Source organism: Paraburkholderia megapolitana (assembly GCF_007556815.1).
In the GTDB taxonomy this organism is placed as follows: domain Bacteria; phylum Pseudomonadota; class Gammaproteobacteria; order Burkholderiales; family Burkholderiaceae; genus Paraburkholderia; species Paraburkholderia megapolitana.
The window spans coordinates 2560761-2618431 of sequence record NZ_CP041745.1 but is presented as its reverse complement, the minus strand read 5'-3'; the positions used below and the strand labels follow the sequence as shown (position 1 = coordinate 2618431).

The 57671-nt window shown below is 64.2% G+C and carries 50 protein-coding genes (2 of these 50 cut by a window edge); 31 read left to right on the top strand and 19 right to left on the bottom strand.

Translation table 11 applies throughout. The features are described from left to right. Positions 1-128 carry the 3' portion of a GNAT family N-acetyltransferase gene (locus FNZ07_RS24910; RefSeq protein WP_091014762.1) on the top strand. 337 nt of this gene lie to the left of the window's left edge, so only the last 128 of its 465 coding nucleotides appear in the window; the start codon falls outside the window, past its left edge; it ends in the stop codon at positions 126-128. Between the two features lie 65 nt (positions 129-193). Here the strand turns inward: FNZ07_RS24910 and FNZ07_RS24905 are convergent, their stop codons facing one another. Further along, a complete protein-coding gene (locus FNZ07_RS24905) occupies positions 194-1069 on the bottom strand; it encodes an AraC family transcriptional regulator (protein ID WP_091013969.1) in 876 nt (291 codons plus the stop codon). 254 nt (positions 1070-1323) lie between these two features. On the opposite strand from FNZ07_RS24905, the gene FNZ07_RS24900 reads away from it, so the two are divergent. Further along, complete coding sequence (locus FNZ07_RS24900) at positions 1324-1737, top strand: gamma-glutamylcyclotransferase family protein (RefSeq protein WP_091013966.1); 414 nt, start codon at positions 1324-1326, stop codon at positions 1735-1737. Positions 1738-1879: 142 nt separating this feature from the next. On the opposite strand, the gene aceB is transcribed toward FNZ07_RS24900, so the two are convergent. Further along, entirely contained in the window at positions 1880-3472 is a 1593-nt protein-coding gene (aceB, locus tag FNZ07_RS24895; protein ID WP_091013964.1) for a malate synthase A, read from the bottom strand. 70 nt (positions 3473-3542) lie between these two features. Continuing rightward, positions 3543-4301 (bottom strand): haloacid dehalogenase type II, encoded by a 759-nt coding sequence (locus FNZ07_RS24890; RefSeq protein ID WP_091013960.1) that lies wholly within the window; start codon positions 4299-4301, stop codon positions 3543-3545. Positions 4302-4453: 152 nt separating this feature from the next. Between FNZ07_RS24890 and FNZ07_RS24885 the strand changes: the two genes are divergently transcribed. Next, positions 4454-5356: a LysR family transcriptional regulator gene (locus FNZ07_RS24885; protein WP_091013957.1), complete on the top strand. Its 903-nt coding sequence runs from the start codon at positions 4454-4456 to the stop codon at positions 5354-5356. Positions 5357-5536: 180 nt separating this feature from the next. Further along, a complete protein-coding gene (locus FNZ07_RS24880; protein ID WP_091013955.1) occupies positions 5537-5971 on the top strand; it encodes a universal stress protein in 435 nt (144 codons plus the stop codon). 238 nt (positions 5972-6209) lie between these two features. Here FNZ07_RS24880 and aceA read toward each other — a convergent pair whose 3' ends face one another. The 3 genes from aceA to FNZ07_RS24865 all read right to left on the bottom strand — a co-directional run bounded on the left by aceA (position 6210) and on the right by FNZ07_RS24865 (position 10195). After that, positions 6210-7514, bottom strand: a complete 1305-nt coding sequence (gene aceA, locus FNZ07_RS24875; RefSeq protein ID WP_091013952.1) for an isocitrate lyase — start codon at positions 7512-7514, stop codon at positions 6210-6212. A gap of 391 nt (positions 7515-7905) precedes the next feature. After that, on the bottom strand, positions 7906-9519 hold the full coding sequence (locus FNZ07_RS24870) for a DEAD/DEAH box helicase (protein WP_091013950.1): 1614 nt from the start codon (positions 9517-9519) through the stop codon (positions 7906-7908). A 406-nt stretch (positions 9520-9925) separates the two neighbouring features. Next, complete coding sequence (locus FNZ07_RS24865; RefSeq protein ID WP_091013947.1) at positions 9926-10195, bottom strand: acyl-CoA-binding protein; 270 nt, start codon at positions 10193-10195, stop codon at positions 9926-9928. Between the two features lie 152 nt (positions 10196-10347). Here FNZ07_RS24865 and tsaB point away from each other — a divergent pair, with 152 nt between their 5' ends. From tsaB to FNZ07_RS24845, 4 genes are read left to right on the top strand one after another with little or no spacing between them, the layout of a single operon-like run. Next, entirely contained in the window at positions 10348-11187 is an 840-nt protein-coding gene (gene tsaB / locus FNZ07_RS24860; RefSeq protein ID WP_091013943.1) for a tRNA (adenosine(37)-N6)-threonylcarbamoyltransferase complex dimerization subunit type 1 TsaB, read from the top strand. Then, positions 11184-11678 (top strand): ribosomal protein S18-alanine N-acetyltransferase, encoded by a 495-nt coding sequence (gene rimI / locus FNZ07_RS24855; protein ID WP_091013940.1) that lies wholly within the window; start codon positions 11184-11186, stop codon positions 11676-11678. The genes tsaB and rimI overlap by 4 nt, the downstream gene beginning before the upstream one ends. Further along, positions 11665-12720: a uracil-DNA glycosylase gene (locus tag FNZ07_RS24850; RefSeq protein ID WP_091013936.1), complete on the top strand. Its 1056-nt coding sequence runs from the start codon at positions 11665-11667 to the stop codon at positions 12718-12720. Before rimI ends, FNZ07_RS24850 begins: the two co-directional genes overlap by 14 nt. Continuing rightward, a complete protein-coding gene (locus FNZ07_RS24845; RefSeq protein WP_407670680.1) occupies positions 12717-13784 on the top strand; it encodes a DUF1853 family protein in 1068 nt (355 codons plus the stop codon). Before FNZ07_RS24850 ends, FNZ07_RS24845 begins: the two co-directional genes overlap by 4 nt. A gap of 100 nt (positions 13785-13884) precedes the next feature. On the opposite strand, the gene thiD is transcribed toward FNZ07_RS24845, so the two are convergent. Continuing rightward, positions 13885-14691, bottom strand: coding sequence for a bifunctional hydroxymethylpyrimidine kinase/phosphomethylpyrimidine kinase (gene thiD, locus FNZ07_RS24840; protein ID WP_091013932.1), 807 nt, complete (start codon positions 14689-14691; stop codon positions 13885-13887). Between the two features lie 97 nt (positions 14692-14788). Next, a complete protein-coding gene (lplT, locus tag FNZ07_RS24835) occupies positions 14789-16096 on the bottom strand; it encodes a lysophospholipid transporter LplT (protein WP_091013927.1) in 1308 nt (435 codons plus the stop codon). A gap of 219 nt (positions 16097-16315) precedes the next feature. On the opposite strand from lplT, the gene alr reads away from it, so the two are divergent. The 3 genes from alr (at position 16316) to FNZ07_RS24820 (ending at position 19208) form a co-directional block, all read left to right on the top strand. After that, entirely contained in the window at positions 16316-17386 is a 1071-nt protein-coding gene (gene alr / locus FNZ07_RS24830; protein WP_091013924.1) for an alanine racemase, read from the top strand. Between the two features lie 50 nt (positions 17387-17436). Further along, a complete protein-coding gene (radA, locus tag FNZ07_RS24825) occupies positions 17437-18813 on the top strand; it encodes a DNA repair protein RadA (RefSeq protein WP_091014757.1) in 1377 nt (458 codons plus the stop codon). A gap of 131 nt (positions 18814-18944) precedes the next feature. After that, a complete protein-coding gene (locus FNZ07_RS24820; protein ID WP_177228292.1) occupies positions 18945-19208 on the top strand; it encodes a DUF2866 domain-containing protein in 264 nt (87 codons plus the stop codon). Positions 19209-19235: 27 nt separating this feature from the next. Here the strand turns inward: FNZ07_RS24820 and FNZ07_RS24815 are convergent, their stop codons facing one another. Further along, positions 19236-20270, bottom strand: coding sequence for a CaiB/BaiF CoA transferase family protein (locus FNZ07_RS24815; RefSeq protein WP_091013917.1), 1035 nt, complete (start codon positions 20268-20270; stop codon positions 19236-19238). A gap of 98 nt (positions 20271-20368) precedes the next feature. Continuing rightward, the gene (locus FNZ07_RS24810) at positions 20369-22300 is read right to left on the bottom strand and encodes an ATP-binding cassette domain-containing protein (protein WP_091013915.1); all 1932 of its coding nucleotides are present in this window, start codon (positions 22298-22300) and stop codon (positions 20369-20371) included. A gap of 154 nt (positions 22301-22454) precedes the next feature. On the opposite strand from FNZ07_RS24810, the gene FNZ07_RS24805 reads away from it, so the two are divergent. Then, the gene (locus tag FNZ07_RS24805; RefSeq protein ID WP_091013912.1) at positions 22455-22946 is read left to right on the top strand and encodes a glutathione peroxidase; all 492 of its coding nucleotides are present in this window, start codon (positions 22455-22457) and stop codon (positions 22944-22946) included. A gap of 42 nt (positions 22947-22988) precedes the next feature. On the opposite strand, the gene cls is transcribed toward FNZ07_RS24805, so the two are convergent. From cls to dapC, 6 genes are all read right to left on the bottom strand, one after another. Then, complete coding sequence (cls, locus tag FNZ07_RS24800; protein WP_091013908.1) at positions 22989-24428, bottom strand: cardiolipin synthase; 1440 nt, start codon at positions 24426-24428, stop codon at positions 22989-22991. Between the two features lie 148 nt (positions 24429-24576). Next, positions 24577-25461, bottom strand: a complete 885-nt coding sequence (gene prmB / locus FNZ07_RS24795) for a 50S ribosomal protein L3 N(5)-glutamine methyltransferase (RefSeq protein ID WP_091013904.1) — start codon at positions 25459-25461, stop codon at positions 24577-24579. Positions 25462-25478: 17 nt separating this feature from the next. Continuing rightward, on the bottom strand, positions 25479-26618 hold the full coding sequence (gene dapE / locus FNZ07_RS24790; protein ID WP_091013901.1) for a succinyl-diaminopimelate desuccinylase: 1140 nt from the start codon (positions 26616-26618) through the stop codon (positions 25479-25481). Positions 26619-26740: 122 nt separating this feature from the next. Beyond that, positions 26741-27106 (bottom strand): ArsC family reductase, encoded by a 366-nt coding sequence (locus FNZ07_RS24785; RefSeq protein WP_091013899.1) that lies wholly within the window; start codon positions 27104-27106, stop codon positions 26741-26743. Continuing rightward, positions 27106-27954, bottom strand: coding sequence for a 2,3,4,5-tetrahydropyridine-2,6-dicarboxylate N-succinyltransferase (dapD, locus tag FNZ07_RS24780; RefSeq protein ID WP_091013896.1), 849 nt, complete (start codon positions 27952-27954; stop codon positions 27106-27108). The genes FNZ07_RS24785 and dapD overlap by 1 nt, the downstream gene beginning before the upstream one ends. A 65-nt stretch (positions 27955-28019) precedes the next feature. After that, positions 28020-29237: a succinyldiaminopimelate transaminase gene (dapC, locus tag FNZ07_RS24775; RefSeq protein ID WP_091013894.1), complete on the bottom strand. Its 1218-nt coding sequence runs from the start codon at positions 29235-29237 to the stop codon at positions 28020-28022. A 263-nt stretch (positions 29238-29500) separates the two neighbouring features. Between dapC and FNZ07_RS24770 the strand changes: the two genes are divergently transcribed. From FNZ07_RS24770 to def, 5 genes are all read left to right on the top strand, one after another. Beyond that, entirely contained in the window at positions 29501-30460 is a 960-nt protein-coding gene (locus tag FNZ07_RS24770; protein WP_091013892.1) for a DMT family transporter, read from the top strand. Positions 30461-30608: 148 nt separating this feature from the next. After that, positions 30609-34127: a chromosome segregation protein SMC gene (smc, locus tag FNZ07_RS24765; RefSeq protein ID WP_091014756.1), complete on the top strand. Its 3519-nt coding sequence runs from the start codon at positions 30609-30611 to the stop codon at positions 34125-34127. Positions 34128-34249: 122 nt separating this feature from the next. Next, on the top strand, positions 34250-35473 hold the full coding sequence (locus FNZ07_RS24760) for a cell division protein ZipA C-terminal FtsZ-binding domain-containing protein (RefSeq protein WP_091013889.1): 1224 nt from the start codon (positions 34250-34252) through the stop codon (positions 35471-35473). A gap of 381 nt (positions 35474-35854) precedes the next feature. After that, a complete protein-coding gene (gene ligA, locus FNZ07_RS24755) occupies positions 35855-37906 on the top strand; it encodes an NAD-dependent DNA ligase LigA (protein ID WP_091013885.1) in 2052 nt (683 codons plus the stop codon). After that, positions 37903-38436 carry a peptide deformylase gene (def, locus tag FNZ07_RS24750; RefSeq protein WP_091013882.1) on the top strand — a complete coding sequence of 178 codons (534 nt, stop codon included), beginning with the start codon at positions 37903-37905 and terminating at the stop codon, positions 38434-38436. Before ligA ends, def begins: the two co-directional genes overlap by 4 nt. Before the next feature lie 106 nt (positions 38437-38542). Here the strand turns inward: def and FNZ07_RS24745 are convergent, their stop codons facing one another. Genes FNZ07_RS24745 through map form a run of 3 tightly spaced genes read right to left on the bottom strand, consistent with a single transcriptional unit; the run spans position 38543 to position 43883 of the window. Next, positions 38543-40456: a pseudouridine synthase gene (locus FNZ07_RS24745; RefSeq protein WP_091013878.1), complete on the bottom strand. Its 1914-nt coding sequence runs from the start codon at positions 40454-40456 to the stop codon at positions 38543-38545. A gap of 6 nt (positions 40457-40462) precedes the next feature. Next, positions 40463-43042 (bottom strand): [protein-PII] uridylyltransferase, encoded by a 2580-nt coding sequence (locus tag FNZ07_RS24740; RefSeq protein ID WP_091013875.1) that lies wholly within the window; start codon positions 43040-43042, stop codon positions 40463-40465. Between the two features lie 31 nt (positions 43043-43073). Continuing rightward, positions 43074-43883 (bottom strand): type I methionyl aminopeptidase, encoded by an 810-nt coding sequence (gene map, locus FNZ07_RS24735; protein ID WP_091013870.1) that lies wholly within the window; start codon positions 43881-43883, stop codon positions 43074-43076. Positions 43884-44387: 504 nt separating this feature from the next. On the opposite strand from map, the gene rpsB reads away from it, so the two are divergent. From rpsB to lpxB, 14 genes are all read left to right on the top strand, one after another. Beyond that, positions 44388-45140: a 30S ribosomal protein S2 gene (rpsB, locus tag FNZ07_RS24730; RefSeq protein WP_091013867.1), complete on the top strand. Its 753-nt coding sequence runs from the start codon at positions 44388-44390 to the stop codon at positions 45138-45140. Between the two features lie 172 nt (positions 45141-45312). Then, on the top strand, positions 45313-46194 hold the full coding sequence (gene tsf, locus FNZ07_RS24725) for a translation elongation factor Ts (RefSeq protein ID WP_091013864.1): 882 nt from the start codon (positions 45313-45315) through the stop codon (positions 46192-46194). A 240-nt stretch (positions 46195-46434) separates the two neighbouring features. Then, a complete protein-coding gene (gene pyrH, locus FNZ07_RS24720) occupies positions 46435-47148 on the top strand; it encodes a UMP kinase (RefSeq protein WP_091013860.1) in 714 nt (237 codons plus the stop codon). A 98-nt stretch (positions 47149-47246) separates the two neighbouring features. Then, positions 47247-47807 (top strand): ribosome recycling factor, encoded by a 561-nt coding sequence (gene frr / locus FNZ07_RS24715; RefSeq protein ID WP_091013856.1) that lies wholly within the window; start codon positions 47247-47249, stop codon positions 47805-47807. Between the two features lie 63 nt (positions 47808-47870). After that, positions 47871-48653 carry a polyprenyl diphosphate synthase gene (gene uppS / locus FNZ07_RS24710; RefSeq protein WP_091013851.1) on the top strand — a complete coding sequence of 261 codons (783 nt, stop codon included), beginning with the start codon at positions 47871-47873 and terminating at the stop codon, positions 48651-48653. After that, positions 48647-49480 (top strand): phosphatidate cytidylyltransferase, encoded by an 834-nt coding sequence (locus FNZ07_RS24705; RefSeq protein ID WP_091013846.1) that lies wholly within the window; start codon positions 48647-48649, stop codon positions 49478-49480. Before uppS ends, FNZ07_RS24705 begins: the two co-directional genes overlap by 7 nt. A 10-nt stretch (positions 49481-49490) precedes the next feature. Continuing rightward, positions 49491-50711, top strand: coding sequence for a 1-deoxy-D-xylulose-5-phosphate reductoisomerase (locus tag FNZ07_RS24700; protein ID WP_091013843.1), 1221 nt, complete (start codon positions 49491-49493; stop codon positions 50709-50711). A 7-nt stretch (positions 50712-50718) separates the two neighbouring features. Continuing rightward, on the top strand, positions 50719-52107 hold the full coding sequence (rseP, locus tag FNZ07_RS24695) for an RIP metalloprotease RseP (protein ID WP_091013838.1): 1389 nt from the start codon (positions 50719-50721) through the stop codon (positions 52105-52107). Between the two features lie 67 nt (positions 52108-52174). Then, positions 52175-54478: an outer membrane protein assembly factor BamA gene (gene bamA / locus FNZ07_RS24690; protein WP_091013829.1), complete on the top strand. Its 2304-nt coding sequence runs from the start codon at positions 52175-52177 to the stop codon at positions 54476-54478. A 46-nt stretch (positions 54479-54524) separates the two neighbouring features. After that, the gene (locus FNZ07_RS24685) at positions 54525-55079 is read left to right on the top strand and encodes an OmpH/Skp family outer membrane protein (protein WP_177228302.1); all 555 of its coding nucleotides are present in this window, start codon (positions 54525-54527) and stop codon (positions 55077-55079) included. Between the two features lie 29 nt (positions 55080-55108). Then, positions 55109-56188 carry a UDP-3-O-(3-hydroxymyristoyl)glucosamine N-acyltransferase gene (lpxD, locus tag FNZ07_RS24680; RefSeq protein ID WP_091013825.1) on the top strand — a complete coding sequence of 360 codons (1080 nt, stop codon included), beginning with the start codon at positions 55109-55111 and terminating at the stop codon, positions 56186-56188. Positions 56189-56296: 108 nt separating this feature from the next. Further along, complete coding sequence (gene fabZ, locus FNZ07_RS24675; RefSeq protein ID WP_091013822.1) at positions 56297-56764, top strand: 3-hydroxyacyl-ACP dehydratase FabZ; 468 nt, start codon at positions 56297-56299, stop codon at positions 56762-56764. 100 nt (positions 56765-56864) lie between these two features. Continuing rightward, entirely contained in the window at positions 56865-57653 is a 789-nt protein-coding gene (gene lpxA / locus FNZ07_RS24670) for an acyl-ACP--UDP-N-acetylglucosamine O-acyltransferase (RefSeq protein WP_091013818.1), read from the top strand. A gap of 3 nt (positions 57654-57656) precedes the next feature. After that, positions 57657-57671 carry the beginning of a lipid-A-disaccharide synthase gene (lpxB, locus tag FNZ07_RS24665; RefSeq protein ID WP_091013813.1) on the top strand. The gene runs 1164 nt beyond the window's last position, so the window shows 15 of its 1179 coding nt (coding positions 1-15); the start codon lies at positions 57657-57659; its stop codon lies beyond the right edge, outside the window.

The following is a 57671-nucleotide window of genomic DNA, read 5'->3' as shown; positions in this document are numbered from 1 at the left end:
AGGAATTGCAGCTGCGCGTGTTCGTCGATAATCCTGCCGCGCAACTTTATCAACGCATGGGGTATCGGCTCGCTGGTCCGCGTCTTGCGCAGCTGGGTGCGATCCGGCACATGGCGCGGCGCGTGTGACTGCGCTCCGCGCACGTCACATCGTATCGAGTTGCGTTACACCCGCAGCCGTACATTCAACGCGTTCATCGTTCGACGCCATGCGTCGGGTCGGCGAAATCCTCATCGATGATGCTATCGAACGCACCTCGATGTTCCGCACCCCGCTCGAAGAATGCGCGCGGGCTTTCACCGAATGCTCGCCGAAACATCGCGGAAAACGCGCTTTGACTCTGATAGCCCAGTTCCTGCGCGACATGCGACAGCGGCCTTCCTTGGCTGAGCAGCGGAATCGCGCGTGCGAGCACTGCCTGCTGGCGCCATTGCGAAAAACTCACGCCCAGTTCCTGACGAAAGAGCCGCGCGATCGTGCGCGTACTCGCACCGACCGTCAGCGCCCAGTTCTCCAGCGAATCGGTATTCGCGGGATCGGCGAGCACCGCTTCGCACAGCGCGCGCAGACGTTTCTCGTTGGGCATCGGCACCGACAGCGGCAGCGGTTCGGAGCGCGTCAGTTCATCGAGCGCGAGTGCGCCGAGTAGTTGTTCGCGCGCGGGCGACAGACCGGGCGTATCGAGTGCCGCGATGACTTCACGCAGCAGTCCCGACACCTCGACCACACGGCAGGTATCGAGCCCAGGCGGCACGACAGTTTCGCTGACGTACAGCGTGCGCATGAACGCATCCTCGACGACCGCCACGTCGTGCAGCACATGCGGCGGCACCCAGATCGCGCGTGACGGCGGCACCATCCACGTGGTGCCTGCGGTACCTATGCGCAGTACACCGCGCGACGTATAGGCAACCTGCGCCCACGCATGCGTATGACGCGCGATGCGCACACCGGCCTTCACGGGTCGCGAACGGACACGGATCGGATGGGTCGGCGTCGGCGCGAATTCCGGAGGAATGTCGGCGAAGTGGACCCGGGTGGATAAGGGTGCGGCGCTGGTCGGGCTCATGAGTTCGTAGTGGTGAGGTCTCGCTGGACTGCTGCGCAACGATGCGGACTCCGCTTGCCATTGTAGGAGCCTTCGACGCGCCTGTCCGGTCGTGCGGAAATACCGCCTGACCATTCGGCCAGGATTGACGCGCACTGTATCCGGCGAGGCATAATCTGTGCGAACTTCGACGGAGTGCGGGTTGCAGGCGCATCGCACACATCACGCGACGCTTCGTCATTCATTCATCAAGAATCAAGAGGACGCTGAGGGAAATGCAGAACGTTTTTGTTTATGGCACGTTGCGGGCCGGCCAGGTCAACGACATCAGCGCGGCTGCGGCGCGGCACGACATCGCGGCACCTACGCTGCTTGGCACGGCGTCCGTGCGCGGGCGTCTGTTCGACTTCGGGTTGTATCCCGGTCTGGTGGTGGACGCAGCGGGTGTCGCCGTTAAGGGCGATGTGTACGAGATCGACGACAGGCTCGTCGCGGTGCTCGATGAAATCGAAGCGGTCTATCCGGGTGTCGAGGGCCTGTTCAGGGCGCATCAGATGACCGTTCACGTCGACGGTACCGCGATACAGTGTCTCGCCTATCCGGTAGCCGAACATGCGGTGCAGGGACTGCCGGAAATCGCTTCGGGCGACTGGGTCGAGCATCGCCGCGCGAACCACGCGGCAAGATAGTACGACGCGCTGTCTGGCGGAATACACGCACAGGCACACGCGGTCTCGCAAATGAAAAGACCCGGCAAGCAGCATGCGCTTGCCGGGTCTTTTATTGAGCGTCATTCCGGCTCGGGCGTGCCGGAACGCTACAACAGGTCGCTCAGATTTCCTCGTACAGCGGCAGCGTCAGGAATTCGGTGAACTGTTCCGACGTCGACATCTGTTCGAAGATCTGCGCAGCACGTTCATACGGCTGTGTATCGCCGCCCACCGCCTGCTTCACCTTCGCAAGCTCCTGCTGGATCAGATCGCCGACCAGTGCTGCGGTGACCTTGCGGCCATCGTCGAGCGTGCCCTTCGATGAGCGGATCCATTGCCACACTTGCGAGCGCGAGATCTCGGCGGTCGCGGCATCTTCCATCAGGTTGTGGATCGGCACGCAGCCATTGCCCGTGAGCCACGAACCCAGGTAGTGGATACCGACATTGATGTTGTTGCGCAGACCCGTTTCGGTGATCGGTGCTTCGGGGCGGAAGTCGAGCAGATCGGCCGGGCTCACCTGCACGTCGCCGCGTTGCTTGGCGATCTGGTTCGGCTTGTCGCCGAGCACCTTGACGAACTCTTCCATCGCGATCGGTACGAGCCCCGGGTGAGCGACCCAGCCGCCGTCGTAACCGTCGCCGGCGTCGCGTGCCTTGTCCGAGCGCACGCCGCCCATGGCCTTATCGTTGGCTGCCGGATCGTTCTTGATCGGAATCAGCGCGCTCATACCGCCGATAGCCGGCGCATTGCGGCGATGGCAGGTCTTCAGCAATTGCAGCGCGTAGGCGCGCATGAACGGCACGGTCATCGTGATCTGCGCGCGGTCCGCGAGGCAGAAATCCTTGTCGTTCTTGAACTTCTTGATCGCGGAGAAGATGTAGTCCCAGCGGCCGGCATTCAGCCCGGAGCTGTGCTCGCGCAGTTCGTACAGGATCTCGTCCATTTCGAAGGCGGCGAGGATCGTTTCGATCAGCACCGTTGCGCGGATCGTGCCGCGCGGAATGCCGACCGTTTCCTGCGCAGCGATGAACACGTCGTTCCACAGACGCGCTTCAAGATGGCTCTCGAGCTTCGGCAGATAGAAGTATGGGCCTGCACCGCGCGCGAGCTGTTCCTTCGCGTTGTGGAACAGGAACAGCGCGAAATCGAACACGCCGCCCGAGACACGTTGACCGTCGACGGTCACGTGCTTTTCGTCGAGATGCCAGCCGCGCGGCCGCACGATCAGTGTGGCGACCTTGTCGTTGAGCTTGTACGACTTGCCGTTCTGCTCGAGCGAAATCGTGCCGCGTACCGCTTCCTTCAGATTCAGCTGACCCGTGATCTGGTTGTCCCAGTTCGGCGTGTTGGAATCCTCGAAATCGGTCATGTACGAATCGGCACCCGAGTTCAGCGCATTGATGATCATCTTGCGTTCGACCGGACCCGTGATCTCGACGCGTCGACACTCGAGTGCTTGCGGCAGCGGCGCGATCGTCCACTCGGCGTCGCGCACGCTCTTCGTGTCAGCGAGGAAGTCGGGACGCTCGCCGGCGTCGAGGCGCTTCGTGCGCTCGACGCGCAGCTTCAGTAGTTCCTGGCGGCGCGGTTCAAACGCGCGATGCAGCTTCGCGACGAGTTCGAGGGCTTCGGTGGTCAGGATCGTTTCGAAGCCGGGCGCGATGTCAGAGGTGATTTGCACGCCTTGCGGCAGCGAGAGGGTGTTCGCCATGATTTCTCCTTGGTCGGTCAGATTGCAAAGATGTGAATGAATGCGTCGTTGAGTGTCGGTGGTGGGAGTCTCACGCGCCATGGCTGTGGCGTGTGCGGTCGGAAGTTTTGCCTGATGATGACGCGAGCGTTTCCAGAAAATCGAACAGCTCGGCCATGCCGCCGCCGGTGCCGTGCGGCATGACGCCGAGTTCTTCGGCCGGCAGCCGCTGGCGATTGAGCCAGAACGTCGTATAGCCGAACCAGTTCGCGCCGGTAGCATCCCAGCCGTTCGACGAGACGAACACGATCTCTCGCGCGTTTGCCGCGAACGCATCGGTGCCGAGCGCATAGGCGGCCGGTGCCGGCTTGTAGGCGCGCACGGTATCGACGGATAGCACGCGATCGAACAGGCCCGTCATGCCGGCGCTCTTGATAGCGATGTCGAGCATCTGCGGATTGCCGTTGGACAGGATCGCGAGTCCGAGCGCCGGTAGCGCTCGCAGGCGGCGCAGCACCGGTACGGTGTCGGGAAACGCGGACAGACACGCGTATTCGTCCATCAGGCGCTTTTCCGCCGCGCTATTGAGCGTGAGGCTGAGCCTACGTGCCGCGTAACGCAGCGCATCGAGCGTGATGTTCCAGAACGGCTCGTAGTGCGTGCCGGCCGGATCGGCGAGCGTGCGCAACTGCGTGTATTCGATCTGTTTTTGCCGCCACAACTGCGAGAGTGCGTCGCCGTGGCCCGGAAACATCTGCTCCGCCGCGGCCACGACCGAATGCACGTCGAACAACGTGCCGTACGCGTCGAAGATCACTGCCTTGGGGAGAGGTGTCGTTATGGCCGACATAGCCGTGCACTCCGTATTAGAGGTCAAGACGGATTGTATTAGTGATCGTTGGCGCTAAAAAAGACCCTAAACATCACTTGATCTTTTACTTTTACACACCTAATCTGACGCGCAGATCGATAATCGCGTGCCCGCCCGGGTTCGCTTCCCCCATGGACCGCTTCAAGCAGATCGAAACTTTCGTGACCGTTGCGGCGCGCGGCAGCCTGTCGGCGGCTGCGCAGGCCGAGGGTGTCGCGCCGGCCATCATCGGGCGCCGCATCGACGCGCTCGAAGAGCGGCTCGGCGTGAAGCTGCTGGTGCGCACGACGCGTCGTATCACGCTCACGTTCGAAGGCTCCGCGTTCCTCGAAGACTGCCAGCGCGTCATTCACGACATGCAGAACGCCGAAGCCAGTGTCTCGGCGGGCGGCGTGAAGGCGAGCGGTCATCTGCGTGTTTCCGCACCGGCGGGTTTCGGCCGGCGGCACGTCGCGCCGCTGGTGCCGGCCTTCACAGTCGCGCATCCCGACGTATCGATCACGCTCGATCTGTCCGACCGGATGGTCGATCTCGTCAACGAGGGTTTCGATTGCGCGGTGCGGCTGGGCGAGTTGCCCGATTCGTCGCTGGTGTCGCTGCGGCTCGGCGAGAACCGGCGCGTGTGCGTCGCGTCGCCGGCCTATCTGGCGCGCCGCGGCGCGCCGCGCACGCTCGCCGATCTCGCGCACCACAATTGCCTCGCGCTCGGCGCGAGCGCCAATCAGCAGCGCGGCTGGACTTTCGAGCAGGACGGCAAGGTCGTCTCGATCAAGGTGTCCGGCACGATGGAGTGTTCGGACGGCGCGGTGCTGCACGAATGGTGTCTCGAAGGTCACGGTCTGGCGTGGCGTTCGTGGTGGGAAGTCGGTGGCGATATTGCGGCGGGGCGGCTGGTTAGCGTGCTCGACGAATTCGCCGCACCGCCGATCGGCATCCACGCCGTGTTTCCGCAGCGCCGTCATTTGCCGCTGCGCGTGCGACTCTTCCTCGATTTTTTGAAACATACCTACGGCAATTCGACCTACTGGGACTGACACAGGGCATTCCTGTAGAGGCCGCCCGCAGGTTTGTGCCGATGCCGGGCGTTTGCCGCAGAAAGTTGCAATCCGTTCCTGCGCACTACAATCAGGAACAAGGGGCTGCATCCGCACCCCGACCCTGGCGCGACGGTCGTCGCGGGCAGGCTGTCGTCCCAGCCGGCCACGGAGGGCATCATGTTCACGCACATCCTGGTTCCGACCGACGGTTCGGAGCTGTCGAAAAAGGCCATCGACGGCGCCATCGATCTCGCGCGTACTGTCGGCGCACGCGTCACTGCGTACGCGTGTCTGCCGCAATATCCGTACTCGCCGTTTTCCGATGTCGTGATCGAGCCACCGTTCGATTTTCAGGAACGCAGCGAGCGCGAGGCGCGCCTGCATCTGCAGGAGATCGAAACGGCCGCGCGCGAAGCGGGCGTATCGTTCAGCAGTCAGACCAGTGTGCATCCGTCGCCGTATCTCGGCATCATCGAAGCAGCCGAGCAGGGCGGTTGCGATGTCATCTTCATGGCGTCGCACGGGCGGCGCGGCCTCGGCAGCCTGCTGATCGGCAGCGAGACCCAGCGGGTGCTCACGCATACGAAGATTCCGGTGATTGTGTATCGATGACGATGAGCGGGCGTGTGAATGATGCGTGCCCGGTTTGAAGTGAAGGCGAGGGTGCGCGCCGACGTTGCCGCCAGCGCGCGCTTCCTCAGTCACGGCACGTTGTGTCGTACCGTCTCCTCCCAGATTCCGTGACGGCACCCGTGGTACGGGGCCATCACCCTCCCTGACGGCGGCCTTCTGCGAGGCCGCTCATGCAGTGCCTTGTCGCGTCCTGTCGTTTTCTGAACGACGAAGCGCGTCAGGCGACCTTCTTGTCGAAGAACTGTTCGTCTTCCGTCGAGCCGTGCAGTGCGGTCGTCGATGCGTCGCGCTCGACCGTCTGCGTCACCGCGTCGAAGTAGCCCGTGCCGACTTCGCGCTGATGCTTCACGGCGGTGAAGCCCTTTTCGGCGGCCGCGAATTCGGCCTGCTGCATTTCGACGAACGCGGTCATCTGATTGCGGGCATAGCCGTGCGCGAGGTTGAACATCGAATAGTTCAGCGCATGGAAGCCGGCCAGCGTGATGAACTGGAACTTGTAGCCCATCGCACCGAGTTCCTTCTGGAACTTGGCAATTGTCGCGTCATCGAGGTTCTTCTTCCAGTTGAACGACGGCGAGCAGTTGTACGAGAGCAGCTTGTCCGGGAACTGCTTGTGGATCGCATCGGCGAATTTCTTCGCGAATTCGAGGTCCGGCTTGCCGGTTTCGCACCAGATCATGTCGGCGTACGGCGCGTAGGCGAGGCCACGCGAAATCGCCTGTTCGAGACCCGGACGCGTGCGGTAGAAACCTTCCACGGTGCGTTCGCCGGTCAGGAACGGCTTGTCGTTGTCGTCGATGTCCGAAGTAACGAGGTCGGCGGCTTCTGCATCGGTACGGGCGAGCAGTACGGTCGGTGTGCCGGACACATCGGCGGCGAGACGCGCAGCGGTCAGCTTCGCAACGTTTTCGCGGGTCGGCACGAGCACCTTGCCGCCCATGTGGCCACATTTCTTCACCGACGCGAGCTGGTCTTCGAAGTGCACGCCCGAGGCGCCCGATTCGATCATCGCCTTCATCAGTTCGAACGCGTTCAGCACACCGCCGAAGCCGGCTTCCGCATCTGCGACGATCGGTGCGAAGAAGTCGACGTAGCCTTCATCGCCGGGGTTCTTGCCTTCGGACCATTGAATCTGGTCGGCACGCGTCAGCGTGTTGTTGATGCGCTTCACGACGAGCGGCACCGAGTTCGCCGGATACAGCGACTGGTCCGGATACATTTCGCCGGCGACATTCGCGTCGCCCGCCACCTGCCAGCCCGACAGATAGATGGCCTTCAGGCCGGCCTTGACCTGCTGCATGGCCTGGTTGCCGGTCAGCGCACCGAGCGAGTTGACGAACGGCTCGGTGTTCACCAACTCCCACAGCTTTTCCGCGCCGCGCTTGGCGAGCGTGTGCTCGACGGGCACCGAGCCGCGCAGACGCACCACGTCTTCGGCTGTATAGGTGCGCTTGATACCTTTCCAGCGCGGATCGGTATCCCACTGCTGCTGGAGTTGCTTGGCTTGCTCTTGACGTGACATGGTGCGCTCCTGGATCGGGTTGAAAGTGGATCGGTGGTTGCTGTCTTCTACAAAGCAGTGGCGCTGAGGGCGTTTTGTTTCGTGAAGTCTTATATAAGAGTCTAGGCAAATCACCTGATCCGGGACAGCGCCAGGAAGCGCTTTTTCGCGCATTTTTAATCGAGATAAATCAATGTGTTATGAATTTTATTTCACATTGAGAAAAGACATTTTCCATCTCGCAATCGCCCCTCTTGTGCCACGCAACACGATTTTTCACGGATCAAAAAAATTTTCCACATTGTGAAATTCACGCGGAGGCGAAAAAAAACCGGCGCAGGAGCACCGGTTCTTCTTTTAGCAGGGGCGCGACGGCGGTAGGTTGTCGTCGCGCTAACCCGCTAGAGACTGCTTAGCTGCCGCGCCGTGCGGTGCGCGGACCGTCGCTGCGGCGTGCGCCGTAGCCGCCGTCACGCGAGCCGCCATAGCCTTCGCGCGAGCCGCTGCCCGACGGCTTGCTGCCCCAGCTGTTGCCGCTACCGGTGCGTGCACCGGCGGTGCTGCCAGCCGGCTTGCTGCTGCCACTACCGAAACGACGACCGCTGCCATTGGTGCTGCCGCCCGGACGACCACGGCCGCCAAAGCCGGGGCGGCCACCGCCGGCCGGAGCCGACTTGCGCGGTTCGAACCCGACGATGACATTGACGGCCAGCGTCGTGCGCACGAAACGCTCGATGCGCTTTAGCGCGCCCTGTTCAGCGTGATGCACGAGGCTCACGGCGATGCCCGAGCGACCCGCACGGCCGGTACGGCCGATACGGTGCACGTAGTCTTCAGCGAACTTCGGCAGATCGTAGTTGAACACGTGCGTGATGCCGGGGATGTCGATCCCGCGAGCTGCCACATCGGTGGCGACCAGCACGCGGACACGGCGTTCGCGCAGCGCGCGGATCGTGCGGTTACGTGCGCCTTGCGGCAGATCGCCATGCAGTGCCGCCGATTCGAAACCGGCGTCGGCGAGGCGTCCCGCCAGCTGGTCGGCTTCGCTCTTGGTGGCCGTGAATACGATGGCCTGGTCAAGACCTTCAGCGCGCAGCAGGTGATCGAGCAGACGATCCTTGTGATCGCGGTCGTCCACGTAATGCACGGTTTGCGCAATGTTCGTGGCCGATTCCAGACGCTGGACGATCTCGATACGTTCCGGGTTCTTCAGCAGACGGCTGGTCAGCGAGGTGATCTTGCCGTCGAGCGTGGCCGAGAACAACATGGTCTGACGCGACGCCGGCGTGGCGGCGACGATCGTTTCGATGTCTTCGATGAAGCCCATGTCGAGCATGCGGTCGGCTTCGTCGAGCACGAGGATCTGCAGTTGCGACAGATCGATGCGGCCGCGTTCCAGGTGATCGATCAGGCGGCCCGGCGTAGCCACGAGGATTTCGGGGTTCTTCGCCAGCAGCATCAACTGCTGGCCGTAGGCGACACCGCCGAGAATGCTGACGGTGCGCAGGCGCTTCAGGTGCTTGCCGTACGTCGTAGCGGCGGTCGTGACCTGCATCGCGAGTTCGCGGGTCGGCGTAAGGACCAGCAGGCTCGGACGGGCGACCGGTTGCGGACGGCGCGTGCGGCGATCGGCGCCTGCTGCGTCGCGCGGTTCACGCGGCTGGGCCGCCTGGGTTTTTTGCAACTGTGCGAAACGTTCGATGGCGGGCAGCATGAAGGCTGCCGTCTTGCCCGAACCGGTCGGGCTCGAGACCATCAGGTCGCGGCCGGCGATTGCGGCGGGAATGGCGCGCTGCTGAACCGGCGTCGGGGTCTGGTAGCCGGCGGCGACCAGTGCCGAAACGATTTCCGGCGACAGGCCGAGCGAAGCGAACGTCGGACCTTCCGGCACGGCGGCCGGGGCGACAGCCTCAGCTGCGATCGGCGCTACAACCGGGGTGGTGAGTTCAGCTGCGACTGGCGCGTCGATGCCGAGAGCTTCGTTGGCGATGGCGGTCAGCGGGCTGGAATTATTGCTCGAAGTCATGAGAATCCTTGAAACACAGGGAATAAAACGTCGGCGCCAATCGGCATACCCAAGTCGTCGGATTCAGCGAGCAAAGAAGCAGCGAGCAAATCAAAAAACGGGGCAACTTGCCTGCGTACGGCAAGTTTTTCGTTAGAAGCTGTATCGGATGCGACACGCCGTTCCGGCATTGTCGCCAGCCTGGTACATGACGGCCCGGAGGGCCTAAGCAGGAGGGGACAGGTTCTAAACTGGATTGGAGCTAAACGCAACTAGGCGCTGCACGGCCAGGTCCGGTAATTCGCTCAACTGCGAGCCAGACAGAGAAAGTGAAGCGCAGGCCGCATTATAAAGGAGTTTGCTGCACTGCGCCAGATTATCGCGAAATCGTAAGTAATGGGCCGGCTGGGCGGCCCCGCGGGCGGTCTCAGGTGGCCGTGCCGCTCTTCAGGGACTCGACCACTTCGACGTACTGCTGCTTCGCGGCGTCCTGCGAGGTGCCTTTCAGCGCGCCCCACGCGTCGTATTTGTATTTACCGACGATATCGGTGAAACCGGGCTTGTCGCCTTGCACGTCGCCGTCGGTGGCCTGCTTGAACAGTGCATACAGACGCAGCAGCGTCAGGTTGCCCGGCCGTTCGGTCAGTTGCTTTACATCTTCCTGGGCTTGCGCGAACAGCGCGTTGACGTCGCTCATCGATTTCTCCGTGGCATTTCAATCAAGATAAGGCCGACGATCATAACAAGCGCGGCCCGGCGGCGGCTGGAGCGATTCTTCCAAACCAGCCGGGCCGCGCGCCGGTACGGCAGGCATCCGGCGATTCAAGGCGCCGCATTACAATAGCGGCCATGACTCGAACTGTGCTGCTTGCCCTCGATACGTCGACCGAATTCTGTTCGGTCGCGTTGCTGTCCGCCTTCACGGCGTCTGTTACCTCAACCGTTACCGCTACTTCCTCCGATCCGCTCATCTGGGTGCGCCACGAAGCGACCGGTGCTGTGTCCAGTGCGCGGCTTTTGCCGGCTATCCGCGAGCTGTTCGAGGAGGCGGGGCTAGCGCTTTCCGCCTGCGATGCGATTGCGTTCGGTGCCGGGCCGGGCTCGTTTACCGGTTTGCGGACCGCGACCGGCGTCGCGCAGGGCCTCGCGTTTGGGCTTGACCGGCCGGTGGTGCCGGTCAGCACCTTGCTCGCCTGCGCGGAGAGTGCGCGTTCGCGCGATCCATCGGCGGCGCGCGTGCTCGTGGCGCTCGATGCGCGCATGGACGAGGTCTATTGGGCCGACTACGCGTGGGACGAAGCGCAGGGTGAATGGCGCACGGTACACGCAGCGTCGCTCGATGCACCCGGTCAGGTCGGCCTGCCCGATGCGCCGTTCACGCTCGCAGGGAATGCAGCCGCTGTGTTCGGCGCGCGTTTGCCGGCGCGCGACGCGGCGCGCGTGGTCGACGGTGCAGCGTTGCCGCACGCCGTGCCGGTCGCGTTCGCCGCGCTGCGCGCGTTTCGCGCCGGGCGCACCGTGCCGGCCGACCAGGCGGCACCCGAGTACGTGCGCAACAAGGTTGCGCAGACAACGGTTGAACGGATGGCGGTAAAAGCGGCGCAAGCCGCCGGAGCAACCGCGGTGCCGGTCTCTACTGAATCGGTCAGCGCGCAGCCGAAAGCCGTGCGAGGCGAGGGCTCGCGATGAGCGGCGTGCTGCTCGCGGACCGCTACGTTTCGCCGATGACCGAGGGCGATCTGGACGAAGTCGCCGCCATCGAAAAAGTCGCCTATGAATTTCCGTGGAGCCGCGGTAATTTCGAGGATTCCTTGCGCAACGGCTACCTCGGCATTTGCCTGCGACATGTCACCGGTACGCTGCTCGGTTACTGCGTGCTGATGCCGGTCGTCGACGAGATGCATCTATTGAATCTGTGCGTTGCGCCGGCTGCGCAAGGCGCGGGGGCGGGACTTACGTTGCTGCGCGAAGCAGTGCGTGTGACGCGCACGGAAAAGCTCGACGGCTTGCTGCTCGAAGTACGGCCGTCGAATCATCGGGCCATCCGGCTCTACGAGCGCTTCGGCTTTGCGACGATCGGCCGGCGCAAAAACTATTATCCGGCGCGTCATCGCGGCCGGGAGGACGCCATCGTGATGCGTTTTTCGTTTGCAGAGGAGGGCGCAGATGGCGCTGCATGAATCCGCGCTGGAAGAACTCGGGCTCGCGACCCAGTGGGTGAGGCGCGGGAGTGCGCCGACGGAGGCTGCTGCGTCTGCCGGGATGGGACGCGATAGTGCATCGACGGAGGCTGCTGCGTCTGCCGGGTTGCGACGCGACAGTGCGTCGATTGAACGTGCGGTATCTGCCGGGACGATCGAGCCACAGGCGGGGCGGCCGGCCGTGGTCGTGGAGTCGCAGACAGGCACGCCGGCGCACGGTGCGAGCACCGGAAGCACGCGAAGTACCGACAAGGCATCGGACCGGCTGGACGCCCGCAACGTACGCAGCACGCCCGCTGCTTCGGCCGAAGCACCGCCGCCGCCCGACGACGACTTCGCCTGGTTCGACGACCTGCCCTCGACACCTCCGCAGCAACGAAAGCAGCAGCCCGGCACCAGCGACGCCAACCAGGCCAGTCAGGAAGAACCGGCGCAAGCCGCAGTCGCCACGCTCGACTGGGACGCCTTGAGCGAGCGCGTATCTGCATGCGAACGCTGCCGACTTTGCGAAAAACGCACGAAGACCGTGTTCGGCGTCGGTGATCGCGAGGCCGACTGGATGCTGGTCGGCGAAGCCCCCGGCGAGAACGAAGACCGCCAGGGCGAACCGTTTGTCGGTCAGGCCGGCAAGCTGCTCGACAACATGCTGCGTTCGCTCGATCTGGCGCGCGACAAGAACGTCTACATCGCCAACGTGATCAAGTGCCGGCCGCCCGGCAACCGCAATCCCGAGCCCGACGAAGTCGCGCGTTGCGAGCCGTATCTGCAGCGCCAGGTTGCGCTCGTCAAGCCGAAGCTGATCGTGGCGCTCGGTCGTTTCGCCGCGCAGAGCCTGTTGAAAACCGATGCGAGCATCTCGTCGCTGCGCGGCCGCGTGCATGCGTACGAGGGCGTGCCGGTCATCGTCACGTATCACCCGGCGTATCTGCTGCGCAGTCTGCACGACAAGGCGAAATCGTGGGCCGATCTGTGTCTCGCGCGCGATACCCTGGGTCGCGCGGCAGACCCGACGGAGCACTGATGGCGACGCCGGCACCAGTGGCCGGTCACGATGCGCGGCGCGACGCATGGGCGGATGCGTTCGACATGCTCACCGATCCGATGCTGCGCGATCTGGCCTGGCTGCTGCACAGTCCCTCGCTGCTGCGTGCGCAACTGCCCGTCGGCGTGCTCGCGCAACCGCTGGGCACGGCCGCTCAGGCGGCGCAGACGCTCGACTGGTTGCACGCGCTCGACGCGGATGCGGGCGCCGCGGGTGCCGCAGGTACATTACATCGCGCGATCGCCGATGCACACGTCACACGTCTCGGCCGGTACGCCGAAACGCTGCTCGTATGGTTTCTGCAAAACGGACCGGTCGCGCGGCTCGTCGCGGCGAACATCGCGCTGCGGCGCGCGGGTGTCACGCTGGGCGAATGCGATTTTCTCGTCGAAACGAACGACGGCCGGCGGCTGCACTGGGAGCTGGCCGTGAAGTGCTATCTGCACGCCGGCGATGGTCGCGCATTGCTTGCCGACTATGTCGGCCCGAACCTGCAGGACCGCTTCGATCGCAAGCTCGCGCATCTGCTTGGGCATCAGTTGCCGCTCAGCGCGCGCGAGGAGTTCGCGTCGCTAGGGCATGTGGGACCGTGGGATGCGCAGATGCTGGTCAAGGGCTGGTTGTTCTACCGGCAGCAAGCCGATCAGCCGGTGGATGCGTATGAAAGATCGATCGTGCGGGGAGCGGGGGAAGAGGCAACAGACGAGGTAACTGACGAACCCGTCGAACTCGATCCGGCGCATCTGCGCGGCTGGTGGGCAACACGCACCGACTGGCCTGCTTTTGCCGCTGCGCATGCGCCGAAGTGGCGCGTGCTGCCGCGTCTCGAATGGCTTGCGCCGCGACGCTATCATCCCACCGAGCCGGCGGTTGCGGAAATGACCGACGCGGTGCAGCTCGCACCGCGGCTTACCCAGCACACCGGGCCGACCATGGTGGCGGGTTTCGACGTCGATGGAACTGGGCGCTGGTGCGAACGCTCGCGCGGCTTCGTGGTGCCGGATACGTGGCCCGCACGTGCGCTGGTGTTTGCGCGCGAGTGACGGCGAACGATGGCGTGCGCGCAGGCGTCGGCAACGCAACGATCAGGCGGGCGTTACTGAAGTCGATCGAACCACGCGCGCCACGATTACAGCGACACGCTCACCACCACCGATAGAAGTGATGCACCGGCCCAACGCCGGAGCCGACATCGAGCTGATCGCTTGCCTGCAGTGCCCCCGTCAGATACGCCTTTGCTTCGGCGACTGCGCTCGCGAGGTCGTCGCGTTGCGCGACCAGTGCCGCGATCGAGGAAGACAGTGTGCAACCGGTGCCGTGCGTGTTTTTCACCGGCACCCGCGGACCGCCGAGCCGCAGCGTGCCATGTTCCTGTATCAGCCAGTCTGGGCTGTCCGCTGCGGCGAGATGGCCGCCCTTCATCAGCACGGCCTGTGCGCCCAGCGCGCGCAATGCTTCGCCCTGGCGAATCATGCCGGCTTCATCGGTAACGGCGGCTTCGCCAAGTAATGCCGCCGCTTCCGGCAGATTCGGCGTGACGAGGCTCGCGAGCGGCAGCAGTTCGTCGCGCACTGCGGCGACCGCATCGGCGGCGAGCAGCGCATGGTTGCTCTTCGAGATCATCACCGTATCGAGCACGATGTGCTTCGGCCGATAGCGCCGCAGCGCGTCGGCAACGGCGCGCGCAATCTGCGCGTTGGCGAGCATGCCGATCTTCACCGCATCGATGCGGATGTCGTCGAACACGGCATCGAGCTGTGCGGTGACGAAGCCCGGATCAGGCGTATGAATAGCGGTGACGCCGCGCGTATTCTGCGCGGTGAGCGCCGTGATGACGCTCGCACCGTAAGCACCGAGCGCCGAGAATGCCTTGAGATCCGCCTGGATGCCGGCGCCGCCGCCGGAGTCCGAGCCGGCGATGGTCAGGACGTTGGGAATCGCGTGTGTCATCGGAAAGCGTGAAATAAGAAGGGCCGGTGCGGACCGCCCACTATGGCGGCGTTACAAGGCGGCGAGGGCGCGTGCGGCACACCGCCATGTAGAACTGTCAGTGGCGCATTTCGCCGATCAAGGCGACCGAGTCGAAGGCGCGCTGGTTCGCCTGGTGACGCCGCATCACAACCCACATCATCAGGCACACGAACGTGCCGAACAGCACGATCACGACCCCGACCGGCACGTCGAGCCAGACGAGCACGGCATACAGGCAGAGCATGACGAGCACCGAGAGGTTTTCGTTGAAGTTCTGCACCGCGATTGAGTGTCCCGCCGACAGCAGCACGTGCCCGCGATGTTGCAGCAGCGCGTTCATCGGCACGACAAAGAAGCCCGACAGCCCGCCGACCACCATCAGGAACAGATACGCGACGAGCAGGTAGCCCGGCACATGCATACGACCGAAATAGATGCCCCAGTGCTCGGGAAACAGATGCTTGGTATAGAACGCCATCAGCATCACGGCGATGCCCATGATGACGCCGACCGGCAGCACCGAGAGCGACTTCTTCAACGGCACCTTGGCTGCGGCGATCATCGCGCCGACTGCGACGCCGACCGCGACGACCGCCTGCAAGATCGCAGCCTGCGACAGCGACATGTCGAGCGATACTTCGGCCCACTTCAGCACGATGAATTGCAACGTCGCGCCCGCGCCCCAGAAGAGCGTCGTGACGGCAAGCGAAATCTGTCCGAGCTTGTCGCGCCAGAGAATCGTGAAGCAGTCGGCGAAGTCGGTGATGAGCTTGATTGGCCCGCGCTCCTGGCGCGGGTAGCGGGCGCCGGTATCGGGAATGCCCAGATTGAACAGCGCGGCGATGATGTAGATGGAGATGATCACGAGCATCGCGGCTTCGGCCGGCGTGCCGATGCTCGCAGGGGTGTGCTTCATGACGTGCGCCGCGATGTGCGGGCTGATCAGCGCACCGCCAAGCACGGTACCGAGAATGATCGAGCCGACGGTCGTGCCTTCGATCCAGCCGTTCGCGGCGACGAGCCGGTCAGGCGGCAGCAGTTCGGTGAGTATGCCGTACTTGGCCGGCGAGTAAGCCGCGGCGCCGAAGCCGACTATGCCGTAGGCAATGAGCGGGTGCGCACCGAACAGCATCACGATGCAGCCGAGCACCTTGATCGTGTTGGTCACGAACATGACCCGGCCTTTGGGGCGGGAGTCGGCGAAGGCGCCCACGAAAGCCGCCAGCACGACGTACGACAGCACAAAGAACAACTTGAGCAGCGGCGTCATCCAGTTCGGGGCGTGGAGATCTTTCAGCAGTGCAATAGCAGCGATCAGAAGCGCATTGTCGGCCAGCGAAGAAAAAAACTGCGCGGCCATAATGGTGTAAAAACCTTTTTTCATCTGATGCGATGCTGTCCTCGCTGCGGTCCGTCCGCCCCGGACACGTGTTCTGCGTCCGGGCTTATTCCGTTCGAAATGGGTTGTGCGCACGGCTTTATAACATGAAAATACTCGCATTCGGACTAGCAAAATCCTTGATCGCACCGCCCAGCGGGCTCTCGACGCACTGAAAACGTCCAGTAAGCTGCTGATTCGCAAGCGTCTTTACGAAAATTTCTCATGCCGCGCCCCCTTCTTGCCACGATTCATACCGCTGCTCTCGCCAACAATCTCGCTGTCGCACGCCGTTATGCGCCGAAGTCGAAAATCTGGGCAGTCGTCAAAGCTAATGCGTATGGCCACGGTCTGGCGCGCGTGTTCCCCGGTTTGCGTGCGACCGACGGTTTCGGTCTGCTGGACCTCGAAGAAGCGGTGAAGTTGCGCGAGCTGGGCTGGGCGGGTCCGATCCTGCTGCTCGAAGGTTTTTTCCGCCCCACCGATATCGACGTGATCGACCGCTATAGCCTCACCACCGCGGTGCATTCCGACGAACAGATGCGCATGCTCGAAATGGCGCGCCTCTCTAAGCCAGTCAACATCCAGCTCAAGATGAATAGCGGCATGAATCGTCTCGGCTATACGCCGGAACGATTCCGCAGCGCGTGGGAACGCGCGCGCGCGTGCCAGGGCGTGGGCCAGATCACGTTGATGACCCATTTCTCCGACGCCGACGCCGAGCGTGGCATCGCGCACCAGATGGCGGCCTTCGAGCGCGGCGCCGAAGGCATTGCCGGCGCGCGTAGCCTCGCGAATTCGGCGGCCACGCTGTGGCACCCCGAGGCGCATTTCGACTGGGTGCGCCCCGGCATCATCCTGTACGGCGGTTCGCCGACCGGTGTGCACAGCGATATTGCCGACACCGGCTTGCAGCCCGCCATGACGCTAGCCTCCGAATTGATCGCAGTGCAATCGCTCGGTGCGGGCCAGACGGTTGGGTACGGCTCGAGGTTTGCCGCGCAGGGGTCGATGCGCATCGGCGTGATCGCGTGCGGTTATGCGGACGGGTACCCGCGGCTCGCGCCCGAAGGCACGCCGGTCATTGTCGACGGGGTGCGCACGCAGGTGGTCGGCCGTGTATCGATGGACATGATTACCGTTGACCTCACGCTGTGCCCGAATGCCGGCGTTGGCTCGCGCGTCGAACTGTGGGGTACGGCGCTGTCGGTCGACGATGTCGCGCAGGCCGCCGGCACGATCGGCTACGAGCTGACGTGCGCGGTCGCGCAGCGCGTGCCGGTGCGCGCCGAATGAGCGCCGCGTGAGTTTCTTGCGGGGCATTGGGTCAGAAGATCGGAAGGCGCGTGGCTAAACAAAAAACGTTGTACACCTGCACCGAATGCGGCGGGCAGGCACCGAAGTGGCAAGGACAATGTCCCGCGTGCGGGGCATGGAATACGCTGGTCGAGGGCGTCGCGGAGCAGGCCAGTACGCATCGCTTTCAGTCGCTCGCAAAGAATGCGCCGGTGCAGCGTCTCGCGGATATCCAGGCATCGGATGTGCCGCGCTTTTCGACCGGTGTCGGCGAGTTCGATCGCGTGCTGGGTGGCGGGCTCGTGCCGGGCGGCGTGGTGCTGATCGGCGGCGATCCGGGCATCGGTAAATCGACATTGCTGCTGCAATCGCTTGCCGCGATCTCGAACGAACGGCGCGCGCTGTATGTGAGCGGCGAAGAATCGGCGGCGCAGATTGCGCTGCGCGCGCAGCGACTGTCGCTGCTCGAAACCGACGTGCAGGCGAGCGAACTGATGCTGCTCGCCGAAATCCAGCTCGAAAAAATCCAGGCGACCATCGATGCCGAACGGCCCGACGTCGCCGTCATCGATTCGATCCAGACCATCTATTCCGATGCGTTGACGTCCGCGCCGGGCTCAGTTGCGCAGGTGCGCGAATGCGCCGCGCAACTCACGCGTATCGCCAAGCAATCGGGCACGGCCATCATCATGGTCGGCCACGTGACGAAAGAGGGCAACCTCGCCGGGCCGCGCGTGCTCGAACACATCGTCGACACCGTGCTGTATTTCGAAGGCGATACGCATTCGTCGTTCCGGCTCGTGCGCGCGTTCAAGAACCGCTTCGGCGCGGTGAACGAACTCGGCGTCTTCGCGATGACCGAGCGCGGCCTGCGCGGCGTCGCCAATCCGTCGGCGCTGTTCCTCTCGCAGCACGAACAGATCGTGCCCGGCTCGTGCGTGCTCGTGACGCAAGAGGGCACGCGGCCGCTGCTCGTCGAAGTGCAGGCGCTGGTCGATTCGGCGAACGCGCCGAACCCGCGGCGTCTTGCGGTGGGACTCGAACAGAACCGCCTCGCGATGCTGCTCGCTGTACTGCATCGGCACGCCGGTATTGCGTGCTTCGATCAGGACGTGTTCCTGAATGCGGTAGGCGGCGTGAAGATCACCGAGCCCGCCGCCGACCTCGCGGTATTGCTCGCAATCCACTCGTCAATGCGTAACAAACCGCTACCGAAGGGCCTCGTCGTTTTCGGCGAAGTCGGGCTCGCGGGAGAAATCCGGCCGTCGCCGCGCGGTCAGGAGCGCCTGAAGGAAGCGGCGAAGCTCGGCTTCTCGATTGCGCTGATTCCAAAGGCGAATGCGCCGAAGCAGCCGATCGACGGGCTGCAGGTCATCGCGGTCGAGCGCATCGAGCAGGCCATCGACCGGGTCCGCACGCTCGAATAGCCGCGCGCCGCGGGTGTATGCGCGATGTAATCCGTCGTAAATATCGCGAGACGAACTGTAACCAAGCTGCTACACGTTTTCCCTATTCTGGCCGGGTGTGTAATCCCACCCGCAGCGGAAAGGATGACGTCTTGAAACAGCCTCATGAAACCGCGACCGATCGACTCGCGAGCCTGCGCGGCTGCCGGGTATCTCCGCCTATCCGGGCGCCGTGGGGCGGCGGCTGCCGGATCGTCGAGTGGATCGACGAAACCGGGCAGATCTCGCGCCGCGTGGTTGCGGAAGACGTGACCGCCGACCAGGTACGGGCCACCATCCGCCAGCACGTGCAAGGACGCAAGCACACGCTGATCGACGACGGGCCTTCCCAGCGGCAGACGTTGCCGCGGCGGTGAGCGGAGCGGCGAAGCTCTCGCTTCGCCTTACCCGGCATCCTTCGACGCTTCCTGCGCGAGCACCGGCGCAAACAGCGGATGCCGTGCCGCTTCCGCCGCCGTCAGCACCGGCGATACGCAGCAATCGAGCGGCTCCAGCAACGTCACCCAGTCCTCCAGCGAATTGCCGGCAATGACCGCCGCGAGTTCCCGCGTCAGCGTGTGCGCATCAGGGCCGCCGATCGCCTGTCCGAGGCTCCAGTGCCGCGTTGCCCAGTCGGGCCGGCCGAGCGCAGTACACAACGTCTCCCAGAACTTCAGTTCGAGCGCACCGACCGCGAGCCACCTTCCATCGAGTGTGCGGTAAAGGTTGTAGCAGGGCACGCCGCCGTTCAGCAGTCCACCGCCAGCGGGCGGCGCGGTGCCGTCGTTGGCGAGCGCGATCTGCGCCACGACGTTGTGCGCGTAGCTCGCATGTGTCATCGAGACGTCGACGAAACGGCCATCGCCGCCGCGCGCAACGTGCCACAGCGCGGCAAGTATCTGCGTGACCGCGCTCAATGCACCGCCGAGCAGGTCGGCGATCTGGAAGTTCGGCAAGACGGGTGCGCCGTCGCGGTCCGCGAGTTGATCGAGCACGCCTGCGTAGCCGATGTAGTTGAGATCGTGGCCCGCGTGCTGCGTGAACGGTCCTGCCGCCCCATAACCGCTGATCGCGCAATACACAAGCTTTGGATTGAGCGCATGCAGCGCCTCGAAACCGACGCCCAGCCGGTCCATCACACCGGGCCGGAAACTTTCGATGAGCACATCCGCTTCGCGCGCCAGCGCACACAGCACCGTGCGTCCCGCCTCCGACTTCAGATCGAGCCGCATCTCGCGTTTGCCGCGATTGACCAGGCGGTAGAACGCCCCGGGCCGACCTGCGGCGCGATCGCTTGAACTCTGCATCATCGTGCGCGTTGCGTCGCCTTCGCCGGGCGCTTCGATCTTCAGCACTTCGGCGCCGAGTTCCGCGAGCCGCAACGTGGCAACGGGGCCGGGTAGCAGGCGCGTCAGATCGAGTACGCGCAGTCCTTGCAATGCGGGAGCAACCGTAGGTGAAGATGAGACAGACGAGTCAGGCGAAGCAGACAAGGCAAACCTCTCATCGATGCCGGCGCGGACCTCGCACGGTGCCGCTAGCCGATCTGTTCAAGTTCCTCGTGCGCACCGAGCCATTCGGCTTCGAGTGCGGCGAGGCGCGCATTCACTTCGGCCTGGCGACGGATCGAATCGGTCAGGCGGGTCTTGTGGGCAGGCTCGTAGCTGGCCGCGTCGGCGACGAACGCATCGAGCGTCGCGCGCTCCGCGTTGAGCGCGTCCATTTCCTTCTCGATCTTTGTGATGCGTGTCTGGAGCGGTTTTTTCAGGTGCGCCAGCTTCTGCCGCGTTTCCGCTTCGAGCCGCCGCTGTTCCTTGCGATTCGGCGCCGAGTCGCCGGCGTCCGGCTCCGCGTTACCGGCCTTCAATGCCGCGCGCTGTTCGGCCGCGTGTTGCAGCAGCCAGTCGCGGTAATCGTCGAGGTCGCCGTCGAACGGTTGCAGCCTGTGCTTCGCGACCAGCATGAACTGGTCGGTCGTCGCGCGCAGCAGGTGACGATCGTGCGACACGAGAATCAGCGTGCCTTCGAACTGCGCGAGCGCCATGGTCAGCGCGTGACGCGTTTCGAGGTCGAGGTGGTTGGTCGGTTCGTCGAGCAGCAGCAGATTCGGTTTTTGCCAGATGATCAGCGCCAGCGCGAGGCGCGCCTTCTCGCCGCCCGAGAACGGCGCGATCCGCGCGCTCGCCATCTCGCCGGGAAAGTTGAAGCCACCGAGGAAATCGCGCAACTCCTGTTCGCGCGTATCGGGTGCAAGCCGCGCGAGGTGTTGCAGCGGCGTGTCGTCGGGGCGCAGCGTTTCGAGCTGATGCTGTGCGAAGTAGCCGATCCGCAGCCCTTTGCCTTCGCGCACGTCGCCGCCTAGCGGCGTCAGCGTGCCGGCCAGCGTCTTGATCAGCGTGGACTTGCCCTGGCCGTTTGCACCGAGCAGGCCGATGCGTTGACCGTTCTGGATCGACAGCGTGACCTGCCCGACGATCGGAATCTCGCTCCCATCGTCCGCGTGGTAGCCGCAGCGCACGTCTTCCATCACGAGCATCGGGTTCGGCGCGGAATCGGGCGTACGGAACTCGAACGTGAACGGCGACGACGCGTGAGCCGGCGCGATCAGCTCCATTCTTTCGAGCGCCTTCACGCGGCTCTGCGCCTGGCGCGCCTTCGTAGCCTTCGCCTTGAAGCGATCGACGAAACTCTGCAAGTGCTCGATGGTTTTGCGCTGTTTCTCGAACGCGCTCTGCTGCAGCGCGAGCTGTTGCGCGCGCAGGATTTCGAACTGCGAGTAGTTGCCGCCGTAACGCTTCACCTGCTGGTTCTCGAGATGCAGCGTGACGTCGCAGATCGAATCGAGGAATTCGCGATCGTGCGAGATCACGATCAGCGTGCCCGCATAGCGATGCAGCCAGTCTTCGAGCCAGACGATCGCATCGAGGTCCAGGTGGTTCGTTGGTTCGTCGAGCAGCAGCAGATCGGACGGACACATCAGCGCCTGTGCGAGGTTCAGCCGCATGCGCCAGCCGCCCGAGAAACTGCTGACGGGTTCGCGCGTCTGGTCGAGCGTGAAACCGAGGCCGAGCAGCAGCGTCTCGGCGCGCGCGGGCGCGGTGTAGCCGTCGGCGTCGGCGAACGCGGCATGTGCGTCGGCTTCGGCGGCGCCGTCATGCGCAGCCGATGCCGCGGCGATGCGCGCTTCGATCGAACGCAGGGCAGTGTCGCCGTCGAGCGTATAGGCGAGGGCGCTCTGATCGACAGCGGGCGTTTCCTGGGCAACGTATGCGATGCGCCACGAGGGCGGCAGCGAGAAGTCGCCGGCATCCGCATGCAGTTCGCCGCGCAGCACGGCGAACAGGGTCGACTTGCCGGCGCCGTTCGCCCCGATCAGGCCGGCTTTCTCGCCGGGGTTCAGAGTAAACGTGGTCTGGTCGAACAGCGGCTTGGTGCCGCGAGCAAGGCTGAACTGAGTGAAGCGGATCACAGGAACGTCGGACCGGAGCGGAGAAAGTCGCTATTTTAGACTGTGCGGCGGTTGGGGAGTATGGCGTGGGCTGGCAAGCAGTTACCCGACAGTCTCAGCGGAACATTTCGCTTAGACTGTGCGCTTTCATCGCAGGACTTCAGGAGAGGACTTCATGGGAAAAAATACGGCATCGGTCTATGAGTTCTCGGCTCGCACGCTCGGCGGCGAGACGATCGGCCTCGCACAGTATCGCGGCAAGGTTCTGCTGATCGTCAACACGGCGAGCGAATGCGGCTTCACGCCGCAATACCAGGGCCTGCAGGCGCTGTACGGCGAATATGCGGAACGTGGACTCGAAGTGCTGGGCTTTCCGTGCAACCAGTTCGGCAAGCAGGAGCCCGGCGATGCGGCGCAGATCGGCGGCTTCTGTGAGCAGAAGTTCAGCGTGTCGTTTCCGATGTTCGACAAGATCGATGTGAACGGGGCGGGCGCGCATCCGCTGTACCGGTACTTGACGTCGGAGGCGCCGGGGTTGCTCGGCATCGGGGCGATCAAGTGGAACTTCACGAAGTTTCTGGTGGACCGCAGCGGTAACGTCATCAAGCGCTACGCGCCAGTGACGAAGCCAGAAGCAATCAAGGCCGATATCGAAAAGCTGCTGTAGCGAACGGCGCGGCGACAGGACCGGCGCAAACAGCCGCGTCGGTCAGAGGATCGGCGCAAACAGCCGCGCCACGTGCATCGCAATGCGCCGCCACGCCGGCGCTTTTTTGTATTCGTTCCGATCGATCTCGAACGATTCCGCGAAGTCGCGCATCAGCATCGCATGGACCTCGGCGGCGAATTCGCGATCGACGGTCAGCACCATGATTTCGAAGTTGAGCCGGAACGAGCGGTTGTCGAGATTCGCGCTGCCGATCGCCGCGGCCACATCGTCGATCAACACCACCTTCTGATGCAGAAAGCCCGGCCGGTAGCGGAACACCCGGATGCCGCTGCGCACGGCGTCGTGCGCATACAGCGTCGACGCGGCGAACACGACACGATGGTCACGCCGGCTCGGGATCAGGATGCGCACGTCGACGCCGCGCAGCACGGCGAGCCGCAGCGCGGACAGCACGGCTTCGTCGGGCACCAGATACGGCGTCGTGATCCAGATGCGCATACGTGCTGCATTGATCGCTTCGACGAAGAACAGCGAGCAGGTTTCGAAGCGGTCCGCCGGGCCGGTCGGCATGACGAGGCAATGCATGCCTTCGGTGGGGGCTTCGAACGGCGGCATCTCGAGCGCCGGCAACTGCTGCGTTGCCCAGTACCAGTCTTCGGTGAAGACGAACTGGATGCTCGCCACCGCGGGTCCGCGCACTTCGATATGCGTATCGCGCCACGGCGAAAGCGGCGGCTTCGCGCCGAGATACTCGACGCCGACATTGTGCCCACCGACAAACGCCCGCTTGCCGTCCACCACGACGATCTTGCGATGATTGCGGAAGTTGAGCTGGAAGCGATTGACGAAGCGCCGGTTGGTCGCGAACGGATGCATCTCGACCCCGGCCGAACGCAGCGCGGCGACATAGCGATGCGGCAGATCGAAGCTACCGATGCTGTCGTACAGGAAGTAAATGCGTACGCCCTGGGCTGCTTTCGTGATCAGTGCTTCTTTGAGCATTTCGCCGAGCGCGTCGGCCCGCACGATGAAGAACTGCACGACGATATAGTGCTGCGCGTTTTCGATCGCATCGAGGATCGCGGCAAACGTCGCCTCGCCGTTGACGAGCGTACGCACCGTGTTGCCCGGCAGGAACGGCATGCCGCCGAGATGCGTGAGCGAGCGCACGAGGCTGTGGCCGAGCGCATCGGTCGGCGCGCCAGCCGATGAAGCGCGCGTGTCCCACTCCGGCGGATGGGCCCGCGAGCGCAGCGTTTCGTTCTCGATGCGACGCGCATCGGCGTAACCGGCGAACTTGCTGCGACCGAGAAACAGATACGGGATGACTGTCAGATACGGCATCGCGACTAGCGACACCGCCCACGCAATCGCACCTTGGGACGTGCGGGTATGCAGGATTGCGTGGCATGCGGCCGCGATGCCCAGCAGATGAGCGAGCAGGACGAGCGGGCCGAGGTGAAGTAAATCGAGTGGCATAGGCGAGCGCGGGTTGGCCGGGCCGGCTCGCGCATGACGTGCACGGCCGGTCGGCGGATGACACTCATCTTACCGAAGCCGTGCGTGTAGCGGTCGGGTTAGATGACAACCGGACTATCCGGGACCACTAACGACCACTCGATCCCGCTCAGACCGGCAGGTCGGCTGCCTGGATCAGGAACACGTTGTTGTCGCCGGCGCTCGTCGTCAGCCACACGAGATCGAGCCCCCCGAATGCAGCCTCGACGTGTTCGCGCTCGTTGCCGATCTCGACGACCAGCACGCCTTCATCGGTCAGCCATTCGCGCGCCGCACCGATGATGCGTCGCACGAGATCCATACCGTCCGCACCGCCTGCGAGCGCCATCTCCGGTTCATGGCGGTACTCGGGCGGCAGCAACTGCATCGATTGCGCGTTGACGTACGGCGGGTTCGTGATGATCACGTCGTAGCGCCGCTCGGGCAGCGGTGCGTAGAGGTCGCCTTCGAACAAGACAATCTGCTCGTCGAGTTCGTACTCATGCACGTTGCGCGCCGCGACTTCGAGTGCCGGCGCGGACAGATCGACCGCGTCGATGTCCGCGTTCGGAAACGCGTGCGCCGCGAGGATCGCGAGGCAGCCAGAACCGGTGCACAGCTCGAGCACGGCGCCGACCTGTTCCGGATCGGCTACGTATGGCTGCAACCCATCCTCGAGCAACTCGCCGATAAACGAGCGCGGCACGATCACGCGTTCGTCGACGTAGAAGCGATAGCCGTGCATCCACGCTTCCTTCGTGAGATACGCAGCGGGGATGCGATCGGTTGCGCGCCGTTCGATCACGTTCAGCACCGCATCGATTTCGGCGGGCGCGAGGCGCGCGTCGAGAAACGGATCGAGCAGATCGAGCGGCAGATGCAGCGTGTGCAGCACGAGGTAGGCCGCTTCATCGTAGGCGTTGGCCGAGCCGTGACCGAACGCGAGCCCGGCCTGGTTGAAACGCGATACGGCGAAACGCAGCAGATCGCGGACAGTGGAAAACGGGTGCGTCATTGCTGCAGGGTCCTCGGTCAGGCGACCAGTTGTTCGAGCACGCGGCGATACACGTTTTTCAGCGGCTCGATGAAGGCGACGTCGATATGCTCGTCGATCTTGTGAATGCTGCCATTGGGCGGCCCGAACTCGACGACCTGCTCGCAGATCTGCGCGATGAAGCGGCCGTCGGATGTGCCGCCGGTGGTGGAGAGTTCGGTGGTGACGCCGGTTTCGTCGACGATCGCACGCGCGAGCGCTTCCGACAGATCGCCGCGCGGCGTGAGGAACGGCAGGCCGCTGACACTCCATTGCAGGTCGTATTCGAGACCATGGCGGTCGAGAATCGCGTGGACACGTTTTTGCAGTCCTTCCACCGTGCTGGCCGTCGAGAAGCGGAAGTTGAACAGCAGGTCCGCATGCCCCGGGATCACGTTGCTGGCGCCGGTACCGCTATGCAGGTTCGATACCTGCCACGTGGTGGGCGGGAAGTATTCGTTGCCGTCGTCCCAGCGCTCGGCTACCAGTTCCGCAAGCGCGGGGGCGAGCACATGCAGCGGATTCTTCGCGAGATGCGGATAGGCAATGTGCCCCTGGATGCCTTTCACGATCAGCTTGCCCGACATCGAGCCGCGCCGGCCGTTCTTCACCATGTCGCCGAGCGTCGCGCTCGATGTGGGTTCGCCGACGATGCAATAGTCGAGCCGTTCACCGCGTTCCTTGAGCGCCTGGACGACCTTGATGGTGCCGTCGGTGGCGGGGCCTTCTTCGTCGCTCGTGATCAGAAACGCAATCGACCCGCGATGCGCCGCGTGTGCCGCGACGAACTCCTCGCTGGCGACGACGAAAGCGGCCAGCGAAGTCTTCATGTCCGCTGCGCCGCGGCCGTACAACTTGCCGTCGCGATGCGTCGGCTCGAACGGCGGCGAGGTCCATTGTTCGAGCGGACCAGTCGGCACGACGTCGGTGTGGCCTGCAAAAACCAGCAGCTTGCCGTCGCCGCTCGAGGTGCCGCGTTTGACGGCCCACAGATTGGTCACGCCGTGCGATTCGATTGTTTCGCAATCGAAGCCGAGCGTGGACAGACGCTCGGTGAGGATGCGCTGGCAGTGCTGATCGTCGGGCGTGACGGAGGCGCGCGCGATCAGCTGTTCGGTAAGGGCGAGGGTGCCGGACATGGATTGGGTATCCACCAGATTCAGATGCAAATGAAAAAACGCCGGCCCATAGGCCGGCTACTACGTGAGTCACTCAACGCGGCGGCTGCTTGCGCAGATCCGCGAGGTCAGCGAGGTCAACGTCAAGCGAACAGCGTTGCGTATTCTTCCGCCGAAAAACCGAGCGTCTTGACCCGACCATTCACGACCACGACCGGCCGCTTGATGACCGAAGGCTTGTGGATCATCAACGCGATCGCACCGGCCTGGTTATCGGCTGCGGCTTTCATGTCGTCGGACAGACCGCGCCAGGTCGTGCCGCGGCGGTTCAGCAGCGCGTCGAGCGACACATCCTTGAGCCAGTCCTGCACGAGCGGCGCCGTGACGCCGGCCTTCTTGAAGTCGTGAAACTCGAACTCGATGCCGTGCTCTTCCAGCCAGACACGCGCTTTCTTCACGGTGTCGCAGTTCGGGATGCCATAGACGACGGTCTTGTTGGCGCGTGCCATCAATCGCCTCGCAGCAGCTCGTTGAGACCGACCTTGGCGCGGGTCTTCGCGTCGACCTTCTTGACGATCACGGCGCAGTACAGACTATGCGAGCCGTCCTTCGACGGCAGGTTGCCCGCCACCACCACCGAGCCCGCCGGAATGCGGCCGTAGGTCACTTCGCCGGTTTCGCGATCGTAAATCTTGGTGCTCTGGCCGAGATACACGCCCATCGAGATCACCGAGTTCTCTTCGACGATCACGCCTTCGACCACTTCCGAGCGCGCACCGATGAAGCAGTTGTCTTCGATGATCACCGGGTTCGCCTGCAGCGGCTCCAGCACGCCGCCGATACCGACGCCACCCGACAGATGCACGTTCTTGCCGATCTGCGCGCACGAACCGACGGTCGCCCACGTATCGACCATCGTGCCTTCGTCGACGTACGCGCCGATGTTGGTGTACGACGGCATCAGCACGACGTTCTTCGCGATGAACGCGCCACGGCGCGCGAGCGCGGGCGGCACGACGCGGAAACCGCCGGCGGCGAAGTCTTCGGCGGTGTAGTTCGCGAACTTCGACGGCACCTTGTCGTAGAACTGGGTGTAGTTCGCGCCATTGCCGCCGTTGCCGCCGGCCGGCATCGGCAGGTTGTCCTCAAGGCGGAACGACAGCAGCACGGCTTTCTTCAGCCATTGATTGACGACCCAGGTACCGTCCTTCTTTTCGGCGACGCGCAGCGTGCCGCGGTCGAGTTGCTCGATCGCGTGTGCGACGGCTTCGCGCACGTCGGCCGGCGCGGCTTTCGGCGACAGCTCGGTGCGGTTTTCCCAGGCGTTATCGATGATCTGCTGAAGTTGTTGCGACATATGGGTGCTTGATGAAGAGGTGTTTGAAATCGGGTGATGGGAGCGGTGGCCGGTTCAGCGTCGGGTTAGCGTTTCAGTCCCCGGCAAAACTCAACGATGCGCCGGGCACCTTCAGTGCACTCGTCGACATCCGCGACGAGCGCGATCCGGATGAAACCCCGGCCCGGGTTCGCATCGTGTGCGGTGCGCGCGAGGTATGAGCCCGGCAGAACCGTCACATTATAGTCGGCGTACAGACGCCGGGCGAATTCGTCGTCCGCGAGACCCGTGCGCTCGACGTTGGCCCACAGATAGAACGCCGCGTCCGGCAGACGCACGTCGAGCACCTCGGCCAGCATCGGCGTAACGGTGGAAAACTTCTGCACGTACTTCGCGCGGTTTTCGCGCACGTGCGTCTCGTCGCTCCAGGCCGCGATGCTCGCCGTCTGGTAGACGGTCGACAGTGCAGCGCCGTGGTAGGTGCGGTACAGCAGGAACTGCTTGAGGATCGCCGCGTCACCCGCGACGAAGCCCGAGCGCATGCCCGGCACGTTCGAGCGCTTCGACAGGCTCGACAGCATCACCAGCCGTTCGAAACCGCGCCCGAGTTTATGGGCGGCTTCGAGCGCGCCAAGCGGCGGGTGTGCTTCGTCGAAGTAGATCTCCGAATAGCATTCGTCGGAGGCGATCACGAAGCCGTAGCGGTCCGACAGCGCGAACAGTTCGCGCCAGTCGTCGAGCGTGAGTACGGCGCCGGTCGGATTGCCGGGGCTGCACACATAGAGCAACTGCGTGCGGGCCCAGATGTCGGCGGGAATCGCCGCGTAGTCGCACGCGAAGTTGCGCGCCGGATCGCTGTTGGCGAAATACGGTTGCGCGCCGGCGAGCAGCGCCGCGCCTTCGTAAATCTGGTAGAACGGGTTCGGACAGAGTACGATCGCGGGCTCGCCGCCGGCCGTACGGGCCGGATCGATCACCGTCTGCGCGAGCGCGAACAGCGCTTCGCGTGAGCCCGCTACCGGCAGGACCTGGGTGGCCGGATCGACGGGCGGCAACGCATAACGCCACGTTACCCAGCGCGCGATCGCGACGCGCAGCGCTTCCGAGCCGAGCGTCGCCGGGTAGGACGCGAGCCCATCCAGCGAGGCGACGACGGCGTCACGGATCAGCGTCGGCGTCGGATGTTTCGGTTCGCCGATGCCGAAGCTGATATGCGGCAGTCCCGCGGGTGGCGTGACGCCCTTGAACAGCGCGCGGAGCTTTTCGAACGGGTAGGGCTGGAGGGAGTCGAGGAGCGGATTCACTTGGCGGATCGGGTCGGATCGAAGACGGGCGGAGACAGGTGCGTGCGGCGGTCGGCGCACACAATGACCGGAGCGCGGGCGCGGCTTCCGGCAACCTCGCGATTATAGCGTGGCCGACAGGCTGCGCGGGGCGCGGCGGGCGGTGGTTGGGCCTGGTGGTTGAGCCCGGTGGTTGAGCCCGATAACGCCGCACCGGCAAACGGAACAGAACAGGAACGGCAATTGGTCACGGTACGGACGACGATCGCGGTGGGCGCCGCACAATGAACACGACCAGCCCCTGGCTGCGCAACTGGCCCGTGCTTGCCATCATGCTGGGCGCATCGGTATGGGGAATGATCTGGTATCCGCTGCGGATGCTTGCCGCGCTCGGCGTGAGCGGCACCGTGGCCAGCGCATCGACGAGTGCGGCCGCCTGTCTGTGCGTGCTCCTGCTGCGACCCCGCGCGATCGCCACACTGCGCTGGCACTGGCTGATACCCACGCTCGGCTTCACAGCGGGCATCACCAATCTCGGCTTCGTCTGGGGCACGATCCACGGCGAAGTGATGCGTGTGCTGCTGCTCTTCTATCTGACGCCCGCATGGACCGCGCTATTCGCACATTTCATCCTGCGCGAGCGTTTGACGTGGGCGGGTGCGGGACTCGCGGCGCTGTCGCTGGCCGGGGCGATGCTGATGCTGTGGTCGCCGCGTCTCGGCATGCCGATGCCCGGCAGTCTCGCCGAATGGGCCGGGCTAGCCGCGGGCATGGGCTTCGCGATGAGCAACGTGCTGATCGTGAAGACGAGCCGCGTGCTGCCGGACATGAAAGCCGAGATGCGCACCGCGACGATCTTCGGCGGGGCGGCGATCTTCAGCTCGTGCGCGTCGTTCTTCGAGGCGATGCCCGCGCCGCCCGCCGGCGCGCACCTTGCCACGGCTGCGCTGCTGGTGTGCGCGCTCGGCTTCGTCCTCGCCACCAACAACATGCTCGTGCAGTACGGCCTCGCGCGCGTGCCGGCGAACCGCGCGTCGATCGTGATGCTGTTTGAGATCGTCGTGACGGCGCTGTCGGCGTGGCTCTTCGCCGGCGAGACGCCGGGGCCGCGCGAGTGGGCCGGCGGCGCGTGCATCGTGCTGGCGTCCGCGCTGGCGAGCTGGGTGCACCGGGCCCGGCCCGAGCCGCTCGACGGGCCTGGCGACGAAGCGGAGCGCCGGAATCGTTCGCGCGCGATGGTATGATTGCCTCTGCCCGCCGCAGCGCGCCTGACCGCGCGTATGCGGCGCCAGGTTCGCGGCGGGTCCGCGCGTCGGCTCGCTACATCGCTGGGCGATGCAGCCGGCAGTCGCGGTCCGTGTCCCTTTTCTCTTTTCAATCAGCGATATCGCCGTGCGTCTGACCTCGATCAAACTCGCTGGCTTCAAATCCTTCGTCGATCCCACTCATTTCCAGGTTCCGGGCCAGCTTGTCGGCGTGGTCGGTCCCAATGGCTGCGGCAAGTCGAACATCATCGACGCCGTGCGCTGGGTGCTGGGCGAATCGCGCGCGTCCGAGCTGCGCGGCGAATCGATGCAGGACGTGATCTTCAACGGCTCGACCGCGCGCAAGCCGGGCAGCCGCGCCAGCGTCGAACTCATCTTCGACAACGCCGACGGCCGTGCTGCCGGCCAGTGGGGCCAGTATGCGGAGATTGCCGTGAAGCGCGTGCTGACACGCGACGGCACATCGAGCTACTACATCAACAATCTGCCGGCCCGCCGGCGCGACATCCAGGACATCTTCCTCGGTACCGGCCTTGGGCCGCGCGCGTACGCGATCATCGGGCAGGGCATGATCTCGCGGATCATCGAGGCGAAGCCCGAAGAACTGCGCGTATTCCTCGAAGAGGCCGCGGGCGTGTCGAAGTACAAGGAACGCCGCCGCGAAACCGAAAACCGTCTGCACGACACGCGCGAGAACCTGACGCGCGTCGAGGACATCGTCCGTGAGCTTGGTGCGAACCTCGAGAAGCTCGAAGGGCAGGCGGTCGTCGCAACGAAATTCAAGGAACTGCAGACCGACGGCGAAGAGAAGCAGCGGCTGCTGTGGCTGCTGCGCAAGAACGAGGCGGGCGGCGAGCAGGAGCGTCAGCAGCGCGCGATCGAACAGGCGCAGATCGACCTCGAAGCCCATACCGCGAAGCTGCGTGAAGTCGAAGCGCAGCTCGAAACGCTGCGCGTTGCTCACTATTCGGCCAGCGACGCGATGCAGGGCGCCCAGGGCGGCCTCTACGAAGCGAATGCCGAAGTGAGCCGGCTCGAAGCGGAGATCCGCTTTATCGTCGAATCGCGCAACCGCGTGCAGGCGCAGATCGCGGCGCTGACTGCCCAGCGCGAGCAATGGAATGCGCAGGCAGCCAAGGCCGGCGACGATCTCGGCGATGCTGAAGAGCAGCTTGCCGTTGCGGAAGAAAAGGCCGCCGTCGCTGAGGAAAGCGCCGCTGCGAAGCACGACGCACTGCCGGCGCTGGAGGCGCGCTGGCGCGATGCGCAGACGCAGTTGAACGAAGAGCGCGGCGGCATCGCGCAGACCGAGCAGGCGTTGAAGCTCGAAGCGGCGCATCAGCGCAACGCCGACCAGCAACTGCAGCAACTGCAGCAGCGTCACGAGCGGTTGAAATCGGAAGCGGGTGGGCTCGATGCGCCCGACGAAGCGCAGCTCGAAGAGTCGCGCATGCAACTCGCCGAACACGAGGAGATTCTGCAGGATGCGCAGGCGCGTCTCGCCGATGCGCAGGAAACGCTGCCGCGCCTCGATGCCGACCGGCGCGCCGCGCAGGAGCGTGTGCAGGCCGAAAGCGCACAGAACCATCAACTCGATGCACGGCTTGCAGCGCTCAAGCAGTTGCAGGAAAACGTGCAGACCGAAGGCAAGATCCAGCCGTGGCTCGACAGGCACGAACTGGGCGGCCTGCCGCGTCTGTGGAAGAAACTGCATGTCGAGGCCGGTTGGGAAACCGCGCTCGAATCGGTGCTGCGCGAGCGGCTCGCCGCGCTCGAAGTGTCGAACCTCGACTGGGTCAAGGCATTCGCCACCGATGCGCCGCCGGCGAAGCTCGCGTTCTACGCGCCGCCCGTGGCCGGCCCCGCGCCCGACGCCCCGGCCACGCTGCGCCCGCTGCTGGCGCTGGTCCGCATCGACGACGCCGGGCTGCGCGCGGTACTCAACGACTGGCTCGGTCGCGCGTTCGTCGCCGACGACCTGCAGCAGGCGCTTGCCATGCGCACGCAGTTGCCGGAAGGCGGCGCGTTCGTCGTCAAGGCCGGCCATGTGGTGACGCGTGTCGGCGTGCAGCTCTATGCCGCCGATTCCGAACAGGCCGGCATGTTGGCACGCCAGCAGGAGATCGAGAACCTGACGCGCCAGGTGCGCGCGCAGGTACTGCTCGCCGAAGAAGCGAAGTCGGCGGCGATTCGTGCGGAAGCGGCGCACACCCAGGCGGCGCAGGTGCTGACCGACGTGCGGCAGCAGGCCGAACGCGCGACGCAGCGGGTACACGCGCTGCAGATGGATGTGCTGAAGCTCGCCCAGGCGCATGAGCGCTATACGCAGCGCAGCACGCAGATCCGCGAGGAACTCGAAGAGATCACCGGGCAGATCGACGAACAGCGTGCGCTGCGTGCCGAATCGGAAGCGAACTTCGAGCGTCACGATACGGAACTGGCCGAATTGCAGGCGCGTTTCGAAGACAACCAGCTTACCTTCGAAGCCCTCGACGAAGCGCTCAGCAATGCGCGCACCGAAGCGCGCGACCTCGATCGCGCGGCCACCGATGCACGCTTCGCCGCACGCAACATGGCGAACCGCATCGACGAACTGAAGCGCAGCATCCAGATCGCGCACGAGCAGAGCGAGCGAGTGGCAGGGTCGCTGGAAGATGCGCGAGCCGAACTCGAAACGATCAACGAACAGACCGCGCACACCGGTTTGCAGGAAGCGCTGGAGCTGCGCGCGGTCAAGGAAGCGGCGCTGCAGGCAGCCCGGCTCGAACTCGACGATCTGACGGCGAAACTGCGCCAGGCCGACGAAACGCGCCTCACCGCCGAGCGCGCGCTGCAACCGCTGCGCGACCGCATCACCGAACTGCAGTTGAAAGAACAGGCTGCGCGCCTAAGCGGCCAGCAGTTCATCGAGCAACTGGCCGAGGCTGGCATCGACGAGGCCGAGCTGCAGGCGAAGCTCACGCCGGACATGAAGCCGTCGTACCTGCAAGGCGAAGTCACGCGGATCAACAACGCGATCGCCGCGCTCGGGCCGGTGAACATGGCCGCGCTCGACGAGCTGAAGGCCGCGAGCGAACGCAAGGCGTTCCTCGATGCGCAATCGGCGGATCTGACCAGCGCGATCGACACGCTCGAAGACGCGATCCGCAAGATCGACCAGGAAACGCGTACGCTGCTGCAAGGCACGTTCGACGAGGTCAACAAGCACTTCGGTGAACTGTTCCCGCGGCTTTTCGGCGGCGGGCAGGCAAGGCTCATCATGACTGGCGACGAGATTCTCGACGCCGGCGTGCAGGTGATGGCACAGCCGCCGGGCAAGAAGAACTCGACGATCCACCTGTTGTCGGGCGGCGAGAAAGCGCTGACCGCGACGGCACTCGTGTTCGCGATGTTCCAGTTGAATCCGGCGCCGTTCTGTCTGCTCGACGAAGTGGACGCGCCGCTCGACGACGCGAACACCGAACGTTTCGCCAACCTGGTTCGCGCGATGGCGGAAAAGACGCAGTTCCTGTTTATCTCGCACAACAAGATCGCGATGGAGATGGCGCAGCAGCTGATCGGCGTGACGATGCAGGAACAGGGCGTGTCCCGGATCGTCGCAGTCGATATGGAAGCGGCGGCAGGATTCGCACAGAATGCGCTTTGACGCGCGGGTTTGAATCGTTTGAATCACATGCGCCGGCGGCCCTGTCGTAGACTCGGGCAAACCGCGGCAGGCAAATGAGCTGGCAAGTGAATTGAAACAAGGGAATTGCTGATGGAGCGTGCATGGACGAGTTGACACTCGGTTTGATCGGTGCCGGCGCTGTGGTCGTCGGAGGCGTGGTGGCGTACAACGCATGGCAGGGCGCGAAAGTGCGCCGCAGGATGCCGCGGCCGATGCCGGCCGACGCCGCCGAAGCGCAGGCCCGCGACGATCAGGCGGAACAGAGTCCGTTCATCGAACCGGCGCGCCAGCCGGTGCGCCGCGAACCGGCGGCGGGCGAGGCCGGCGCCAGCGTGGCGCCGCGCGTCGAGCCGACGTTCGGCGCGGTCGCTCCGCTCGATACACCGGCAGATATACAGGCCGAGGCGACGACGCCAAACGGCTTCCCCGAGCATGCCGGCGACGGTGGGCCCGACGAAGCGGTCGAACCGATCCTGCCTGCCGCGACGACGATCTCGTCTGCGCCGCCCGCCATCGTGGACCGCCGCATCGACTGCATCGTGCCGATCCGGCCCGCCGCAACCGTGGCTGGCGACAAGGTGATTCCGTTTGCGCAGCGCCTGCGCCGCGCGGGCAGCAAGCCCGTGCATATCGAAGGCAAGCCGGAAGGCGGTGGTGCATGGGAGCTGCTGCAAAACGGCGTGCGCTACGAGGAACTGCGCGCGGCTGCGCAACTTGCGAACCGTAGCGGGCCGCTCAACGAACTGGAGTTCTCCGAGTTCGTGACCGGCGTCCAGCAGTTCGCCGATGCAATCGATGCATCGCCGGAATTTCCCGACATGCTGGAAACCGTCGCGATGGCGCGCGAACTCGACGGCTTTGCCGCGCAGTGCGACGCGCAACTGTCGATCAACGTGATGTCGGATGGCGCGCCGTGGTCGGCGAATTACGTGCAGGCGGTGGCGTCGCAGGACGGACTGCTGCTATCGCGCGACGGCACCCGCTTCGTCAAGCTCGACGCGAAGCAGAGCCCGGTGTTCATGCTGCAGTTCGGCGACACGAATTTCCTGCGCGACGACCTGACCTACAAGGGCGGCCAGATGATCACGCTGGTGCTCGACGTGCCGGTGGCCGACGAGGACATCCTGCCGTTCCGGCTGATGTGCGATTACGCGAAGTCGCTGGCTGAGCGGATCGGCGGGCGTGTGGTCGACGATCAACGGCGGCCGTTACCCGAGAGCGCGCTTCTCGCCATCGAAAAACAACTGATGACGCTGTACGCAAAACTCGAACAGGCGGGGATTCCGGCGGGTTCGCCGGCTACCCGGCGGTTGTTTAGTCAGTAATGCAACAGCTAAGGTTGGCGCAGCGCGGTGTGGTGTGGTGTAAGGGTGTTCCATGTTTACTTCACACCCCGCGCGCGACCGGCTTGACCGCTTTCGCTTCCCGATAGTGTTCTGATACCGCACGGCTTCGCCTTGTGGGTCCGTGCGTCAGCGGCCTCGCCGCTGTCCATCGGTTCAAGGCCGATCCTGCCTTCCACGTGCATGTTTTCGCCGTGCCGACCGCGGCAACCGCGCTGACGCACGAAGCCGCTTCACTTCGTACCAGTATCGACTGCCCGTGCGTATCCGCGCACACTTTGGCACACCCATTCGGCCGATGTCACGGCCCGTGCTTCCTGCGATAATCTGACGTCTGAATTCCACCTGCGAACCATCCACAGCATGGCCCGAACCAGCGTCTCCAAACCGGCATCCAGTGGCCCGTCCGAACGGGTCGCGTGGCTGCGCGCAGAGCTCGAGCGCGCGAATCACGCGTACTACGTGCTCGATCAACCTGAATTGCCGGACGCGGAATACGACCGGCTTTTTAAGGAGCTACAGCAGATCGAGTCCGAGCACCCCGATCTGGTCACGCCCGAATCGCCCACCCAGCGGGTCGGCGGCGAAGCGGCGCGGGGTTTCGAGCCGGTCGTGCACACGCAGCCGATGCTGTCGCTCAACAACGGTTTTGCCGACGAAGACATCGTCGCGTTCGACCGGCGCGTTGGCGATGCGCTCGGCCACACGCCGGTCGGCTACGCGTGCGAACTGAAGTTCGACGGGCTTGCCATTTCGCTGCGTTATGTCGACGGCCGTTTCGTGCAGGCCTCGACGCGCGGCGACGGTGCGACTGGCGAAGACGTCACCGAAAACATCCGCACGGTTCGCTCGATTCCGCTCACGCTCAAGGGCCCGCGCATCCCGAAGGTGCTCGACGTGCGCGGCGAAGTGCTGATGTTCAAGCGCGACTTCGAGCGTCTCAACGCGCGGCAGCGCGAAGCGGAACAGCGCGAATTCGCGAACCCGCGCAACGCGGCGGCCGGCAGTTTGCGGCAGCTCGATTCGCGTATCACGGCGCAGCGTCCGCTGTCGTTCTTCGCGTACGGAATCGGTGTGCTCGAAGGCTTCGAGATGCCCGGCACGCACAGTGAGCTGCTCGACTGGTATGCAGAGCTGGGGCTGCCGGTGAACAACGAGCGGGCGGTGGTCGAAGGGGCGGATGGATTGCTCGCGTTCTTTCACGCAGTCGGCGAGAAGCGCGAGCGGCTGCCGTATGACATCGATGGCGTGGTGTACAAGGTGAACCGCCGCGACGAGCAGGACAAGCTCGGCTTCGTGTCGCGGGCGCCGCGCTTTGCGCTGGCACACAAATTCCCGGCTCAGGAAGCACTGACGAAGCTGCTCGCCATCGACGTGCAGGTCGGCCGCACTGGCGCGATCACACCGGTGGCGCGGCTGGAGCCGGTGTTCGTCGGCGGGGCGACGGTGACCAACGCCACGCTGCACAACGAAGACGAAGTGCGTCGCAAGGACATCCGCATCGGCGACACGGTGATCGTGCGGCGCGCCGGCGACGTGATTCCCGAAGTGGTTAGCGCGCTGCTCGACCGCCGTCCCGCGGACGCACGCGAATTCGTGATGCCGACCGTGTGCCCGGTGTGCGGTTCGGCGATCGAGCGGCTGCCGGACGAGGCGATTGCGCGCTGCACCGGCGGCCTCTTCTGTCCGGCGCAGCGCAAGCAGGCGCTCTGGCATTTCGCGGCGCGGCGCGCTCTCGATATCGATGGGCTCGGCGAAAAGATCATCGACCAGCTGGTCGAACAGAACCTCGTGCGTACCCCTGCGGACCTGTTCAATCTGGGCTTCGCGACGCTGTCCGCGCTCGATCGCTTCGCGGACAAGTCGGCGCAGAATCTGCTCGATTCGCTCGACAAAGCGAAGCACACCACGCTCGCGCGCTTCATTTACGCGCTCGGTATTCGCCATGTGGGCGAATCGACTGCGAAAGACCTTGCAAAACATTTCGGCTCGCTCGATCCGATCATGAACGCATCGGTTGAAGAGCTGCTGGAAGTGAACGATGTCGGGCCGGTGGTAGCCGAAGCGCTGCATCAGTTCTTCGCCGAAGAGCACAACCGCACCGTGATCGAACAACTGCGTGCACCGGGCCGCGTCACGTGGGAGGAAGGACCGCCCGCGCCGAAGGCGCCGCAAGGTGTGCTCGCCGGCAAGACCGTGGTGTTGACCGGGACCTTGCCGAACCTGTCGCGCGAGGACGCGAAGGAGATGCTCGAAGCGGCGGGCGCGAAGGTGGCCGGTTCGGTATCGAAGAAAACCGATTATGTGGTGGCCGGCGCCGAAGCGGGCAGCAAGCTCGCGAAAGCCGAGGAACTCGGCATCACGGTGCTGGACGAAGATGGTATGCGCACGCTCCTGGAGGGGCACTCAACATGATTCGCGAAATTCTCAAGATGGGCGACCCGCGGCTGCTCCGCATCGCCGCCGCCGTCGATCATTTCGACACCCCCGAGCTGCATGAACTCGTGAAGGACATGTTCGAGACGATGCACGATGCGAACGGCGCCGGACTTGCGGCGCCGCAGATCGGCGTCGATCTGCAGGTGGTGATCTTCGGTTTCGGTCACAACGAGCGTTATCCGGATGCGCCGCCGGTGCCGGAAACGGTGCTGATCAACCCAACCATTACACCGGTGTCGCAGGACATGGAAGAGGGCTGGGAGGGCTGCCTGTCGGTGCCGGGCATGCGCGGCGCGGTGAGCCGTTTTTCGATGATCCGTTATCACGGCTTCGACCAGTTCGGCACACCGATCGATCGGGTCGCGGAAGGCTTTCATGCACGCGTCGTGCAGCACGAATGCGATCACCTGATCGGCAAGCTGTACCCGATGCGTATCACCGATTTCTCGAAGTTCGGTTTCACCGAAATCCTGTTCCCCGATCTCGATCCGAATAGCGACGATTGATTGCTTCGGTTGAGCGCGGCGAACTGCGCATGCGTTAAAAAGCCCACGTTTTCGTGGGCTTTTTAACGTCGGGCCTTTCCTGGATTGAGTCCCTGGGCGATGCGCGTCAGAACAACTCGTCGGCGCTCAGATAGCGCCATTGCCCTTGCGGCAGTGCGCCCAGCATCACCTTGCCGATGCGCACCCGCTTCAATCCGACAACCCGTAGCCCGACGGCTTCGCACATGTGGCGGATCTGCCGCTTCTTGCCCTCATTCAGGACGAAACGAAGCTGCTCGCTGTTCTGCCAGGTGACCTTCGCGGGTTTGAGCGGCACGTCGTCGAGGGACAGGCCGTGACACAGTAGCGCGAGGCTCTCGGGAGGGAAGTGTTGATCGACGTCGGTTTCGATGTCGCCGTAGGCGACCCGGACCAGATACTCCTTGTCGACCTCGGAATGCCCGCCGATCAACTGCTTCGCGACCCGACCATCCTGGGTCAGCACGAGCAGTCCGGTCGAATCGATGTCGAGCCGTCCGGCCGGTGCCAGCGTCCGCAGATGTGAGGGCGAGAACTGGGTACCCGAATGGTCGCCTTCCCAGCGGTTGGCCGGCGTGACCAGCGCGACCGCGGGTTCGTAGCCGTCTTCCGCCTGCCCCGATACATAGCCGACCGGCTTGTGTATGAGGATCGTGACCTGCTTTGCCTGCATGGCCTGTGCGGCAGGATCGATGTCGATGCGTTGATCGGGGCGGACCTTCGTACCCAACGTGTCGATCACCACGCCGTCGACCGTTACCCAGCCTTTCTCGATCCACTCGTCGGCCTCGCGGCGCGAGCACATGCCGAGTTCGGACATCAGCTTCGACAGACGCAGCGTGCCGGGTTCGTCGTCGCGTTCGCGCGCTGGCCTGAAGGGCTTGGGGTCATCCGCGCGTTTGGCGCGCCTCGAGCGTTGATCGTCGAGCTTCGGGCCGGGATAGGGGCTGTTGTGCTCGTCAGCGGTGCGACGTGCGGCCGGGCGGGCCGGACGGGTGTCCTCGGCCGGCCGGGTAGTGCGGCCTTCGTATCCGCCCTTGATGGGTTGTGCGATGCGACGTTCCTTGCGCTCGGGGGCGCTGTCGCGTCCGGTTTCGCGTTTCTCGCCTGATCTGAAGACGGGCCGCTCGCTACGGTCGCTCGAAGCTGCGCGCGGGCCACGTTCGGTGGGGACGCGACGGTCGCTCGCGTCGCGGTCCGGGCGCGGCGCACCGCGTTCGCCCGTGAAACGTGCCGGTCGTGCCGCGTCGCGATTGCGCGGCGCGTCCGGGTTGCCGTCGCGTGGCGCACGTACTCCGCCAGTGCGACGCGGTTCGCTGTCGAAGCGCCGGGCCGGGCCGTCGCCACGCGGACGCTCGCCGTCAGCACGGCGTGATGGGCCATCACCGCGGGTACGTTCACCGTCGAAACGTCGCGCCGGACCATCGCCGCGCGGGCGGTCGCCATCGGCACGTCGGGTCGGGCCGTCGCCACGTGGACGTTCGCCGTCGAAACGTCGCGCCGGACTATCTCCACGCGGACGTTCACCATCCGCACGACGTGCCGGGCCATCACCACGTGTACGTTCACCGTCGAAACGACGTGCCGGGCCATCACCACGCGAACGTTCGCCATCAGCACGACGTGCTGGGCCATCACCACGCCCACGCTCGCCGTCAAAGCGTCGAGGTTCGCCCTCGGCGCGGCGGGGCGGCCGCTCGGACGGCGCACGCCGCGCGTCGGATCTAACGCCACCCGCGTCGGACGCCGGCTTGCGCCGCTCACCAGTAACAGTGGCGAACTTGCCCGCCGGACGCTTCTCAGCACCGGCCGAACCGGTCCGCGCTGCACCCGCCCGCGGCGGCTTACCCGCGCCACCAGATCCAGCAGACCCCGCGCCCCCCGCAGATTTACCCGCACCCGCCCCGCGCACAGGCTTCCGCGCAGACGTACTACCGGTGCGCACAGGGGCGCGTTCGGACGAAGCCGGCCGCGGATGCTTGGCTGTTAATTTGACTCGCATGAAATCTCACACTGCGATCGCGCGCAGCAGCTCGGTCTCGACCTGAATTTGCAGGCGGTTGTCCGACAGGCCGCGTCCGTCCAGCAGAAACACGTCCTCGACGCGTTCGCCGAGCGTATTGATCCGCGCCGCATGGACGCCGACCCGGTGCTCAGCCAGCACACGCGCGATCGAATAAAGAAGGCCTGGCCGGTCGTTGGCCGACACGGACAGGATGTAGTACTGGCCGCGCTCGTCGGCCCGCAGGTCGACGCGCGGCGTCACAGGGAACGTGCGCGAGAGCCGCGACAGACGGCCCTTCGACGGTTCCGGCAGCAGCGTGCCGTCGGCGGTCAGCCGGGCGGCGAGCTCCTGCTCCACGAGATTCGCGATGTCGCGATAGTGCACGTCCCGTTCGGTGTGCGCAACGAGGAAGTTATCGAGTGCGTAGCCGTGTTTCGTCGTGCTGACCCGCGCATCGAGCACCGACAGCCCGTTGCGGTCGAAATACGCGCAGATGCCGGCGAACAGATCGGGACGATCCTGCACATAGACGAGCACCTGCAACGCTTCGCCGATCGGCCATGGACGCGCCCGAACGATCGGCGTCGGCGTGTTGACGTGGCGATGCAGCACGCGCGTTTGCCACGCGATATCGGCGGCATCGTGGCGCAGGAAATAACCGACGTCGAGTTGATCCCACAGCGCGCTATGCGCGTGCTCGGGCACGGTTTCGAGCCGCAGCAGTGCGAGCGCCTCTTCCTGACGGGACTTCAGCTCCGAGTGCGCATCGGGCTGCGCGCCACCGAGCACGTTCAGCGTCGTGCGATAAAGGTCTTCGAGCAGCTTGCCTTTCCACGTGTTCCAGACCTTCGGACTGGTGCCGCGGATATCGGCAACCGTCAGCAGATACAGCGCTGTCAGGCGCCGCTCGCTGTGGACCAGTTCGGCGAAGCGCTTGATGACCTCGGGGTCGCTCGTGTCCTGCTTCTGGGCAAACTGGCTCATCGTCAGGTGATGCTCGACCAGCCAGACGACGAGCGCCGTATCGTCGGCTTCGATGCCGTGCTCGCGGCAAAAACGCCGGGCGTCGGCCATGCCGAGCTTCGAGTGATCGCCACCGCGGCCCTTCGCGATGTCGTGGAACAGCGCCGCGACATACAGCACCCACGGCCGCTCGAAGTTGGCGATCAGCTGGCTGCAGAACGGATATTCGTGCGCGTGTTCGGCGACCGCGAAGCGGCGCAGGTTGCGCAGCACCATCAGGATGTGCTGATCGACGGTGTACACGTGATACAGGTCGTGCTGCATCTGCCCGACGATGCGGCGGAAATTCAGCAGGTAGCGCCCGAGCACGCTCGTCTGGTTCATCAGCCGCAGCGCGTGCGTGATGCCTTCAGGCTGCTGGAGGATTTCCATGAACATGCGACGGTTTTCGGGGTCGCGGCGCCAGTGCCGGTCCATCGTGTCGCGCGCGTTGTAGAGCGCGCGCAGCGTGCGCGCGGACAGCCCTTTGACGCCGCGAATCTTCTCGTACAGCAGGAACGCTTCGAGAATCGCATGCGGTTCGCGCTCGAAGACATCGTCGCCGGCAATCTCCAGCATGCCTTGCTTCTCGACGAAATGGTCCGAGAGCACACGCGTGATGCCGCTCGTATCCGGAAACAGCTGCGCCTCGATGTTCTGGATCAGGATCGTCGCCAACTGCGTGACGGCTTTCGCTGCCCAGTAGTAGCGGCGCATCAAATGTTCGCTGGCGCGTTTCGCGTCGGTGGCCTTGTGCCCGAAGCTTTCGGCGACCGCGATCTGCAGGTCGAAAACGAGAATGTCCTGGCGCCGCCCGGCGATCACATGCAGCCGCGCGCGCAGCGTCTTCAGGAAGCTCTCGTTGCGACGCAGTCCGCGTGCTTCGCGCTCGGTGATCAGGCCGCGTGCATCGAGTTCGCGCCAGCTGCTGCCGAAGCCCGCCGCCTGCGTAACCCAGAGGATCAGTTGCAGATCGCGCAGGCCGCCGGGGCTTTCCTTGATGTTCGGTTCGAGCGAGTAGGGCGTGTCCTGGAATTTCGCGTGGCGCTGACGCATTTCCAGCACCTTCGCCTGAAAGAAGGCGCGCGGATCGAGCGCCTCGCGATAGTGCACGGCGAACCCCTCGAACAGCGATGTGCTGCCCACAATTCGACGTGCTTCGAGCAGCGAGGTCCGCACGGTGATGTCGTTGGCGGCTTCTTCGAGACATTGCTCGACGGTGCGCACACTGCTGCCGAGTTCGAGCCCGAGATCCCACGCAAGTCCAATGAAGCGCTCGAGCCGTGTTTCAAGCTGCGGATTCGGCCCGTCGGGCAGCAGCACCAGAATGTCGATGTCGGAAAACGGCGCGAGTTCGCCACGTCCATAACCGCCGACGGCCAGCAGCGTCAGCGTAGGCGGCAGTCCACACGCATCCCAGGCGCCGCGCAGCGCGGTATCGGTGAGACGCGCGAGCGAGCGCATTAGCGTATCGACGTTACCGGCGGTCCTGAAGCGCTCCAGCAGCGCGGCCTTCGCTATCTTGTAGTCCGCCTTGAGCGACGTAGCACTGAAAAGAGGCACAACCTGGACGCTACTCATGGGCACGCGGCGGACAAGGGAAACGAAAAGCTCAGGCGGTAGCGGCGCTGAGCGCCGGCCGGGCGGGCGTACCGGCGGAGACGGTCAGCACGTCGTGCCCCGTTTCCGTGACGAGGATGGTGTGCTCCCACTGTGCGGACAGGCTGCGGTCTTTGGTCTTGACGGTCCACTGGTCGGGCATGGTGCGGATATCGCGGCGGCCGGCGTTGATCATCGGTTCGATCGTGAAGATCATGCCGGTCTGCAATTCGAGGCCCGTGCCGGGGCGGCCGTAGTGCAGGATTTGCGGATCTTCGTGGAACACAGTGCCGATGCCGTGGCCGCAGTACTCGCGCACCACGCTATAGCCCTGCGCCTCCGCGTGCCGCTGGATCGCGTAGCCGATGTCGCCGAGATGCGCGCCCGGGCGCACCTGCTCGATGCCGAGCCACATGCATTCGAAGGTGGTCTGGACAAGCCGCTTCGCGAGAATCGACCCTTCACCGACGATGAACATCCGGCTGGTATCGCCGAAATAACCGTTCTTGATCACCGTGATGTCGATGTTCAGCGCGTCGCCGTTCTTGAGCGTCTTCTCGCCTGGGATGCCGTGGCAGATCACGTCGTTGACGGAAATGCAGGTGGCTTTCGGGTACGGCGGGTAGCCCGGCGGCTGATAGTTGAGCGGGGCGGGCACCGTACCCTGTACGTTCAGCATGTATTCGTGGCACAGCCGGTCGAGTTCGCCGGTCGTGATGCCGGGCTTGACGAAAGGCGTGATGTAGTCGAGCACCTCGCTCCCGAGGCGGCATGCAACGCGCATTTGCGCGATATCGTGTTCGTTTTTGATCGTAATAGCCATGGGATGGGCCTGAAATGCGTCTATTGGGCGAATTATCGCACCATATTGAGGGTGCCGCTGGCTTTTGAGACGACCCGGAGCCGCCTTGGAGGCCAGCGGACGGGGCTGTGGCGCCCCGGTTTGCGCCGAAACGCGTGCCCGGAGGTGCAACCGGCGGCTTAAGCCATGTGCTACCAGGTATCCATCGGACCCATTGAGTCAGGCGATAGTCACATGCTATAATCGCGGGCTACGTCGTTCCTGATTTGTTAGATACCGGTTTGTGTGCGGTGTTGGGCGAATTCAGGAGGACTGGTTCTCGCGGCGGGCGCTTCCTGCGTCGCGACGATCCTCGAGGTGCTTGCCTATGTAATAAGTACGGGCGCCTCGAGCAAGCAGGAAGCGAAGCAGCAAACTCGCAAGCCGGCGCACCCAGGGTGTCCGCAGCGTCAGGTCTTCACAAAGGTGAGGGCGGCGCGGTGGATGCGGCAGCCGGCTTAAGACCCAACCCTTGCGGAGATTTACATGGCAGTCACCATGCGTCAAATGCTGGAAGCCGGTGTCCACTTTGGTCACCAGACGCGCTTCTGGAACCCCAAAATGGCCCCGTTCATTTTCGGCCATCGCAACAAGATTCACATCATCAACCTCGAAAAGACGCTGCCGATGTACAACGACGCGCTGAAGTACGTGCGTCAACTGGCAGCGAACCGCGGCACGATCCTGTTCGTCGGTACGAAGCGTCAATCGCGCGACACGATGGCTGAAGAAGCGCTGCGCGCTGGTATGCCGTATGTCAACGCACGCTGGCTCGGCGGCATGCTGACCAACTTCAAGACGCTGAAAGTATCGATCAAGCGCCTGAAGGACATGGAAGCGGCTGTCGAATCCGGCGAAACCGAACGCATGAGCAAGAAGGAAGCGCTGCTGTTCGAACGCGAAATCCAGAAGCTGCAAAAGTCGATCGGCGGCGTGAAGGACATGGGCGGCATTCCGGACGCGATCTTCGTGGTCGACGTCGGTTACCACAAGATTGCCGTTACCGAAGCGAACAAGCTCGGTGTGCCGGTCATCGCAGTGGTCGACACGAACCACTCGCCGGAAGGCATCGACTACGTGATCCCGGGTAACGACGACGCCAGCAAGGCTGTTGCCCTGTACACGGCAGGCGTGGCCGACGCGATCCTCGAAGGCCGTGCGAACTCGGTCAACGAAGTGGTCCAGGCCGCACGCGGCGACGACGGCGACGAGTTCGTCGAGGTCAACGCGGAAGCGTAAGCGACCCCGTGACCGGCCAAAAAGGGGGCTTTCTACAGGCCCCCTTTTTTTAAGCCGTAGCGTTTAGCAGGACCATCGCCGGCGCGTAAAAAAATGCGCCGCGCGGAAACGAATTCTTGCTGTCGGCATCGAATGCGGACGGCGTGTGAAAGACAGACCCAAGGAGCGAATGATGGCGGCAATTACCGCAAGCATGGTTGCAGAACTGCGCGCGAAGACCGATGCGCCGATGATGGAATGCAAGAAGGCGCTGACGGAAGCTGACGGCGATATGGAACGTGCCGAAGAACTGCTGCGTGTGAAGCTCGGCAACAAGGCGAGCAAGGCAGCATCGCGCGTGACGGCAGAAGGCGTGATCGCCTCGTTCCTCGGCGACAACGCGGGCGCGATCGTCGAACTGAACTGCGAAACCGACTTCGTTTCGAAGAACGATGATTTCCTCGCGTTCTCGAAGACTGTCGCTGAACTGATCGCGAAGCAAAACCCGGCTGACGTGGCTGCGCTCGCCGCGCTGCCGCTCGACGGCCAGACCGTCGACGCCGTGCGCCTCGCACTAGTCGGCAAGATCGGTGAAAACCTGTCGATCCGCCGTTTCGCGCGCTTCGCAACGTCGAACAAGCTGGCAGCGTACCTGCACGGCACGCGTATCGGCGTGCTGGTCGAGTACACCGGCGCGGACGAGCAGGTCGGCAAGGACGTCGCGATGCACATCGCCGCGATGAAGCCGGTTTCGCTGTCGGCCGACGAAGTGCCGGCGGACCTGATCGCGAAGGAACGCAGCATCGCAGAACAGAAGGCCGCCGAATCCGGCAAGCCGGCTGAAATCGTCGCGAAGATGGTCGACGGCAGCGTGCAGAAGTATCTGAAGGAAGTCTCGCTGCTGAACCAGCCGTTCGTGAAGAACGACAAACAGACAATCGAGCAGATGCTGAAGGCTGGCGGCGCGTCGGTGCAGAAGTTCGCACTGTTCGTGGTCGGCGAGGGCATCGAGAAGCGCCAGGACGATTTCGCTGCCGAAGTGGCCGCGCAAGTGGCTGCTGCAAAGCAACAGTAAGCGTTGGAGGTTGGCGCGGCACCATGCTGCGCCAGCACGTTGTATCGTTGGACCCGCGGCGGGGCACAAGCCCGCCGCGGCCTGAAGTGCCGCAAGGCTGTCCGCGGGTCGACCCTCGCGCCGCAGCCGCCCCGCACGGGCCTCGCAGGCCGTCAATTTGGCGGCCCTTGCCCGAACCGGCATTTCACCCCTACATTAGTCCCTTGTTGTTGCCCTGTTCCGCGCGATCTGGATACCCCTATGCCCACTGCCTACAAACGCGTTCTCCTCAAACTCTCCGGTGAAGCTCTGATGGGCGAGGATGCTTTCGGCATCAATCGCGCAACGATCGAAGGCATGGTGGCGGACGTGGCCGAGGTAGTGCGGCTGGGCACGCAGCTCGCGGTCGTGATCGGCGGCGGCAATATTTTCCGCGGTGTGGCGGGCGGCGCGGCCGGTATGGACCGTGCGACGGCCGACTACATGGGGATGCTCGCTACCATGATGAACGCGCTCGCGCTGCAGGATGCGATGCGTCACGCGGGCATCGAAGCGCGTGTGCAGTCCGCGCTGCGCATGGACCAGGTGGTCGAGCCGTACATTCGCCCGCGGGCAATACGCCAGCTTGAGGAAGGCAAGGTCGTGATCTTCGCGGCCGGTACCGGCAACCCGTTTTTCACGACCGACACCGCAGCGGCTTTGCGCGGTTCGGAAATCGGCGCGGAAGTCGTGCTGAAGGCGACCAAGGTCGATGGCGTCTATTCGGCTGATCCGAAGAAAGACCCGAGCGCGACGCGCTACACGACGATCAGCTTCGACGAAGCGATCGGCCGCAACCTGCAGGTGATGGACGCGACGGCCTTTGCGCTGTGCCGCGACCAGAAGCTGCCGATCCGCGTGTTCTCGATTCTCAAGCCGGGCGCGCTCAAACGTATCGTGCAGGGCGAGGACGAGGGCACCCTCGTCCACGTGTAAACTCCCTGTCAGAAAATGTGGGTTCGAACGCGGGCCCGGGTCGCCGCTTTACGCGCGCTGGCTGGCCCGCACCGTTTTGAAGGTTCGGAGGTTTAAATATGTCTGTAGCTGACGTCAAGAAGGGCGCTGAGCAGAAAATGCTGCGCTCGATCGATGCATTCAAGAACGATCTGTCAAAGATCCGCACGGGCCGTGCGCATACGGGCCTGCTCGATCACATCCAGGTCGATTACTACGGCTCGCCGGTGCCGATCTCGCAGGTCGCGAACATGACGCTCGTGGACGCGCGCACGATCGGCGTGCAGCCGTGGGAAAAGAAGATGGTGCAGGTGGTCGAGAAGGCGATCCGCGAATCGGATCTGGGCCTGAACCCGGCTACCTCGGGCGACCAGATCCGCGTACCGATGCCCGCGCTCACCGAAGAGCGCCGCCGCGAACTGACGAAGGTCGTCAAGAGCGAAGCCGAGACGGCCAAGATCGCGGTGCGCAACCTGCGGCGCGATGCCAACGAGCAACTGAAGAAGCTCGTGAAAGACAAGGATATCTCCGAGGACGACGAGCGCCGCGCCAGCGACGACGTCCAGAAGCTGACGGACAAGTTCGTCACGGAGATCGACAAGCTCGTGCAAACGAAAGAAGCCGAGATCATGACGGTGTGATGCCTCAGGCATCGGCACCTTCAAGGTCCACTCTTCTTCATTGCAGCCATTGCTCCGACGGCCATGACCTATACCAGCTCAACCGTGCGCGTGCCTGACGTCGCAGCGGTGCCGCGACATATCGCGATCATCATGGACGGTAACGGCCGCTGGGCGACGCAGCGTCGCCTGCCGCGCGTGGCGGGCCATACGCGCGGCGTCGATGCGGTGCGCGCCACCGTTGAAGCGTGTGCGCGGCAAGGCGTCGAATACCTGACGCTGTTCGCGTTCAGCTCGGAGAACTGGCGGCGTCCTACGGATGAAGTCTCGTTCCTGATGCGCCTCTTCGTCACCGCGCTCGAACGCGAAGTCGGCAAGCTGCATGCGAACGGTATTCGCCTGCGTGTGGTCGGCGACCTGTCGATGTTCGACCGGCGCATCCAGGACCTGATCCGCCGCGCGGAAACCAAGACCGCGCGCAATACGCGTCTCACGCTGACCATCGCGGCGAATTACGGCGGTCGCTGGGACATCATGCAGGCGACGCGCAAGCTCGCCGAGCAATCGGCGGTCGCGGGCCACGCCGTCGAGGTGACCGAGGAATCGTTTGCCGAACATCTGGCGATGGCGTACGCGCCCGAGCCCGACCTGTTCATCCGCACCGGCGGCGAGCAACGCGTCAGCAACTTCCTGCTGTGGCAGCTCGCCTACACCGAGTTCTATTTCACCGATACCTTCTGGCCGGACTTCGACGCCGACGCCCTCGGCCATGCCATCGCTTCCTATACGGAACGCGAGCGCCGCTTCGGCCGCACGAGCGCCCAGCTTGAGCCGCAATCGCAAAACGCCGACTCGCTTCCATGCTAAAGACCCGTGTCATCACGGCGATTGTCCTGCTCGCAGTGTTCCTGCCGGTCACGCTGTTTGCGCCGGTGGGCGCGTTCGGCGCGCTGATCGCCTTCGTCGTCGTGTTCGCCGCGTGGGAATGGGCGCGTCTGCTCAAGGTGGGCGGCGCCGGACCAGTGGTCTATGCGCTCGTGACGGCGGCCGCGCTTGTCGCGAGTACGCGTCTTGGGACCGGCATGCAGTTGCCCCGACCGCTCTTCCAGGCGGCAGGCGTATTCTGGGTGCTGGCCGGGCCGTTCGTGTTGTTACGCAAGCCCACGCTCGCGCAAGGCGCATGGCGTCTGTTTCTGTTCGTCGCGGGGATCGTGGCGTTCGTTGCCTGCTGGCATGCGCTCGTTGCCGCTCGCATGGCCGGCGTACCGTTTGTTCTGTCCCTGCTGCTTTTGGTATGGCTCGCCGACATTGGCGCATACTTCGCGGGGAAAGCGTTTGGTCGCCGTAAGCTTGCTCCCACGATCAGTCCCGGCAAGAGCTGGGAAGGTGCAATCGGCGGCTGGGTGACGGTGATGATCGTGGCCGGCGTGGCGATTGCGCTGCACGCATTCGAACCCACGCTGTATTCCGCGTTGTTCGCGCAGTTCGGTGCAGTACGCACCATCGCGACGTTGACCGTGCTGGTCGCGTTCAGCGTGATCGGCGACCTGTTCGAATCGCTGCTGAAGCGCCAGGCCGGCGTGAAAGATTCAAGTGGCCTGCTGCCGGGACATGGTGGCGTGCTCGACCGCATCGACGCATTGTTGCCGGTGCTGCCGCTCGCCATGCTGCTGTTGCCGCCGACGCTCGGCTAGAGAAAGAGACATGCACAAACGATTAACTTTGCTCGGTTCCACGGGCTCGATTGGAGACAGCACGCTCGACGTCGTCGCGCGTCATCCCGAGCGCTTCTCGATCTACGCGCTGAGCGCGCATCGCAACGGCGACAAGCTCGTCGAGCAATGCCTGCGCTTTAGCCCCGAAGTGGCGGTGGTCGGCGACGCCGATACTGCCGCGCAGGTTGCGGCGAAGCTGCGGGCCGCCGGTTGCAAGACCGAGGTGACGTTCGGCGCGCAGGCGCTCGTCGACGTGTCGGAAAATGCCGCCTGCGATACGGTGGTGGCGGCGATCGTCGGCGCAGCCGGCCTTGCTCCTACGCTGGCGGCGGCGCGCGCCGGCAAACGCATCCTGCTCGCGAACAAGGAAGCGCTGGTGATGTCCGGCGCGATCTTCATGGACGCGGTGCGCGACCACGGCGCGGTCCTGCTGCCGGTCGACAGCGAACACAACGCGATTTTCCAGTGTCTGCCGCGCGAAGCCGCGCTGCACGGCGGCGTCTCGAAGATCCTTCTGACCGCGTCGGGTGGTCCGTTCCGCACGCGCGAACCGTCGACGCTCGTCGACGTCACCCCCGACGAAGCCTGCAAGCACCCGAACTGGGTGATGGGCCGCAAGATCTCCGTCGATTCAGCCACGATGATGAACAAGGGCCTCGAAGTGATCGAGGCGCACTGGCTGTTCGGCCTGCCGGGCGAACGGATCGAGGTGCTGATCCATCCGCAGAGCGTGATCCATTCGCTGGTGTCGTATGCGGACGGTTCGGTGCTCGCGCAGCTCGGCAACCCCGACATGCGTACGCCGATCGCGCACGCGCTGGCCTTTCCGGAGCGCGTCGATTCCGGCGTCGCGCCGCTCGACCTCGTGCAGGTCGCGTCGCTGTCGTTCGAGAAACCCGATTACGCACGTTTCCCGTGTCTGGCGCTCGCCATGAAGGCGCTTGCCGAGGGCGGCGTCGCGAGCGCCGCGTTGAACGCGGCGAACGAAGTTGCGGTGGAAGCGTTCCTCGCGCGCAAGATCGGCTTCATGGCGATTGCGCAGATCGTCGACGCCGTGCTGAATGCGCTGCCTAACCGCAGCGCCGGCAGCCTCGACGATGTGCTTGAGGCCGACGCCGCGGCGCGCCGTGCAGCGGCCGGTTTTGTCGCCGGTGCCTACAGTACAGGCGGCACAAGCAGCACCGGTCGCACGGAACGCGTGGCCCAGTGAGCCGACCATGAACCTGCTGATCGAACTCCTTGCCTTCGTGGTGGCGATCGGTGTGCTCGTCGTCGTACACGAGTTCGGCCATTACAGCGTCGCGCGTCTGTGCGGCGTGAAAGTACTGCGCTTCTCGATTGGTTTCGGCAAGCCGCTCGTGCAATGGGTCAGCGGTAAGACCGGTACGCAGTGGACGATCGCCGCGTTGCCGCTGGGCGGCTACGTGAAGATGCTCGACGAGCGTGAAGAGGGTGTACCCATCCCCACCGCCGAGCTGCCGCACGCCTTCAACCGTCAGTCGGTCGGCAAACGGATCGCGATCGTCGCGGCCGGTCCGATCGCCAATTTCCTGCTCGCTATCGTGCTGTTCGCCGTGGTCTTTGCGACGGGCGTAACCGAGCCGGCGGCGATTGTCGCGACTCCGGCTCCGGATACCGTCGCGGCGCGCGCGGGCTTCGATGGCGGCGAAACGGTCGTGGCGGTGCGCGAAGGCGACGCGGGCGAGTCCGAACCGGTGCGCTCATGGTCCGATCTGCGCTGGAAGCTGCTCGGAGCGGCCTTCGACCACCGTCGCGTGGTACTGAGCGCGAAGGACGGCCGCGGCACCTTCGATTTCCCCGTCGACCTGCGCAGCGTGTCGGACAAGGACGTCGACGACGATTTCATGTCGCGGCTTGGTTTCGAGCCGGGCGGTGGGACGTTGTCCGTGGCCGGTGTCGAGGCGGGCAGCGCGGCTCAACAGGCCGGATTGCAGCCGGGCGACAGGCTGCGCGCGATCGACGGCAAGCAGGCCGACAACGCCAGCACCTTCATCGCGGCCATCAAGGCACATGCGGGCAAGCCGGTCACTCTGCGGGTCGAACGCGGCGCCGAGAGACAGCAGCCCGGCACGCTCGAGAATATCGTGATCGTGCCCGCGGCCCGGCGCGACGAGACGACGGGCCAGGATGTCGGCCGCATCGGCGCCGAACTGGCCACCCAGGTGCCGTCGCTCGAAGTCCGTTACGGTCCGCTCGAAAGCATGCAACTGGGCGCGCGCCGCACGTGGGACCTCAGTGTTTACTCGCTGCGGATGTTCGGCCGGATGATCGTCGGCGAGGCCTCGCTGAAGAATCTGTCGGGCCCGGTGACGATTGCGGATTACGCAGGCAAGAGCGCGCGACTCGGTCCGTCGGCCTTTTTATCGTTCCTCGCGCTCGTCAGTATTAGTCTCGGCGTGCTCAACCTGTTACCAATTCCGGTTTTGGACGGGGGGCATCTGTTATATTATTTGGTTGAAGCTGTAACCGGCAAGGTTGTATCCGATCGCTGGCAGCTCGTTCTGCAGAGAGCGGGACTCGCCTGCATCGTCGCATTGTCGGCGATTGCGCTTTTCAACGATCTGGCTCGTTTAATCCATTTTTAAAGTGTCCGGCGGCGTTCACGATGACGACCGTCTGACCTGATGCAGCTATACACACTGGGGAAGCACGTTGTTTAAACCTCATCGCTTGGTACCTAAGACTGTTGTAGCCGCGGCATTCGCCGCGCATGGGCTGGTGGCTCACGCGACGACACCATTCGTGGTGCAGGACATCCGGATCGAGGGGCTGCAACGCGTCGAAGCCGGCACGGTGTTCTCATATCTGCCGATCAAGCAAGGCGATACATTCAGCGACGACAAGGCTTCCGAAGCGATCCGCGCGCTGTACGCGACGGGTTTCTTCAACGACGTCAAGATCGCGACCGAAGGCAACGTCGTGATCGTGCAGGTGCAGGAACGTCCTGCCATCGGCACGATCGACTTCTCCGGCATCCACGAATTCGACAAGGACAACCTGACCAAGGCGCTGCGCGCGGTCGGTTTGTCGCAAGGTCGTTACTACGACAAGGCGCTCGTCGACAAGGCCGAGCAGGAACTGAAGCGCCAGTACCTGACGCGCGGCTACTACGCAGCCGAAGTCACGACCACGGTCACGCCGATCGACCGTAATCGCGTGTCGCTGCTGTTCTCGGTGATCGAAGGGCCGAGCGCGAAGATCCGCCAGATCAACTTCATCGGTAACAAGGCGTTCAGCACGAGCACGCTGCGCGACGAGATGCAGCAGTCCACACCGAACTGGTTCTCGTGGTACACGAAGAACGATCTGTACTCGAAGGAAAAGCTCACCGGCGACCTCGAAAACATCCGCTCGTACTACCTGAATCGCGGCTATCTCGAGTTCAACATCGACTCGACGCAGGTTTCGATTTCGCCGGACAAGAAGGACATGTACCTGACGGTGACGCTGCACGAAGGCGAGCCGTACACGATTTCGAGCATCAAGCTGGGCGGTAACCTGCTGGACCGCGAGGCGGAGCTCACCAAGCTGATCAAGATCAAACCGGGCGATCGCTTCTCGGCCGAAAAACTGCAGGCCACGACGAAGACGATCGTCGACAAGCTCGGCGAGTACGGTTATGCGTTCGCCACCGTGAACGCGTTGCCGCAGATCGATCAGGAGCATCACAAGGTCGACCTCACGCTGCAGGTCGATCCGAGCCGCCGCGTGTATGTGCGGCGCATCAACGTGGTCGGCAACACGCGCACGCGCGACGAAGTCGTGCGCCGCGAAATGCGCCAGCTCGAAAGCTCGTGGTTCGATTCGAACCGGCTCGCGCTGTCGAAGGACCGGATCAACCGTCTCGGCTACTTCACCGACGTCGACGTCACGACGATCCCGGTGGAAGGCACGCCCGACCAGGTCGACGTGGACGTCAAGGTGACCGAGAAGCCAACCGGCGCGATTACGCTGGGCGCGGGCTTTTCGTCGACGGACAAGGTCGTGCTGTCGGCGGGGGTGTCGCAGGACAACGTGTTCGGTTCGGGTACGAGCCTGTCGGTCAACGTCAACACCGCCAAGACGTACCGTACGCTGACGGTCACCCAGGTCGACCCGTACTTCACGGTGGACGGCATCAAGCGGATCACCGACGTCTACTACCGCACGTATCAGCCGCTGTACTACTCGACCAATTCGAGCTTCCGCATCGTGACGGTGGGTGGCGACCTGAAGTTCGGTATTCCGTTTTCGGAAGTCGACACGGTGTACTTCGGCGCGGGCCTCGAGCAGAACACGCTCGACGTCGATTCGGCCACGCCGCAAAGCTACATCGACTACGTGAACAACTTCGGCCGCGTGTCGAACAACGTACCGCTCACTGTAGGCTGGTCGCGCGATGCGCGCGATAGCGCGCTCGTGCCGAGCCGCGGCTACTTCACGCAGGCGAACGCCGAATACGGCACGCCGGCAGGGCGTACGCAATACTACAAGGCCGACGTTCAGGCGCAGTACTATTACTCGTTCGCACGCGGTTTCGTGCTCGGCCTGAACCTGCAGGGCGGCTACGGTAACGGGCTCGCCGGCAAGCCATATCCGATTTTCAAGAATTACTACGCGGGCGGTATCGGTTCGGTGCGGGGTTACGAGCCAAGCTCGCTGGGTCCGCGCGACGCGACGACGGGAGACCCGATCGGCGGTAACGAGATGGTGGTCGGCAATATCGAGTTGACGTTCCCGCTGCCGGGCACGGGCTACGACCGTACGCTGCGCGTTTTCACGTTCCTCGATGGCGGTAACGTCTGGGGTAACGAGGGCAACAGCGTCGGGGCGAACGGTCTGCGTTACGGCTACGGTGTCGGTCTGGCGTGGATCTCGCCGATCGGACCGTTGAAGCTGAGTCTCGGCTTCCCGCTGCAGAAGCACACCGGCGACCAGTATCAGAAATTCCAGTTCCAGATCGGGACAGCATTCTGATGAAGCAGGACGGAATCGGGCTCTTTACGGTATCGAGAGGATGACTTTGCAAACCGGTATGTTTTCGAAACGTGTGGCGTGCGCCTGGGTGCTGGCGATGACGATGACCTTGGGGGCGGGGATTGCGCACGCTCAGGTCGCGAGGATCGCCGCGGTCAATTCGGATCGCATCCTGCGCGAGTCCGCGCCGGCCAAGGCGGCGCAGGTCAAGCTCGAGGCCGAGTTCGCGAAGCGCGACAAGGACCTGCAGGACATGGCGCAGAAACTGAAGAGCCTGTCCGATTCGCTCGACAAGAACGGCGCGTCGCTGTCGGCTCTCGATCGCGCGCAGAAGCAGCGCGACATCTCGCAGCTCGACACCGATTTCCAGCGCAAGCAGCGCGAATTCCGTGAAGACCTGAACCAGCGCCGCAACGAAGAACTCGCGGCAGTACTCGATCGCGCGAACAAGGTGATCAAGCAGATCGCCGAGCAGCAGCACTACGATCTGATCGTGCAGGAAGCGGTGTATGTCAGTCCGAGCATCGACATCACCGACCAGGTGCTGAAGGCACTGGCGGCGGCATCCGGCAACGGGGCGAGTGGTTCGTCGTCGAACTGAGCCCACTGAACAGCAGGAGCAGCATACGCATGGCATTTACGCTCGCGGACATCGTTGGGCAGTTCGGCGGTGAAGTCGTCGGCGACGCTTCGCACCGGGTCGGCAGTCTTGCGCCGCTCGATCAGGCCGCTCCTGACCAACTGGCGTTCCTCGCGAACCCGAAGTATCTGTCGCAGGTCGAGAGCACGCGCGCGGGCGCCGTGCTGATCAATGCCGACGATCTGGCGAAACTCGCATCGCGCGAGAGCCGCAACTTCATCGTCACACCGAATCCCTACGCGTATTTCGCGCGTATCGCCCAGACCTTCATCGATCTCGCCGCACCGAAGCCGGTGCCCGGTGTGCATCCGGGCGCAACCGTCGACCCATCGGCGCAGATCGCGGCGAGCGCAGTGATCGGGCCGAACGTGACCGTCGAAGCCGGCGTGGTGATCGGCGAACGGGTCCGGCTCGATGCGAACGTATTTGTTGGGCGCGGCACGCAGATCGGCGCGGATGTGCATCTGTACCCGAACGTGACCGTGTACCACGGCTGCAAGCTCGGCGAGCGTGTCATCGTGCACGCCGGCGCAGTGATCGGCTCGGACGGCTTTGGCTTTGCTCCCGACTTCGTGGGCGAAGGCGACGCGCGTACCGGCAACTGGGTCAAGATTCCGCAGGTGGGCGGCGTGTCGATCGGGCCGGACGTCGAAATCGGCGCCAACACGACGATCGACCGCGGCGCGATGGCCGATACAGTGATCGAAGAGTGCGTGAAGATCGATAATCTCGTGCAGATCGGCCACAACTGCAAGGTCGGCGCTTACACGGTAATCGCCGGCTGTGCGGGGATTGCTGGCAGCACGACGATTGGCCGGCACTGCATGATCGGTGGCGCGGTCGGCATTGCGGGCCACGTCACGCTGGCCGATTACGTGATCGTCACCGCGAAATCGGGCGTGTCGAAATCGCTGCTGAAACCCGGCATGTACACGAGCGCGTTCCCGGCCGTCGATCACGCCGACTGGAACCGGAGTGCTGCCATAATGCGCAACCTCGACAAGCTGCGAGACCGCATCAAGGCGCTCGAAGCGGCCACGGCCGCGCAGGCCTCAACGGACAAGGCGTAAAGCCATGCGGCGGCTGGAACAGGAGACCGGCCGCAGCTTGTGTGACCAACCTCCCTGCACCAGCATCCGCAGTCATCGTCGCGCGATCCACGCGTGAGCAGAAACACCATGAGCACCGAAAAAATCAATCTCGACATCCACAAGATTCTCACGCTACTGCCGCACCGTTATCCGATCCTGCTGGTGGACCGGGTGCTCGAACTCGAGCCGCACAAGAGCATCAAGGCGCTGAAGAACGTGACGATCAACGAGCCGTACTTCACGGGGCACTTTCCGAAGCGTCCGGTGATGCCGGGCGTGCTCATCCTCGAAGCGCTGGCCCAGACGGCCGCGCTTCTGACGTTCTCGGAAGAGCCGCACGATCCCGAGAGCACGCTGTATCTGTTCGTCGGCATCGACAACGCGCGCTTCAAGCGCATCGTCGAACCGGGCGACCAGCTGATGCTGCACGCGTCGCTCGAGCGGCACATGCGCGGCATCTGGAAGTTCAAGGCGCGCGCGGAAGTGGACGGCGCAGTGGCGGCGGAAGCCGACCTGATGTGCGCGGTCCGGCAGTCGGATAGCGACAGTCAGTAATTTCGTTGTCGATGCCGGCAGGCGGATGCCGCCGGCGCGAGAAGCGGCAGTGCGGCATGGCGGCTTCGAGACAACCCAACGGCAACAGTAGCGAGGACGCATGAGCAGGATTCATCCCACTGCGATCGTCGAGCCCGGTGCAACGATCGACGAAACGGTCGAAGTCGGACCCTATGCGATCGTCGGCGCTCACGTGACGATTGGCGCACGCACGACGATCGGTTCGCATAGCGTGATCGAAGGTCATACGACGATCGGCGAGGACAACCGCATCGGCCACTATGCATCGGTCGGCGGACGGCCGCAGGACATGAAGTACAAGGACGAGCCGACACGGCTCGAGATCGGCCACCGCAACACGATCCGCGAATTCACGACGATCCACACGGGCACCGTGCAGGACGGCGGCGTGACGACGCTCGGCGACGACAACTGGATCATGGCGTATGTGCACATCGGTCACGACTGTCACGTCGGCAGCAACGTGATCCTGTCGAGCAATGCGCAGATGGCCGGACACGTGACGATCGGCGATTTCGCGATCATCGGTGGCATGTCGGGCGTGCACCAGTTCGTGCGGATCGGCGCGCATTCAATGTTGGGGGGTGCCTCGGCGCTCGTGCAGGACGTCCCGCCGTTCGTGATCGCCGCGGGCAACAAGGCGGAGCCGCACGGCATCAACGTCGAAGGGCTGCGTCGCCGCGGTTTCTCGGCCGATGCGATCTCCGCGCTGCGCACGGCGTACCGCGTGCTGTACAAGAACGGCCTGTCGCTCGAAGAGGCGAAAGTGCAGTTGCGCGAACTCGCATCGGCAGGCGGTGACGGCGACGAAGCGGTGAAGGCGTTTGCCGACTTCGTCGAAGTCTCGCAACGCGGCATCATCCGCTAGGCGATGGCGCTGCAACCC

Excerpts from the sequence above, each read along its gene's own strand:
- FNZ07_RS24905 (WP_091013969.1), bottom strand. The coding sequence starts at position 1,069 with ATGAGCCCGACCAGCGCCGCACCCTTATCCACCCGGGTCCACTTCGCC.
- FNZ07_RS24900 (WP_091013966.1), top strand. The coding sequence starts at position 1,324 with ATGCAGAACGTTTTTGTTTATGGCACGTTGCGGGCCGGCCAGGTCAAC.
- aceB (WP_091013964.1), bottom strand. The coding sequence starts at position 3,472 with ATGGCGAACACCCTCTCGCTGCCGCAAGGCGTGCAAATCACCTCTGAC.
- FNZ07_RS24890 (WP_091013960.1), bottom strand. The coding sequence starts at position 4,301 with ATGTCGGCCATAACGACACCTCTCCCCAAGGCAGTGATCTTCGACGCG.
- FNZ07_RS24885 (WP_091013957.1), top strand. The coding sequence starts at position 4,454 with ATGGACCGCTTCAAGCAGATCGAAACTTTCGTGACCGTTGCGGCGCGC.
- FNZ07_RS24880 (WP_091013955.1), top strand. The coding sequence starts at position 5,537 with ATGTTCACGCACATCCTGGTTCCGACCGACGGTTCGGAGCTGTCGAAA.
- aceA (WP_091013952.1), bottom strand. The coding sequence starts at position 7,514 with ATGTCACGTCAAGAGCAAGCCAAGCAACTCCAGCAGCAGTGGGATACC.
- FNZ07_RS24870 (WP_091013950.1), bottom strand. The coding sequence starts at position 9,519 with ATGACTTCGAGCAATAATTCCAGCCCGCTGACCGCCATCGCCAACGAA.
- FNZ07_RS24865 (WP_091013947.1), bottom strand. The coding sequence starts at position 10,195 with ATGAGCGACGTCAACGCGCTGTTCGCGCAAGCCCAGGAAGATGTAAAG.
- tsaB (WP_091013943.1), top strand. The coding sequence starts at position 10,348 with ATGACTCGAACTGTGCTGCTTGCCCTCGATACGTCGACCGAATTCTGT.
- rimI (WP_091013940.1), top strand. The coding sequence starts at position 11,184 with ATGAGCGGCGTGCTGCTCGCGGACCGCTACGTTTCGCCGATGACCGAG.
- FNZ07_RS24850 (WP_091013936.1), top strand. The coding sequence starts at position 11,665 with ATGGCGCTGCATGAATCCGCGCTGGAAGAACTCGGGCTCGCGACCCAG.
- thiD (WP_091013932.1), bottom strand. The coding sequence starts at position 14,691 with ATGACACACGCGATTCCCAACGTCCTGACCATCGCCGGCTCGGACTCC.
- lplT (WP_091013927.1), bottom strand. The coding sequence starts at position 16,096 with ATGAAAAAAGGTTTTTACACCATTATGGCCGCGCAGTTTTTTTCTTCG.
- alr (WP_091013924.1), top strand. The coding sequence starts at position 16,316 with ATGCCGCGCCCCCTTCTTGCCACGATTCATACCGCTGCTCTCGCCAAC.
- FNZ07_RS24805 (WP_091013912.1), top strand. The coding sequence starts at position 22,455 with ATGGGAAAAAATACGGCATCGGTCTATGAGTTCTCGGCTCGCACGCTC.
- cls (WP_091013908.1), bottom strand. The coding sequence starts at position 24,428 with ATGCCACTCGATTTACTTCACCTCGGCCCGCTCGTCCTGCTCGCTCAT.
- prmB (WP_091013904.1), bottom strand. The coding sequence starts at position 25,461 with ATGACGCACCCGTTTTCCACTGTCCGCGATCTGCTGCGTTTCGCCGTA.
- dapE (WP_091013901.1), bottom strand. The coding sequence starts at position 26,618 with ATGTCCGGCACCCTCGCCCTTACCGAACAGCTGATCGCGCGCGCCTCC.
- FNZ07_RS24785 (WP_091013899.1), bottom strand. The coding sequence starts at position 27,106 with ATGGCACGCGCCAACAAGACCGTCGTCTATGGCATCCCGAACTGCGAC.
- dapD (WP_091013896.1), bottom strand. The coding sequence starts at position 27,954 with ATGTCGCAACAACTTCAGCAGATCATCGATAACGCCTGGGAAAACCGC.
- FNZ07_RS24770 (WP_091013892.1), top strand. The coding sequence starts at position 29,501 with ATGAACACGACCAGCCCCTGGCTGCGCAACTGGCCCGTGCTTGCCATC.
- FNZ07_RS24760 (WP_091013889.1), top strand. The coding sequence starts at position 34,250 with ATGGACGAGTTGACACTCGGTTTGATCGGTGCCGGCGCTGTGGTCGTC.
- ligA (WP_091013885.1), top strand. The coding sequence starts at position 35,855 with ATGGCCCGAACCAGCGTCTCCAAACCGGCATCCAGTGGCCCGTCCGAA.
- def (WP_091013882.1), top strand. The coding sequence starts at position 37,903 with ATGATTCGCGAAATTCTCAAGATGGGCGACCCGCGGCTGCTCCGCATC.
- FNZ07_RS24745 (WP_091013878.1), bottom strand. The coding sequence starts at position 40,456 with ATGCGAGTCAAATTAACAGCCAAGCATCCGCGGCCGGCTTCGTCCGAA.
- FNZ07_RS24740 (WP_091013875.1), bottom strand. The coding sequence starts at position 43,042 with ATGAGTAGCGTCCAGGTTGTGCCTCTTTTCAGTGCTACGTCGCTCAAG.
- map (WP_091013870.1), bottom strand. The coding sequence starts at position 43,883 with ATGGCTATTACGATCAAAAACGAACACGATATCGCGCAAATGCGCGTT.
- rpsB (WP_091013867.1), top strand. The coding sequence starts at position 44,388 with ATGGCAGTCACCATGCGTCAAATGCTGGAAGCCGGTGTCCACTTTGGT.
- tsf (WP_091013864.1), top strand. The coding sequence starts at position 45,313 with ATGGCGGCAATTACCGCAAGCATGGTTGCAGAACTGCGCGCGAAGACC.
- pyrH (WP_091013860.1), top strand. The coding sequence starts at position 46,435 with ATGCCCACTGCCTACAAACGCGTTCTCCTCAAACTCTCCGGTGAAGCT.
- frr (WP_091013856.1), top strand. The coding sequence starts at position 47,247 with ATGTCTGTAGCTGACGTCAAGAAGGGCGCTGAGCAGAAAATGCTGCGC.
- uppS (WP_091013851.1), top strand. The coding sequence starts at position 47,871 with ATGACCTATACCAGCTCAACCGTGCGCGTGCCTGACGTCGCAGCGGTG.
- FNZ07_RS24705 (WP_091013846.1), top strand. The coding sequence starts at position 48,647 with ATGCTAAAGACCCGTGTCATCACGGCGATTGTCCTGCTCGCAGTGTTC.
- FNZ07_RS24700 (WP_091013843.1), top strand. The coding sequence starts at position 49,491 with ATGCACAAACGATTAACTTTGCTCGGTTCCACGGGCTCGATTGGAGAC.
- rseP (WP_091013838.1), top strand. The coding sequence starts at position 50,719 with ATGAACCTGCTGATCGAACTCCTTGCCTTCGTGGTGGCGATCGGTGTG.
- lpxD (WP_091013825.1), top strand. The coding sequence starts at position 55,109 with ATGGCATTTACGCTCGCGGACATCGTTGGGCAGTTCGGCGGTGAAGTC.
- fabZ (WP_091013822.1), top strand. The coding sequence starts at position 56,297 with ATGAGCACCGAAAAAATCAATCTCGACATCCACAAGATTCTCACGCTA.
- lpxA (WP_091013818.1), top strand. The coding sequence starts at position 56,865 with ATGAGCAGGATTCATCCCACTGCGATCGTCGAGCCCGGTGCAACGATC.